41 protein-coding genes and 1 tRNA gene (2 of these 42 cut by a window edge) are annotated in these 57,671 nt (G+C 70.9%); 16 read left to right on the top strand and 26 right to left on the bottom strand.

Annotation, left to right across the window (positions count from 1 at the left end; genetic code table 11):
- From ACSMXX_RS03655 to ACSMXX_RS03645, 3 genes are all read right to left on the bottom strand, one after another.
- On the bottom strand, positions 1-202 hold the start of the coding sequence (locus ACSMXX_RS03655; protein ID WP_473182586.1) for an urease subunit alpha. 1,547 nt of this gene lie to the left of the window's left edge; only the first 202 of its 1,749 coding nucleotides appear in the window; the start codon lies at positions 200-202; the stop codon falls past the left edge of the window.
- Positions 195-524 carry an urease subunit beta gene (locus ACSMXX_RS03650; protein ID WP_473182585.1) on the bottom strand — a complete coding sequence of 110 codons (330 nt, stop codon included), beginning with the start codon at positions 522-524 and terminating at the stop codon, positions 195-197. Before ACSMXX_RS03650 ends, ACSMXX_RS03655 begins: the two co-directional genes overlap by 8 nt.
- A 68-nt stretch (positions 525-592) precedes the next feature.
- Positions 593-895: an urease subunit gamma gene (locus ACSMXX_RS03645; RefSeq protein WP_473182584.1), complete on the bottom strand. Its 303-nt coding sequence runs from the start codon at positions 893-895 to the stop codon at positions 593-595.
- Positions 896-1,305: 410 nt separating this feature from the next.
- Between ACSMXX_RS03645 and ACSMXX_RS03640 the strand changes: the two genes are divergently transcribed.
- The 8 genes from ACSMXX_RS03640 to ACSMXX_RS03605 all read left to right on the top strand — a co-directional run bounded on the left by ACSMXX_RS03640 (position 1,306) and on the right by ACSMXX_RS03605 (position 11,366).
- Positions 1,306-2,100, top strand: coding sequence for a DeoR/GlpR family DNA-binding transcription regulator (locus ACSMXX_RS03640; protein ID WP_473182583.1), 795 nt, complete (start codon positions 1,306-1,308; stop codon positions 2,098-2,100).
- Positions 2,097-3,617, top strand: coding sequence for a rhamnulokinase (locus ACSMXX_RS03635; RefSeq protein WP_473182582.1), 1,521 nt, complete (start codon positions 2,097-2,099; stop codon positions 3,615-3,617). The genes ACSMXX_RS03640 and ACSMXX_RS03635 overlap by 4 nt, the downstream gene beginning before the upstream one ends.
- Positions 3,618-3,665: 48 nt before the next feature.
- Entirely contained in the window at positions 3,666-4,688 is a 1,023-nt protein-coding gene (locus ACSMXX_RS03630; RefSeq protein WP_473182581.1) for an autoinducer 2 ABC transporter substrate-binding protein, read from the top strand.
- 99 nt (positions 4,689-4,787) lie between these two features.
- A complete protein-coding gene (locus ACSMXX_RS03625; protein ID WP_473182580.1) occupies positions 4,788-6,344 on the top strand; it encodes a sugar ABC transporter ATP-binding protein in 1,557 nt (518 codons plus the stop codon).
- 2 nt (positions 6,345-6,346) lie between these two features.
- Positions 6,347-7,426, top strand: coding sequence for an ABC transporter permease (locus tag ACSMXX_RS03620; protein WP_473182579.1), 1,080 nt, complete (start codon positions 6,347-6,349; stop codon positions 7,424-7,426).
- Positions 7,427-7,583: 157 nt separating this feature from the next.
- Positions 7,584-8,690: an ABC transporter permease gene (locus ACSMXX_RS03615; RefSeq protein WP_473182578.1), complete on the top strand. Its 1,107-nt coding sequence runs from the start codon at positions 7,584-7,586 to the stop codon at positions 8,688-8,690.
- Positions 8,687-9,478 carry a class II aldolase/adducin family protein gene (locus tag ACSMXX_RS03610; RefSeq protein ID WP_473182577.1) on the top strand — a complete coding sequence of 264 codons (792 nt, stop codon included), beginning with the start codon at positions 8,687-8,689 and terminating at the stop codon, positions 9,476-9,478. Before ACSMXX_RS03615 ends, ACSMXX_RS03610 begins: the two co-directional genes overlap by 4 nt.
- 289 nt (positions 9,479-9,767) lie before the next feature.
- The gene (locus ACSMXX_RS03605; protein WP_473182576.1) at positions 9,768-11,366 is read left to right on the top strand and encodes an FGGY-family carbohydrate kinase; all 1,599 of its coding nucleotides are present in this window, start codon (positions 9,768-9,770) and stop codon (positions 11,364-11,366) included.
- 42 nt (positions 11,367-11,408) lie between these two features.
- Here the strand turns inward: ACSMXX_RS03605 and ACSMXX_RS03600 are convergent, their stop codons facing one another.
- The 4 genes from ACSMXX_RS03600 to ACSMXX_RS03585 form a co-directional block, all read right to left on the bottom strand.
- On the bottom strand, positions 11,409-24,026 hold the full coding sequence (locus ACSMXX_RS03600; protein ID WP_473182575.1) for an Ig-like domain repeat protein: 12,618 nt from the start codon (positions 24,024-24,026) through the stop codon (positions 11,409-11,411).
- Between the two features lie 396 nt (positions 24,027-24,422).
- A tRNA-Cys gene (locus tag ACSMXX_RS03595) sits at positions 24,423-24,494 on the bottom strand.
- 173 nt (positions 24,495-24,667) lie between these two features.
- Complete coding sequence (locus ACSMXX_RS03590) at positions 24,668-25,603, bottom strand: sulfite exporter TauE/SafE family protein (protein WP_473182574.1); 936 nt, start codon at positions 25,601-25,603, stop codon at positions 24,668-24,670.
- A gap of 121 nt (positions 25,604-25,724) precedes the next feature.
- Positions 25,725-26,183, bottom strand: coding sequence for an RrF2 family transcriptional regulator (locus ACSMXX_RS03585; protein WP_070010066.1), 459 nt, complete (start codon positions 26,181-26,183; stop codon positions 25,725-25,727).
- Between the two features lie 386 nt (positions 26,184-26,569).
- Between ACSMXX_RS03585 and ACSMXX_RS03580 the strand changes: the two genes are divergently transcribed.
- A complete protein-coding gene (locus tag ACSMXX_RS03580; RefSeq protein WP_473182573.1) occupies positions 26,570-28,003 on the top strand; it encodes a GntP family permease in 1,434 nt (477 codons plus the stop codon).
- A 72-nt stretch (positions 28,004-28,075) separates the two neighbouring features.
- Here ACSMXX_RS03580 and ACSMXX_RS03575 read toward each other — a convergent pair whose 3' ends face one another.
- A complete protein-coding gene (locus ACSMXX_RS03575) occupies positions 28,076-28,882 on the bottom strand; it encodes a thioesterase family protein (protein WP_473182572.1) in 807 nt (268 codons plus the stop codon).
- A 357-nt stretch (positions 28,883-29,239) separates the two neighbouring features.
- Between ACSMXX_RS03575 and ACSMXX_RS03570 the strand changes: the two genes are divergently transcribed.
- Both ACSMXX_RS03570 and ACSMXX_RS03565 read left to right on the top strand, forming a co-directional pair.
- Positions 29,240-29,926, top strand: a complete 687-nt coding sequence (locus ACSMXX_RS03570; protein WP_473182571.1) for a TetR/AcrR family transcriptional regulator — start codon at positions 29,240-29,242, stop codon at positions 29,924-29,926.
- Between the two features lie 210 nt (positions 29,927-30,136).
- Complete coding sequence (locus ACSMXX_RS03565) at positions 30,137-31,516, top strand: MFS transporter (protein WP_473182570.1); 1,380 nt, start codon at positions 30,137-30,139, stop codon at positions 31,514-31,516.
- Positions 31,517-31,623: 107 nt separating this feature from the next.
- Here the strand turns inward: ACSMXX_RS03565 and ACSMXX_RS03560 are convergent, their stop codons facing one another.
- A complete protein-coding gene (locus ACSMXX_RS03560; protein ID WP_473182569.1) occupies positions 31,624-32,073 on the bottom strand; it encodes a PaaI family thioesterase in 450 nt (149 codons plus the stop codon).
- Between the two features lie 244 nt (positions 32,074-32,317).
- Here ACSMXX_RS03560 and ACSMXX_RS03555 point away from each other — a divergent pair, with 244 nt between their 5' ends.
- Complete coding sequence (locus ACSMXX_RS03555; protein ID WP_473182568.1) at positions 32,318-33,955, top strand: benzoate-CoA ligase family protein; 1,638 nt, start codon at positions 32,318-32,320, stop codon at positions 33,953-33,955.
- A gap of 156 nt (positions 33,956-34,111) precedes the next feature.
- Complete coding sequence (locus tag ACSMXX_RS03550) at positions 34,112-34,543, top strand: acyl-CoA thioesterase (RefSeq protein WP_473182567.1); 432 nt, start codon at positions 34,112-34,114, stop codon at positions 34,541-34,543.
- 51 nt (positions 34,544-34,594) lie between these two features.
- On the opposite strand, the gene paaZ is transcribed toward ACSMXX_RS03550, so the two are convergent.
- The 3 genes from paaZ to ACSMXX_RS03535 are packed head-to-tail and all read right to left on the bottom strand — an operon-like array spanning position 34,595 to position 38,180.
- Positions 34,595-36,640 (bottom strand): phenylacetic acid degradation bifunctional protein PaaZ, encoded by a 2,046-nt coding sequence (gene paaZ / locus ACSMXX_RS03545; protein WP_473182566.1) that lies wholly within the window; start codon positions 36,638-36,640, stop codon positions 34,595-34,597.
- On the bottom strand, positions 36,637-37,290 hold the full coding sequence (locus tag ACSMXX_RS03540; RefSeq protein ID WP_473182565.1) for a class I SAM-dependent methyltransferase: 654 nt from the start codon (positions 37,288-37,290) through the stop codon (positions 36,637-36,639). Before ACSMXX_RS03540 ends, paaZ begins: the two co-directional genes overlap by 4 nt.
- Positions 37,290-38,180, bottom strand: a complete 891-nt coding sequence (locus ACSMXX_RS03535; RefSeq protein WP_473182564.1) for a helix-turn-helix transcriptional regulator — start codon at positions 38,178-38,180, stop codon at positions 37,290-37,292. Before ACSMXX_RS03535 ends, ACSMXX_RS03540 begins: the two co-directional genes overlap by 1 nt.
- 364 nt (positions 38,181-38,544) lie before the next feature.
- On the opposite strand from ACSMXX_RS03535, the gene ACSMXX_RS03530 reads away from it, so the two are divergent.
- Positions 38,545-41,505 carry an AfsR/SARP family transcriptional regulator gene (locus tag ACSMXX_RS03530; protein WP_473182563.1) on the top strand — a complete coding sequence of 987 codons (2,961 nt, stop codon included), beginning with the start codon at positions 38,545-38,547 and terminating at the stop codon, positions 41,503-41,505.
- Positions 41,506-41,548: 43 nt separating this feature from the next.
- Here ACSMXX_RS03530 and ACSMXX_RS03525 read toward each other — a convergent pair whose 3' ends face one another.
- The 13 genes from ACSMXX_RS03525 to ACSMXX_RS03465 all read right to left on the bottom strand — a co-directional run bounded on the left by ACSMXX_RS03525 (position 41,549) and on the right by ACSMXX_RS03465 (position 53,873).
- The gene (locus ACSMXX_RS03525; protein WP_473182562.1) at positions 41,549-42,439 is read right to left on the bottom strand and encodes an ACP S-malonyltransferase; all 891 of its coding nucleotides are present in this window, start codon (positions 42,437-42,439) and stop codon (positions 41,549-41,551) included.
- Positions 42,440-42,457: 18 nt separating this feature from the next.
- Entirely contained in the window at positions 42,458-43,633 is a 1,176-nt protein-coding gene (locus tag ACSMXX_RS03520; RefSeq protein ID WP_473182561.1) for an FAD-dependent oxidoreductase, read from the bottom strand.
- 9 nt (positions 43,634-43,642) lie between these two features.
- Positions 43,643-44,737: an LLM class F420-dependent oxidoreductase gene (locus ACSMXX_RS03515; protein ID WP_473182560.1), complete on the bottom strand. Its 1,095-nt coding sequence runs from the start codon at positions 44,735-44,737 to the stop codon at positions 43,643-43,645.
- Positions 44,722-45,693: an alpha/beta hydrolase gene (locus ACSMXX_RS03510; RefSeq protein WP_473182559.1), complete on the bottom strand. Its 972-nt coding sequence runs from the start codon at positions 45,691-45,693 to the stop codon at positions 44,722-44,724. Before ACSMXX_RS03510 ends, ACSMXX_RS03515 begins: the two co-directional genes overlap by 16 nt.
- On the bottom strand, positions 45,690-46,436 hold the full coding sequence (gene fabG, locus ACSMXX_RS03505; protein WP_473182558.1) for a 3-oxoacyl-ACP reductase FabG: 747 nt from the start codon (positions 46,434-46,436) through the stop codon (positions 45,690-45,692). Before fabG ends, ACSMXX_RS03510 begins: the two co-directional genes overlap by 4 nt.
- A 1-nt stretch (position 46,437) precedes the next feature.
- A complete protein-coding gene (locus tag ACSMXX_RS03500; RefSeq protein WP_473182557.1) occupies positions 46,438-46,698 on the bottom strand; it encodes an acyl carrier protein in 261 nt (86 codons plus the stop codon).
- A 101-nt stretch (positions 46,699-46,799) separates the two neighbouring features.
- Complete coding sequence (locus ACSMXX_RS03495; RefSeq protein ID WP_473182556.1) at positions 46,800-47,600, bottom strand: enoyl-ACP reductase FabI; 801 nt, start codon at positions 47,598-47,600, stop codon at positions 46,800-46,802.
- A 2-nt stretch (positions 47,601-47,602) separates the two neighbouring features.
- Positions 47,603-48,607 carry a beta-ketoacyl synthase N-terminal-like domain-containing protein gene (locus tag ACSMXX_RS03490; protein ID WP_473182555.1) on the bottom strand — a complete coding sequence of 335 codons (1,005 nt, stop codon included), beginning with the start codon at positions 48,605-48,607 and terminating at the stop codon, positions 47,603-47,605.
- On the bottom strand, positions 48,604-49,809 hold the full coding sequence (locus ACSMXX_RS03485; protein WP_473182554.1) for a beta-ketoacyl-[acyl-carrier-protein] synthase family protein: 1,206 nt from the start codon (positions 49,807-49,809) through the stop codon (positions 48,604-48,606). The genes ACSMXX_RS03490 and ACSMXX_RS03485 overlap by 4 nt, the downstream gene beginning before the upstream one ends.
- Positions 49,806-50,927: a beta-ketoacyl synthase N-terminal-like domain-containing protein gene (locus tag ACSMXX_RS03480; protein ID WP_473182553.1), complete on the bottom strand. Its 1,122-nt coding sequence runs from the start codon at positions 50,925-50,927 to the stop codon at positions 49,806-49,808. The genes ACSMXX_RS03485 and ACSMXX_RS03480 overlap by 4 nt, the downstream gene beginning before the upstream one ends.
- Complete coding sequence (locus tag ACSMXX_RS03475) at positions 50,924-52,066, bottom strand: beta-ketoacyl-[acyl-carrier-protein] synthase family protein (protein WP_473182552.1); 1,143 nt, start codon at positions 52,064-52,066, stop codon at positions 50,924-50,926. Before ACSMXX_RS03475 ends, ACSMXX_RS03480 begins: the two co-directional genes overlap by 4 nt.
- A complete protein-coding gene (locus tag ACSMXX_RS03470; protein ID WP_473182551.1) occupies positions 52,063-53,595 on the bottom strand; it encodes an AMP-binding protein in 1,533 nt (510 codons plus the stop codon). The genes ACSMXX_RS03475 and ACSMXX_RS03470 overlap by 4 nt, the downstream gene beginning before the upstream one ends.
- Positions 53,592-53,873 (bottom strand): acyl carrier protein, encoded by a 282-nt coding sequence (locus ACSMXX_RS03465; protein WP_473182550.1) that lies wholly within the window; start codon positions 53,871-53,873, stop codon positions 53,592-53,594. Before ACSMXX_RS03465 ends, ACSMXX_RS03470 begins: the two co-directional genes overlap by 4 nt.
- A 230-nt stretch (positions 53,874-54,103) precedes the next feature.
- Here ACSMXX_RS03465 and ACSMXX_RS03460 point away from each other — a divergent pair, with 230 nt between their 5' ends.
- Both ACSMXX_RS03460 and ACSMXX_RS03455 read left to right on the top strand, forming a co-directional pair.
- Positions 54,104-56,365 carry an anthranilate synthase component I gene (locus ACSMXX_RS03460; protein ID WP_473182549.1) on the top strand — a complete coding sequence of 754 codons (2,262 nt, stop codon included), beginning with the start codon at positions 54,104-54,106 and terminating at the stop codon, positions 56,363-56,365.
- Between the two features lie 35 nt (positions 56,366-56,400).
- Positions 56,401-57,246, top strand: coding sequence for a metallophosphoesterase family protein (locus tag ACSMXX_RS03455; protein WP_473182548.1), 846 nt, complete (start codon positions 56,401-56,403; stop codon positions 57,244-57,246).
- Between the two features lie 15 nt (positions 57,247-57,261).
- On the opposite strand, the gene ACSMXX_RS03450 is transcribed toward ACSMXX_RS03455, so the two are convergent.
- Positions 57,262-57,671, bottom strand: the 3' portion of a protein-coding gene (locus ACSMXX_RS03450; RefSeq protein ID WP_473182547.1) for a cytochrome c biogenesis CcdA family protein. 490 nt of this gene lie beyond the right edge of the window; only the last 410 of its 900 coding nucleotides appear in the window; the start codon falls outside the window, past its right edge; it ends in the stop codon at positions 57,262-57,264.

Genomic DNA, 57,671 nt, shown 5'->3' with positions numbered 1-57,671 from the left:
TGGACTCGCGGATGACCTTGCCGCCGCCGAACACCGCCTCGTCACCCGCGCGTCCCGGACCACCGCAGCGGTCCTCCTCGACCTCGACGAAGAGTTCCGTGTCGGCGAGCCGGACCCGGTCGCCGGTCGTGGGCCCGTACCGGCCGGCGTAGTCGCTCCTGGCGAGAACGCCGCCACCGCCGGCCGGGTCCCCGTCACTCACCGGTGCCTTCGCAGGCTTCGAGAGGGCCGCCGGTCTGCCCGCGCAGCCCGGCGACCACGCGCCGCCCCCGCAGCGGGACGAGCGCGACCTCGACCGGAACGCCCGGCTCGAACCGCACGGCCGAGCCCGCGGGGATCGCGAGGCGTCTGCCGTGTGCGGCGGCGCGGTGGAATCCGAGCCCGGGATTCGCCTCGGCGAAGTGGTAGTGCGAACCGACCTGTACGGGCCGGTCGGCACCGTTGAGCACCGTGAGCCGGACGACGTCGGCGCCTTCGTTGAGCGGCACCGGCTCGGCGGCGTGCAGTATCTCTCCGGGGATCACTCGGCGACGCTCCTTTTTCCGCGGTTTCCCGCGCTCCCCTGGTACGGGGCGGGATGGGACAGGGCGGGTCAGGGGATGGGGCTGTGAACGGTGACGAGCTTGGTGCCGTCGGGGAAGGTCGCCTCGACCTGTACGTCGCGAAGCATCTCGGGGACGCCCTCCATGACGTGCTCGCGGCCGAGGACCGAACGGCCGGAGTCCATCAGTTCGGCCACGGAGCGGCCGTCCCGTGCGCCCTCCAGCACATGCGAGGTGATCAAGGCGACGGCCTCCGGGTGGTTGAGCAGTACGCCACGCCGCCGGCGCTTGTCCGCCACGTCCGCGGCGACATGGATGAGCAGCCGCTCCTGCTCGTGAGGGGTCAGTCGCATCGTCGTCTCCCGCCGGGGACCTCTCGCATCTCCCGCGGAGGGGTTGCCGCCCGCGGGTGGTGCAGCCTATGCCGCGGGCGTTTCACCGGCGTTAACGCAGATCCCGGAGTCCGCGAGAGGGCCCGGGCCCGTGGCCCGCCGACGGGTGGCCTCACCGTCCCCGCGCCGCGGCCGCAGCGAAGTGAGGCCCCGCCGCACACGATCCGGGCGCCGCGCTCCGGCGGCGTGCGCATTCTCCACGGCGTCGCCACACCCCGCGGCCGCCGCGTCACCTCTGACTTTCGAAGGAAAGCGTTTCGAGCGCGGTTTCTGTTTCATTCATTGACTTTCTGACTTTGCGATTTCTACTCTCACGCAGCGTTTCGAAAGACTTTCCGATGTGTTTCGAATCCCCGCGAGGAGTAGGTGACATGCCGGGTATCGCGGAGCACGAGCGGCAGCAGGAGGTGCTGCGGCTGCTCGAAGGGACGGGAAGGGTGAGCGTCCCGGAGCTGGCCGAACGCCTCGGCGTCTCCGTGGTGACCGTCCGCAAGGACCTCGACGTGCTGGAGCGGCGCCGTATCCTGCGGCGCGTCCGCGGCGGCGCGGTGGCGGTGCGCGGCGCGGACGAGGGCGCCTTCGAGATGCGCGTGCACTACCGCGTCGCCGAGAAGCAGGCGATCGCGCGGACCGCCGCGGAACTCGTCCGTGACGGCGACGCGATAGCCCTGGACTGCAGCACGACCTGCTACCACCTCGCCCGCGAGATCCGGGACCGCAGCGGTCTGATCGTGGTCACGAACGGCCTGCGCGCGGCGGAGGTGATGAGCGAGTCGGACGCCACCGTGGTGATGCCGGGAGGCACACTGCGCCGCTCCTCGTGGTCGCTGGTCGGCGACATCGGTGAGGCGTTCAAGGGACGCGGGCGCGTGGCCCGCGGCTTCTTCGGTCTCCGCTCGCTCTCGCCGGAACTCGGGCTGCTGGAGCTGTCCGCCGAGGAGACCGAGGCGAAGCGCGTACTCGTGTCGATCTGCGACGAGGTGTACGGACTCTTCGACTCCAGCAAGGTCGGCCGCTTCGCCCTGCACACCTTCGCGGGATCGCGGGAGATCTCCGGACTGGTCACGGAAGCCGGCGCCGGCGACGAACTGGTCGACCAGTGGCGCGCGGTGGGCGTGCCCGTACGGCGGGCCGCCGTACACGCGGAAGCGGAAGTGGCGGAATGAGCTCCCGGCGCCAGGTGCTCGCCGTGGATCTCGGGGCGGAGAGCGGCCGTGTCGTACTCGGCCGGTTCGACGGTTCGGCGATCGAGACCCGCGAGGTGCACCGTTTCGCCAACACCCCGCGCACGGGCCCGGACGGACTGCTGCGCTGGGACCTCTTCCGGCTGTGGCGCGACGTCCGCGACGGCCTGGAGAAGGCGGCGGCGCTCGTCACCGGTCCCGTCGACTCCGTGGGCGTGGACACCTGGGGCCTGGACTACGGCTTCATCGACGCCTCAGGCGCGGTCCTCGACGACCCCGTCAGCCATCGCGACGGGCGTACGCGCGGAATGCTCGGCGAGGCGGCCCGCATCGTCGGCCGCGAGAGGCTCTACGCCGGCACCGGAACCCAGCTGCTGGAGGTCAACACCGTCTTCCAGCTGCTGGCCGACGCGCTGAACGGGCCCTCGCGGCACGCCCGTGCGAGCCGGCTGCTGATGCTGCCGGACCTGTTCCACCGGCTGCTGTCCGGAAGCACCGTGGCCGAGTACACCGCCGTGAGCACCACCGGCGCGTACGACATGACGCGGCGGCGGTGGGCCGCGGAGCTCCTGACGGACCTGGGCATCCCGACCGGTGTGCTGCCCGAGGTGGTCGAACCCGGCACCGACCTGGGGACGCTTCTGCCGCAGGCGGCCGGACACTCCGCGTACCGCCGGACCCGGGTGGTCGCGCCGGGCAGCCACGACACGGCGAGTGCCGTGGTGAGCGTCCCGTTCACGGACGCCTCCGCCGCCTACATCTCCTCCGGCACCTGGTCGCTGGTGGGAGTCGAGACCGCCTCACCCGTGGTCAGCGAGGACTCGCGGCGGGCGAACCTGACCAACGAGGGCGGAGTCCTCGGCACGATCCGCCTGCTGCGCAACTGCATGGGCCTGTGGCTGCTGCAGGAGTGCCGCAACCAGTGGGCCCGGGAGGGCCGCCGGTACGGCTACGGCGAACTGGTCACGCTGGCGGCGTCCGCCCCCGCCGGGCTGAGCGTGGTCAACCCGGACCACAGGGACTTCGTGCCGCCCGGCGACATGCCGGCCCGTATCCGGGACTACTGCACGCGAACCGGCCAGCCCGTACCGGACGGTGTGGCGGCCACGGCCCGCGTGGTGCTGGACAGCCTCGCCCTCGGCTACCGCATGGCCCTGGAGGACCTGGCACTCGTCACGGGGCGGCCGCCGGCCGCGGCGCACATCGTCGGCGGAGGCTCCCGCAACGGACTGCTCAACCAGCTCACCGCCGACGCGTGCGGCCTCCCGGTCCTGGCCGGGCCCGTCGAGGCGACCGCCGTCGGCAACATGCTCGTCCAGCTGTCCGCACTGGGCGAGCTGGCCGGCCTCGCCGAGATGCGTGCCGTGGCGTGCGCGGGGCAGCGGGCCGGCCGCTACGAGCCGGGCGGCTCCGGTGCGGCGGAGGAGTGCTACGGCCGCTACCGGCGGTGGGTCGCGGCCGACGCGGCAGAAGCGGGAATCACGGATCCACCGGACTGATCGACGAGACCGGACCTACGGGCCGGGCCACACGGAAGGAGAGGCAGGATGCGTATTTCGCGAGGTGTCGCGGCGGCTGTCGTGGTCGCCATGTCGGCGTCGCTCACGCTGGCCGGCTGCAGCAAGAAGAACAACGGATCGGGCGGTTCCTCGGACGGGGGCAAGCCGAAGGTCGCGTTCGTGCCCAAGGTGCAGGGGATTCCGTACTTCGAGGCGATGAACAAGGGCGGCAAGCAGGCCGCGAAGGACCTGGGCGCGCAGTGGATCTACAAGGGCCCGACGACGGCGGACCCCGGCGCGCAGACGGACATCGTCAAGTCCCTCCTGCAGCAGCGGGTCGACGTGCTGGCCGTGGCACCCAACGACCCCGACTCGATGCCGCCCATCCTCAAGGACGCCAAGGATCAGGGCGTCCACCCCATGACCTCGGACACCGACGCGCCCAACTCCGACCGCGAGGTCTTCGTCAACCAGGCCACCCCTGAAGGCATCAGCAAGGCGCTGACCGACACCCTGATGAAGGAGATGGACGGCAAGGGCGAGTACGCGATCGTCTCCTGCGGGCAGACGGCGGAGAACCTCAACTCCTGGATCAAGGAGCAGAAGAAGTACACGGCGGAGAAATACCCGAAGGCGAAGATCGTCGACGTCGTGTACGCGGGCGAGGACGAGGCCAAGGCCGTCTCCATGGCGAAGGACCTGATGAACGCCCACCCGGACCTGAAGGGTCTCGTGGGGGAGTGCACCACTTCGGCGCCCGGCGTGGCCAAGGCGGTGCGCGAGGCGGGGAAGACCGGCGAGGTCGCCACCACCGGCGTCGGCACACCGAAGTCGATGAAGCCCTATCTGAAGGACGGTTCGTCCGCGGGAGCGGTCCTGTGGAACGTCGAGGCGCTGGGCTATCTGACGGTGTGGGCCGGCAAGCAGGTCAGCGAAGGCAAGTCGTTCAAGAAGACGAACCGGGTCAGCGACGAACTGCCCGCCGTCAAGTACTTCCCGGAGCGCAAGGAGCTGCTGCTCGGCGATCCGCTGCGCATCACCAAGGACAACGTGGACGACTACGACTACTGACCACGTCACCAGCCGCGCCCCGTGAACCGCCGCCGTACGCCGGGCACTTCAGCCCCGGATGGCGGGCGGCGCGTTCACCCGGGCCGGCCGAGGAGTGAGATGACCGAGCCAGAGACCCTGCTGGTCTCCCGTGGGACACGCAAGCGCTACAGCGGCGTACAGGCCCTGCGTGGCGTCGACTTCGACGTGACCGCGGGTGAAGTGCACGCCCTGGTCGGCGAGAACGGCGCCGGCAAGTCCACCCTCATCAAGATCATTTCAGGGGCCGAGGCAGCGGACGAGGGGACGGTCGAGGTCGGCGGCAGGCCGCTCGCCGCCGGCGACACCAACGCGGCACTGGCCGCCGGAGTCGCGACCGTCTACCAGGAACCCCAGCTCTTCGGGGAGTTGACGGTGGCCGAGAACATCTTCCTCGGCCGGGAGCTTCGAAGGGGCGCCCTCATCGACTGGGGCGCGCAGCGCCGCCGCGTCGCCGAACTGCTTCAGCGCCTCGGTCTGGACCCCGCCCTCGCTGACGAACGGACGGCGGACCTGCCCGTGGCCGAGCAGCAACTGGTGTCCATCGCCAAGGCGTTCGCGCACCAGGTCCGCGTCCTCATCCTCGACGAGCCCTCCGCGATCCTCACCGACCAGGAGGTGCAGACCCTCTTCCGCGTCATCGACTCGGTGAAGGCGGAAGGCGTCGGCGTGATCTACATCAGCCACCGCCTGGACGAACTCGTCGTGGTCGCGGACCGGGTGACCGTGCTGCGCGACGGCGAGGTCGTCGCCACCCGCCCCGCGCGGGAGCTGACCGTACGGCAGATCGCCGAGCTGATGGTCGGGCACGCCCTGGACTCCCGTCAGATCTCCCGTACGGCCCCCGCCGCCGACGCCGTGCTCGAAGTGCGCGGACTGGGCCGCCGCCGCGCCTTCCGGGACGTGAACCTGGCGCTGAACCGCGGTGAAGTGGCCGGTCTGTACGGCCTCGTCGGCTCCGGCGTGAACGACGTGGCACGCGCGCTGTACGGAATCGACCCCGCCGATGCCGGCTCCGTACTCGTCGGCGGCCGGGAGCGGCGCCTGCGCGGCACACGCGACGCGGTGCGCGCCGGCATCGCGATGCTGCCCGCGAACCGCAAGGTCCAGGGCGTCTTCGCGTCCAAGTCGATCGCCTTCAACATCTCGATAGGCCATCTCCCGATGCTGAGCAGATTCGCCGTCGTGATGGACCGCCGCCGGGAGAGGACCCTGGCGGCGGACTTCCTGCAGCGCATCGCGATCAAGGCACCCGGGGTGCAGGCACTCGTGGGCACCCTCTCCGGAGGCAACCAGCAGAAGGTGGTTCTGGCCCGGTCGCTGGTCGAAAGGCCGGACGTCCTGGTGCTGGAGGAGCCCACCCAGGGCGTGGACGTCGGTGCCAAGGACGAGATCCACGACATCGTCCTCTCGCTCGCGGAACGCGGCAGCGCGGTGCTCGTCGTCTCCTCCGACCTCGCCGAACTACAGCGGCTGGCCGACCGGGTGCTGGTCATGCGGGAGGGCGAAGTGGCCGGCGAGTTCGCTCGCGGAGCCTCACAGGCCGACCTGCTCTCGGCCGCCGCCGGGGGCGGCGGCGAGGAGGAGGCGACGTCGCTGGACGCCGCACGGGCGGCGATCACGAAGGAGGTTCCCTAGCCATGGCACCGGCGACCCTCGGCACAGGCAGCACAGGCAGCACAGGCAGCACAGGCAGCACAGGCGGCACCGGCGGCACCGGCGGCACCGGCGGCACCGGCGGCAAGGCCCCGGCCGCGCGGCGCGGGACGTTGCGGCTGGCCGAGGGCCAGGAAGTCGTCCTCGCCGGACTGCTCGTGGCGCTCTGGCTCACGCTCGGCCTGAGCACGGACACCTTCCTCGCCGCGTCCAATCTGCAGAACATCCTCTTCTCCGTCGCACCCGTCGCGATCGCCGGCATCGGTATGACCGCGGTCATCGTCACCGCGGGCATCGACGTCTCCGTGGGCGGGACGATGGCCGTCGCCGGTGTCGTCGTCGCCAAGCTCATACGCGACCTCGGCGTCGGAATGGTGCCCGCGGTGGGCGTCGCGGTGCTGGTCGGCGCCCTGCTCGGACTGGTCAACGGAGTGCTCGTCGCGTACGGGCGGCTGCATCCGATCATCGTCACGTTCGGCACGCTCAATCTCTTCCGGTTCGCAGCCCTGCAGATCTTCGACTCCAAGCAGGTCTCGGGCGTGCCGGGCACGCTGGGCCTGATCGGGGGCGGCGAGAGCGGGCTCACCTGGGGGGTGCCGCACGCCGCGCTCCTCGCGCTCGTACTGGCCGCCGGCGCCTGGACGTACATGCGGTACGTGCCTACGGGGAGGCACCTGTACGCGGTGGGCGGCGATGCCGCCGCGGCGCGGCTCGCGGGAGTACGGGTGGAGCGCCGCCAGATCAGCGTCTACGTGCTCGTCGGCCTGCTGGTCGGCCTGGCGGCATGCGTCCGCATCGGATCGGGCGGCCTCGTCGGACAGGACATCGGCACCGGATTCGAACTGGAGGTCATCGCGGCGGTCGTGATCGGCGGGACGAGCATCCTCGGCGGCCGGGGCAGCGTCGTCGGCACGCTGCTCGGCGCGATGCTCGTCAGCACGATCACGAGCGCCGTCACGCTGCTGCGCTGGCAGAACGAACTCACCCAGCTCTTCATCGGTCTGTTCATCGTCGCGGCGGTCGGTGCCGACCTCCTGCGCGAGCGAAGGAGGCGAAGCCTGTGACCACCTCGACGCCGGGGGGTCCTGCTCTGGGGCGGGAGCCTGTGACGTGGCCCGGGCGGGCGGAAGTGGGTGTGGCGGGTCGGGTTCGGCTGCGCCGCGCGGTCGTCGTCGCGGCGGTCGGTGCCGACCTCCTGCGCGAGCGAAGGAGGCGAGGCCTGTGACCACCTCGACGCCGGGGACCCCGACGAAGGGGACCCCGACCCGGTCCGGGCAACCGGAAGAGGAGGCGGCCGGGCCCGGCCTGCTGCGCCGCGCGGTCACCGTCCTGCTGACGGAACGCGTGGTCCTGCTCGCGGCCCTGCTGGTCGTACTCCTGATCTGGATGAACGTCCTCGACGCGGGCGGCTATCTGCTCGCGCCCTACGACGTCGCATACCTCGCCTCGGCGATGGAGACGATGGTGCCGCTGTGCATCCTGGGCATGGCCGAACTGCTGGTCATGGTCTCGGGACGCGGAGGCATCGATCTGTCCGTGGGCGCGATTGTGAGCCTCACCGGCATGGCCTTCGGGTTCACCGTGAGCGAGTGGGGCTGGCCGCCGCTGGCCGCGGTGCTCGCCACGCTCGCCGCCGGGGCACTCCTCGGAGCCGTCAACGGAGTCCTGGTGGCGTGGCTCGGCTTCCCCGCACTCATCGCGACGCTCGCCACGTACTACGCGTACAGCTCGCTCGCGCTCGTCAGCAGCGGCAACAAACCGATCTCCACCGAGCCGGTGCGGGAGCTGCACTCGATCACGAGCCGCGTCGAGCTGCCGGGCCTGCCCGGTCTGCCGATGCAGGTCTTCACCTTCCTGCTGCCCTGCGCGGTGCTGATCTGGCTGCTGGTCAACAGGTCGACGTTCGGCCGCAGGCTGTACGGCGTCGGCACCAACGACGTGGCGGCACGGTTCGCCAACGTGCCCGCCGGCTCCGTCCGGCTGCGGGCGTTCGCGCTCTCCGGGCTGCTCTCGGCGGTCGTCGCCGTCGTGACGGTGGGCCAGTTCGCCTCGGCGCGCCCCGACGCGGGCACCGTCGGCAACGGCATGGCGCTGCCCGCCATCACCATCGCCGTGCTCGGCGGCGTGGCCATCACGGGCGGCATCGGCCGGGTCGGCGGCGTCGTGGTCGCGGCGCTGCTGGTCGCCTGGCTGAACGCGGGAATCCTGCTCGCCTTCGAGGGCTCGCAGGGCAGCCGCACCCAACTCCTCGCCCTCGGTGTGCTGTTGGTGTGCTCCGCACTGCTGAACTCCGTCACCGCCCGCAGGCTGGGCGGTGGCGGCCGATGAGCGCCCGGTGGGATCCGGAGGCCGTTCCGCCGGAACTCGTCGCGCTGACGCGGCGGCTCGGCGACCCCGCGGCCGACCTCGTCGTACTCGCCGAAGGGAACACCTCGACGCGGCTCGCCGACGGCACGTTCGCGGTCAAGACGAGCGGCGCCCGCATGGACGACGCCGGCCGGAGCGACTTCGTCGTCGTCGACCCGCAGGATCTGCTGAAGGTGATGCGCGGAGGACGCGGCAACGGGTCCACCCAGGACGAGGTGACGGAGGCGCTGGCCGTGTCCGGCCCGTACGAAGGCCCCCGCAGGCGCGCCTCCGTCGAGACGATGGTGCACCTCGCCGCGCTGGAGTACGCCGGAGCGACCTGGGTGGCGCACACCCACCCGACGGCGGTCGTGGGCCTGCTGGCGTCCCCGGCCGCCGAGGAACTGTGGCAGGCGCCCCTCTTCCCCGACGAGGCGGTCGTGCTCGGCCGTCCGGCGTGGGTCCCCTACGCCGCGCCGGGTCTCGAACTGGGCCGTGCCGTTGTCGACTCGCTGGTGCGCTACCGGGAAACCGAGGGCGTGGCCCCGCGCCTGGTGTTGCTGGGCAACCACGGCATCGTCGCCCTGGGGCGGACCCCGGCGGAGGCGGAGGCGGTCACCACGATGTGTGTGAAGGCGGCCCGGGTGCGTTCGGTCGCGCTCGGAGCGGCCGGCGGTCTGCGGCCGCTGGACACCGCACACGCGGCGGCACTGGCCGGCCGCGGGGACGAGGCCGAACGGTGGTCGCGCCTGGGAGGGGGAGCTGCGTGACGGACGGATTCCGCAGCGTACGGCCCCCCGCCCGGGCCCTCGGCCCGGGCACCGTCCGGGTGCTGCGCGGCGAGGCACCGCCGGCTCCGGCACCGCGGCAGCTCGCCGGACCCGACGCGGCCTGGCCGTACTCCCGCTCGTTGCTTCCCCTGGCTTCGCCGGGAGGTACCCCCAGGGACCCCCACCGGGACGGAGCCCGGGGGAGGGACTTGAGCCTGCTGCCTGAGCTGTTGGCCCGGCTGTCCGCCGCCCGTCCCCGGACAGCCGGGCCCCGAGGGGACGGGCCGCAGTGACCGTGGTGGTCGGCGTGGACGTCGCGACGGCCGAGGTACGGGCCACCGCCGTCGATCCGGCCGGCTCGCTGGTCGCGGCGGCGGCCCGTCCGCTGCCGCCGCCGTCGAGGCCACGGCCCGGCTGGTCCGAGCAGCGCGCGTGCTATGCGGAAACGGCGCTGGCCGTCCTTCGCACACTCGCCGGGCAGCTCGCGGGGCGTCCGGTCGCCGGCCTCGCGGTCACCTCGACGTCCGGCACGGTCGTACCCTGCGACGCCGACGGTGCGCCGGTCGGTGACGCGCTGCTCTACGACGACCGGCGGGCCGCCCAGGACGGCGGACTGCCGGCGGGCGCGAGTGCGGGCGGGGGCGCGGGCGCGTCCGGTGACTCGGACGTCGGCGGCGGCGAGCACGCCGGTGAGGGCCCGGGCGGCGACGCTCCGCCGGGCGGTCCTCCGCCGGGCGCCCCCTCGCCGGGCGGTCCGAGGCCGGCGCCGGAGGAGTGGCCCTCCGCTCTGGGCAGGATCGCGTGGCTGGAGAAGCACCGGCCCGCTCCCCGGTATCTGCACGTCGCCGACGTCGTGGTGGCCGCGCTCGCCGGAGAGGTCCAACCGACGGACAGCAGCCACGCGTTGAAGACGGGCGCGGACCCGGAGACGCTGACCTGGCCCCTGCGCCTGCTTTCGCGGCTGGGCGTGGAAGCGGGGACGCTGCCGGAGTTGGAGCGTCCCGGCGTGGTCGTCGCCGGGGTCTCGGCCGCAGCGGCGGCACGTACGGCGCTGCCTGCGGGAACCCCGATCGTGCTGGGCATGACCGACGGCTGCACCGGACAGATCGCGGCGGGCGCCGTCCGTGCCGGGGACGCCGTGAGCGTTCTCGGGACCACGCTGGTGGTCAAGGCGTGCACGACGGCCCGTCCGCACGTACCTGGAACGGCCGTCTACAGTCACCGCGCGCCGGACGGCTGCTGGTGGCCGGGCGGCGCCAGCAACGTGGGCGCCGCAGTGCTCGCCTCCGGCGCCGCCGACACCTCCGGCACCGGCCTGGCCGCGCTCGACCTGGCTGCCGAGAGGCACGGTCCGGCCGGTGTGTGCTGCTATCCGCTGACGCGCCGCGGGGAGCGGTTCCCGTTCGCCCGGCCGGACGCCGAGGGCTTCTGGACGGGGGAGCCACGGGACGGAGCGGAGCGGCACCGCGCCCTGCTGGAAGGCGTGGCCTTCACCGAGCGCTTGGCTCTCACGGTCCTCGGGCGGGCCGGGGGCTTCGCCGACGGCCCGTTGCGAGCGGTGGGCGGGGCGAGCCGCAGCGACGTCTGGCTCCGGATACGTGCCACCGTCACGGGACGCCGCGTCCGTGTACCGGAGCATCCGACGAGCGGCTTCGGCGCCGCCGTGCTCGCCGCGGCCGCGACCGTACACGGCTCGCTCGCCGCCGCGGTCGACTCGATGGTCCGTACGGCCCGCACGATCGACCCGGACGACCGCGAGCGCGAGGCTCTCGAAGACTCCTACGGGAACTTTCTCGCGGCGCTGCACGAACGCGGATATCTGACCGGGGGCGAGGATGCGCCCAGTTCAGTGGAAGAGGGTGGACCACCCGGTCGCACCCCCGCATGAGGGGTGATACCGCACGAGCCGGCGCCCCGAGCCGTCAGCCGGTCATGCCGTGACCACCGTGTGGGTGTCGGTGCCGCTGGAGGGGGCGAGTTGGGCGTCGCCGTTGTAGGTGGCGGAGATGGCGTGCTGCCCAATGGACAGTCCCTGATTCGTGACCACGGCCACGCCGTTGACCAGTGCCGCGGTGAAGGTGCCCCCGCCGCTGCCCCCGATGACGAAGGTCACCGTGCCGGTGGGCGTTCCCGCTGCGGGAGGCGTCGCCGTCACCGACGCGGTGAAGGTGGCGACCCGGCCGGCACGTGAGGGGTCGGGTGAGGAGACGACGGAGGTGGTCGTCGCCCCTCGGGATACCGCATGGGTGTCCGATCCGCTCGATGCCGCGAAGTCGCCGGAACCGCCGTAGTTGGCGGTGACCGTGTGCGTACCCGGGCCCAGGTTGCTCCGGGTGACGGTGGCGACGCCGCCGACCAGGGGTGCGGTGACCGGACTGGCGCCGTCGAAGAAGAACGTCACTGTGCCCGTAGGGGTGCCTGCTGCGGCCATGGTCGAGGTGACCGTCGCGGTGAACGTGGCGGTCTGTCCGGAGGACGACGGGTCGGGGGAACTGGCGACTGCGGTGACGGTCGGCGTGCGGTTGACGGTGTGGCTGCCGGTGCCGGTGGAGATGTTGAAGTTGCCGTCGCCGTTGTAGTTGCCGGTGACGGTGTAACTCCCGACGGTGAGGGTGCTGGTGCTGACCGTGGCGGTTCCGGAGGCGTCGAGGTTGCCCGTCAGTGTGGGGCCGCCGCTGATGGTGAAGGTGACGGTACCCGTGGGTGTTCCTGCTCCGGGTGCGACGGGGGCCACTTGGGCTGTGAAGCTGACCGGTTGTCCGAAGACGGAGGGGTTGGGGGAGCTGAAGACCGTCGTCGCGGTGGCGGCGGGATCGACGGTGTGGGCGTCCGTGCCGGTGGAGGAAGTGAAGTCGGTGTCGCCGCTGTAGGTGGCGGTCACCGAAAGGCTGCCCGCGGGCAGGGAGTTGAGGGTGACCTGGGCCGTTCCGTCCGCGTCGAGCGGGACGGTGGTGGTTCCTCCTCCGCCGCTGACGGTGAAGGTGACGGTGCCGGTGGGTGTTCCTGCGCCCGGGGTCACAGGCGAGACCAGTGCCGCGATGGTGACGGCCTGTCCGAAGACGGAGGGGTCCGGAGAGCTGACGACGGTGGTGGTGGTCGCTGCCTGGCTGACGGTGTGGGTGTCTGTGGCGGTGGAGGTGGTGTAGTTCGGGTCTCCGGTGGCGTTGTAGGTGGCTTGGATGGTGTGGCTTCCGGCGGTGAGTGTGCTGGTGGTGGCGGTGGCTGTTCCGCCGGCGAGTGTTGCGGTGAGGGTGGTGGTGCCGTCGATGGTGAAGGTGACGGTGCCGCTGGGTGTTCCGGCTCCCGGTGGTAGGGCCGCGACCGTCGCGGTGAAGGCGGCCGTCTGCCCGGACACGGTCGGATCGGGTGAGGACGTCAACGCCGTGGTCGTCGCGGCAGGTTGGACGGTGTGGGTGTCGGATCCGGTGGAGGGGTCGTAGTCGGTGTCGCCGCTGTAGGCGGCTGTGGCCGAATGGGTGGCGACGCCGAGGGTGTCGAGGGTGACTTGAGCGGTGCCGGTGCCGTCGAGAGGCGCGGTGAAAGTGCCTCCGCCGGTGCCGGAGACGGTGAAGGTGACGTTTCCGGTGGGGGTGGGGCCTGGCTGGCTGGGGGTGACGGTGGCGGTGAAGGTGACTGTTTGTCCGAAGACGGTGGGGTCGGGGCCGGAGGTGAGGGTGGTGGTGTTGGAGGGTTCGACTTCGACGGTGTGGGTGTCTGTGGCGGTGGAGGCGCCGAAGTCCGCGTCGCCGTTGTAGGTGGCGGTGATGGCGTGGGAGCCCAATCCGAGCGTGCTGGTGACCAGTTGGGCGGTGCCGGTGGCGTCGAGGGGTTGGGTGAAGGTGCCTCCGCCGGTGCCGCTGATGGTGAAGGTGACGGTTCCGGTGGGTGTTCCGGCTCCGGGGGCGATCGCAGCGACGGTGGCGCTGATGGTGACCGGCTGCCCGGACGCTGACGGATCGGGGGAGGCGGAGATCGTCGTCGCCGTCGATGCCTTGTTGACGGTGTACGCGGCGGTTCCGGTCGAGCCTGTGAGGCTGCCGTCGCCGCTGTAGGCGGCGGTGACCGAATGCGAGCCCGCGGGCAGCGAGTCCAGGGTGAGCTGGGCCGTACCGTCGACGGACACGGGCACGGTCGTGGATCCCCCGCCTCCGCTGATGGTGAAGGTGACGGTGCCGGTGGGTGTTCCGGAACCCGGTGCCACGGGGGTCACTTGGGCTGTGAACGTGGCTGGTTGCCCCACGACCGCCAGGATGGGGGAACTGAAGACGGTGGTGCTCGTGGCCGCCTGGTCGACGGTGTGGGTGTCGGTGCCGGTGGAGGCGTTGAAGTTCGGGTCGCCTGCGGCATCGTAGACGGCTTGGACGGTGTGGCTTCCGGCGGCGAGTGCGTCGGTGCTGACGGTGGCGGTGCCGGAGGTGTCGAGTGTTCCGGTGAGGGTGGTGGTGCCGTCGAAGGTGAAGGTGACGCTGCCGGTGGGTGTTCCGGCTCCCGGTGGTAGGGCCGCGACCGTCGCGCTGAAGGTGGCCGTCTGGCCCACGACGGTGGGGTCCGGAGACGAGGTGACGGTCGTGGTCGTGTTCGCCGGGTTGACCGTGTGGGGGTCGCTGCCGGAGGACGACGCGAAGTTGCTGTCGCCGTTGTAGGTGGCGGTGCCGCCGTACGTCCCCGCGTTGAGTCCCGCGAAGGTGAAGGTGGCGACGCCGCTTCCGTCCACCGGGACGGGCACGCTGCTGGCGTCGCCCACCGCGAAGGTGACGGTTCCCGTGGGTGTACCGGCTCCTGGTGCCACGGGAGCGACCGCGGCGGTGAAGGTCGCGGTCTGCCCGTAGAGGGTCGGATCGGGTGAGGACGTCAACGTCGTTGTCGTCGCGGCGCGGGCGATGGTGTGGGTGTCGCTGCCCGAGGACGACGCGAAGTTGGGACCGCCGTTGTAGGTGGCGGTGGCGGCGTAGGACCCGGGTGGGAACGGGGGGAGGCTGCCCGTGGCGGTGCCGCCGGCGTCCAGGGGAACGGTGATGGAGTCGCCGGTGTCGCCGCTGATGGTGACGGTGCCGGTGGGGATGCCGGCCCCAGGCGCCTGGGCTTTGACGGTGACCGTGAACGCGGCTTCCTGGCCGAACACGGAGGGGTCGGGTGAGGACGTCAACGTCGTTGTCGTGGCTGCGGGGTTGACGGTGTGGGTGTCGGTGCCGTTGGAGGAAGTGAAGTTGCCGTTTCCGTTGTAGGTGCCGGTGATCGTGTATTGGCCGGCGGGAAGCGAGTTGGCCGAGACGACGGCGATTCCGGAGGCGTCGAGGTTGCCCGTCAGTGTGGGGCCGCCGCTGAAGGTGAAGGTGACGGTGCCGGTCGGCGTGCCTGCCCCCGGCGCGACTGCGGAGCTCACGGCGGCGAACACCACGGTCTGGCCGAAGACCGTCGGATCGGGGGTGCTGACGATGGAGGTGGTCGTGGGCGCCAGGTTGACGGTGTGGGTGTCCGTGCCGCTGGAGGAAGTGAAGTTGCCGTCTCCGTTGTAGGTGGCGGTCACCGAATATCCGCCCGCCGGCAGCGAGTTGAGGGTCAGCGTGGCCGTGCCGTCGACCGCCACGGGCACGGTGGTGGTTCCTCCTCCGCCGCTGAGGGCGAAGGTGACGGTGCCGGTGGGTGTTCCGGAACCCGGTGCCACGGGGGCCACTTGGGCTGTGAGGGTGACGGCCTGTCCGAAGGTGGACGGGTCGGGGGTGCTGACGACGGTGGTGGTGGTGCCTGCCTGGTTGACGGTGTGGGTGTCGGTGCCGGTGGAGGTGTTGAAGTCGGCGTCGCCTGCGGCGTTATAGGTGGCGGTGACCGTGTGGGCGCCTGGCGTCAGGGAGTCCGTGCTGACGGTCGCCGTGCCGCCGGCGAGTGTTGCGGTGAGGGTGGTGGTGCCGTCGATGGTGAAGGTGACGGTGCCGCTGGGTGTTCCGGCTCCCGGTGGTAGGGCCGCGACCGTCGCGGTGAAGGTGGCCGTCTGCCCGGACACGGTCGGGTCGGGGGCCGAGCCGACGGTCGTGGTCGTGTTCGCCGGGGTGACGGTGTGGGTGTCGGATCCGGTGGAGGGGGCGTAGTCGGTGTCGCCGCTGTAGGCGGCTGTGGCGGAGTGGGTGGCGACGCTGAGGGTGTCGAGGGTGAGTTGGGCGGTGCCGGTGCCGTCGAGAGGCGCGGTGAAGGTGCCTCCGCCGGCGCCGGAGACGGTGAAGGTGACGGTTCCGGTGGGCACCGGGCCTGGCTGGCTGGGGGTGACGGTGGCGGTGAAGGTGACGGGCTCGCCGAAGACCGACGGATCGGGCCCGGACGTAAGGGTGGTGGTGTTGGAGGGCTCCACCTCGACGGTGTGGGTCTCCGTGCCGGTGGCGACGGCGTGGTCCGTGTCGCCGTTGTAGGTGGCGGTGATGGCGTGAGTGCCCAATCCGAGCGTGCTGGTGACCAGTTGGGCGGTTCCGTTGGCGTCCATGGGCTCGGTGAAGGTGCCTCCGCCGGTGCCGCTGATGGTGAAGGTGACGGTTCCGGTGGGTGTTCCGGCTCCGGGGGCGATCGCAGCGACGGTCGCGCTGACGGTGACCGGCTGCCCGGCCGCTGACGGATCGGGCGAGTCCGTGACGGTCACGGTGGTCGCTGCCTGGTCGACGGTGTGGGTGTCGGTGCCGCTGGAGAGGCTGAAGTCGGTGTCGCCGCTGTAGGTGGCGGTCACCGTATAGCCGCCCGCGGGCAGGGAGTCGAGGGTGAGTTGGGCCGTACCGTCCAAGTCGAGCGGGACGGTGGTCGTCCCGCCGCCGCTGAAGGCGAACGTCACGGCGCCAGTCGGAGACCCGGCCCCGGGGGCGACGGGTGTCACCCGCGCCGTGAAGGTGGCCGGCTGCCCGAAGACCGACGGATCGGGGGCGCTGACGAGGCTCGTAGTCGTGTCCGCCGGGTTGACGGTGTGGGTGTCGCTGCCGTCCGAGGGGAGGAACCTGAGCTCTCCGGCATAGGCGGCTTCGACCGTGTGGCTTCCGGTGGCGAGTGCGTCGGTGCTGACGGTGGCCGTGCCGGAAGTGTCGAGTGTTCCGGTGAGGGTGGTGCCGTCGACGGTGAAGGTGACGGTGCCGGTCGGCGTTCCCGCCCCCGGCGCCACGGGCGCGACCGTTGCGCTGAAGGTGGCGAGTTCCCCGGACAGCGTCGGATCAGGTGAGGAGTCGACCGTGGTGGTCGTGTCGGCGGGCAGGACGACGTGGGTGTCGGCGCCCGTCGAACCCAAGAAGTTGGCATCGCCGTTGTAGGTCGCGGTGGCGGCGTAGCTACCCGGATCGAGGGCGGGGACGGTGAAGGTCGCGACCCCGCCGGAGCCCAGCGGGAGGACGATCGAAGTGCCGCCGCTCTCCGTGACGGTGACGGTCCCGGTGGGGATGCCGGCTCCCGGAGCCGCCGGGGCGACGGTGACGGTGAGGGCGAAGTCCTCGCCGTAGACGGACGGATCGGGTGCCGTTACGAGCTCCGTGGTGGTCGCGGCGCGGTTGACGGTGTGGGTGTCGGTGCCGCTGGACGACGCGAAGTTGGGATCGCCGTTGTAGGTGGCGGTGGCGGCGTAGGACCCGGGTGGGAACGGCGGGAGGGTGCCGGTGGCGACGCCGCCGGCGTCCAGGGGGACGGTGATGGTGTCGCCGGTGTTGCCGCTGATGGTGACGGTGCCGGTGGGGATGCCGGCTCCCGGGGCCTCGGGTGAGACGGTGACGGTGAAGGCGGCTTCCTGCCCGAACACGGTCGGGTCGGGTGAGGAGGTGAGCTCGGTGGTCGTCACGGCGCGGTTGACGGTGTGCGTGTCCGTCCCCGTCGACGACGCGAAGTTGGTGTCGCCGTTGTAGGTGCCGGTGATGGTGTATTCGCCGGCGGGGAGTGAGCTGGCGTTGACGACGGCGATGCCGGACCCGTCGAGGTTTCCCGTCAGAGTGGGACCGCCGCTGATGGTGAACGTGACGGTGCCGGTTGGCGTACCCGCACCCGGTGCCAGTGCTGGGGTCACGGAGGCGAACACGACCGTCTGGCCGAAGACCGTCGGATCCGGGCTCGACGTGACGGTGGTGGCCGTGGGGCCCTGGTTGACGGTATGCGTGTCATTGCCGGACGAAGCGGCGTGGTCGGCGTCGCCGTTGTAGGCAGCGGTCACCGAATACGCCCCGGCGGGAAGCAAGTCGAGCGTGAGCGCCGCAGTTCCGTCGCTGTCGACAGGGACTGTGAAGACGCCGCCTCCATCGAGGACGAAGGTGACTGTACCGGTGGCCACAGCCGCGCCAGGAGTCTCCGAGGTCACCGTCGCGGTGAATGCCACGGGCTGGCCGTACACCGACGGGTCAGGGACGGAGACGACGTTCGTCGTCGTCCCCGTGGGGAGCACCGTGTGGGTGTCTGTGGCGGTGGAGGTGGTGTAGTTCGGGTCTCCGGCGGCGTTGTAGGTGGCTTGGATGGTGTGGCTTCCGGCCGTGAGTGTGCTGGTGGTGGCGGTGGCTGTTCCGCCGGCGAGTGTTGCGGTGAGGGTGGTGGTGCCGTCGATGGTGAAGGTGACGGTGCCGGTGGGTGTTCCTGCTCCGGGTGCGACGGGGGCGACGGTGGCGGTGAAGGTGGCGGACTGTCCGAAGAGGGTCGGGTCGGGGGCCGAGTCGACGGTCGTGGTCGTCGCGGCAGGTTGGACGGTGTGGGTGTCGGATCCGGTGGAGGTGTCGTAGTCGGTGTCGCCGCTGTAGGCGGCTGTGGCGGAGTGGGTGGCGACGCTGAGGGTGTCGAGGGTGAGTTGGGCGGTTCCGGTGCCGTCGAGAGGCGCGGTGAACGTGCCGCCTCCCGCCCCGGAGACGACGAGTGTGACGGTCCCTGTGGGCACCGGGCCTGGCTGGCTGGGGGTGACGGTGGCGGTGAAGGTGACGGGCTGTCCGAAGACGGACGGATTGGGGCTGGAGGTGAGGGTGGTGACGGTGGACGGTTCGACTTCGACGGTGTGGGTGTCTGTGGCGGTGGAGGCGACGAAGTCGGAGTCGCCGTTGTAGGTGGCGGTGATGGTGTGGTTGCCCAATCCGAGTGTGCTGGTGACCAGTTGGGCCGTCCCATTGGGGTCCAGGTTCTCCGTGAAGGTTCCTCCGCCGGTGCCGGAGATGGTGAGGGTGACGGTTCCGGTGGGTGTTCCGGCTCCGGGGGCGATCGTGGAGACGGTGGCGCTGACGGTGACCGCCTGTCCCACGGCGGACGGGTCGGGGGAGGCGGTCACGGTCGTCGCGGTGGCGGCGGGATCGACGGTGTGGGTGTCGGTGCCGGTCGACGACGCGTAGTCGGTGTCGCCGCTGTAGGTGGCGGTCACCGTGTAGCCGCCCGCGCGTAGGGAATCCAGGGTGAGCTGGGCCGTACCGTCGACGGACACGGGCACGGTCGTGGATCCCCCGCCTCCGCTGAGGACGAAGGTGACGGTGCCGGTCGGTGTCCCGGCGCCCGGTGCCTCGGCTGCCACCAACGCCGTGACGGTGACCGGCTGTCCGAAGACGGACGGGTCGGGCCCGGACGTCAACGTCGTTGTCGTCGCGGCTTGGTTGACGGTGTGGGTGTCGTTGCCGGTGGAGGTGTTGAAGTTGGTGTCGCCGGCGGCGTTGTAGGTGGCGGTGACCGTATGCGTGCCCGGCGTCAGGGAGTTGGTGGTCACAGCCGCTGTGCCGCCGGCGAGTGTTGCGGTGAGGGTGGTGGTGCCGTCGATGGTGAAGGTGACGGTGCCGGTCGGGCTTCCGGCTCCCGGTGCCACGGGTGCGACGGTGGCGGTGAAGGTGGCCGTTTGCCCGAACAGAGTCGGATCGGGCGCCGAGTCGACCGTCGTGGTGGTGTCCGCCGGGTTGACGAGATGGGTGTCGCTGCCGCTGGAGGGGGCGAAGTTCGGGCCGCCGTTGTAGGTGGCGGTGCCGCTGTATGTCCCTGCGGGAAGTTCGGCGAAGGTGAAGTTGGCGATGCCGCTCGCGTCCAGGGGGACGGTGACGGTGCCGCCGCTGCTCTCGGTGAAGGTGACGGTTCCCGTGGGTGTGCCCACACCCGGTGCGACGGGCGTGACGGCCGCGGTGAAGGTGACCGACTGGCCGAACACCGAAGGATCGGGTGAGGTCGTCACCGTCGTTGTCGTCGCGGCGGGTTGGACGATGTGTGTGTCCGCCCCGGTTGACGGGGCGAAGTTCGGGTCGCCGTTGTAGGTGGCGGTGCCGCTGTACGTGCCCGCGGGAAGTTCGGCGAAGGTGAAGCTGGCGATGCCGCTCGCGTCCAGGGGGACGGTGACGGTGCCGCCGCCGCTATCGGTGAAGGTGACGGTCCCGGTGGGTGTGCCCGCCCCGGATGCGACGGGCGCCACGGCGGCGGTGAAGGTGACCGACTGGCCGAACACGGACGGGTCCGGAGTGGAGACGGTGATGGTGGTGGTCGCGGCGCGGTTGACGGTGTGCGTGTCCGTCCCCGTCGACGACGCGAAGTCGGTGTCGCCGTTGTAGGCGGCGGTGACCGTATGGTCGCCGGTCGGGAGCGTGCTGATGCTGACGGAAGCGACGCCCCCGGCGAGACCTGCGGAGAGGGTGGGGCCGCCGTCGACGGTGAATGTGACTGTGCCGGTCGGGGTTCCTGCGCCGGGAGCGATCGGAGCCACCACGGCCGTCAGGACGACCGGTTGCCCGAAGACGGTGGGGTCGGGGGTGGAGGTGACCGTGGTGAGGGTCTCTGCCTGATTGACGGTGTGCGTGTCGGTGCCGGAGGAGGCGGTGAAGTCGGTGTCGCCGCTGTAGGCGGCGGTCACCGAATGCGAGCCCGCCGGCAGGGAGTTGAGGGCGAGCCGAGCGGTGCCGTCGGTGTCGAGAGGGACAGTGGTGATACCGCCGCTGTCGCTGAGGGTGAACGTCACACTCCCCGTGGGCACCCCGGCGCCCACGCCGGTTGGTGTCCCCGTGGCCGTGAAGGTGAGTGGTTCCCCGAAGACGGACGGATCGGGGGCGCTGGCGACAGTGGTGGTCGTGTCCGCCTGGCCGACGGTGTGGGTGTCGGTGCCGGTGGAGGTGTTGTAGTTGGTGTCGCCGGTGGCGTTGTAGGTGGCTTCGAGGGTGTGGGTCCCGGGGGCCAGGGTGTCTGTCGTGACGGTGGCGGTGCCGGAGTTGTCGAGTGTTCCGGTGAGGGTGGTGGTGCCGTCGATGGTGAAGGTGACCGTGCCGCTCGGGGTGCCCGCCCCCGGAGCGACGGGGGCGACCGTAGCGGTGAAGCCGGCGGATTCCCCGAACACCGACGGATCGGGAGCGGAGATGACGGTCGTGGTCGTGTTCGCCGGATGGACGGTGTGGGTGTCGGAGCCGGCGGAGGGGTCGTAGTCGGTGTCTCCGCTGTAGGTGGCGGTGGCGGAGTGAGTGGTGACGCCGAGGGTGTCGAGGGTGACGGTGGCCGTGCCGTCGGTGAGCGGCACGGTGAGGGTGCCCCCGCCGGCTCCCGAGATCACGAACGTGACCGTGCCCGTAGGTGTGGGCCCGGGGCTTCCAGGCGTGACGGTGGCGGTGAAGGTGACCGGCTCACCGAAGACGGACGGATTGGGGCTGGAGGTGAGGGTGGTGGCGTTGGAGGGCTCCACCTCGACGGCGTGGGTGTCCGTGGCAGAGGAAGCGACGAAGTCGGAGTCGCCGTTGTAGGTGGCGGTGATGGTGTGGGAGCCCAATCCAAGGGTGCTGATGACCAGTTGGGCCGTCCCATTGGGGTCCAGGTTCTCCGTGAAGGTTCCTCCGCCGGTGCCGGAGACGGTGAAGGTGACGGTGCCGGTGGGGGTTCCGGCTCCGGGAGCGATCGTGGAGACGGTGGCGCTGACGGTGACCGCCTGTCCCACGGCGGACGGGTCGGGGGAGGCGGTCACGGTCGTCGCGGTGGCGGCGGGGTTGACGGTGTGGGTGCCGGTGCCGCTGGACGACGCGAAGTCGGCGTCGCCGCTGTAGGTGACGGTTACCGAATAGCTGTCGGCCGGCAGGGAGTCGAGGGTGAGCTGAGCGGTGCCGTCGATGTCCACCGGGACGGTGATTGTTCCCCCGCCCCCGCTGAGAGCGAAGGTGACGGTGCCGGTGGGTGTCCCCGCTCCGGGAGCCGCGGGTGCCAATTGGGCTGTGACGGTGACCGGCTGTCCGACGACGGTGGGGTCGGGGGTGCTGATGACGGTGGTGGTTGTGGGCGCCTGGTCGACGGTGTGGGTGTCGGTGCCGGTGGAGGTGTTGAAGTTGGTGTCGCCGGCGGCGTTGTAGGTGGCGGTGACCGTATGCGTGCCCGGCGTCAGGGAGTTGGTGGTCACGGTCGCTGTGCCGCCGGCGAGTGTTGCGGTGAGGGTGGTGGTGCCGTCGATGGTGAAGGTGACGGTGCCGGTCGGGATTCCGGCTCCCGGTGCCACGGGTGCGACCGTGGCGGTGAAGGTGGCCGTCTGCCCGAACAGAGTCGGATCGGGTGCCGAATCGACCGTCGTGGTGGTGTCCGCCGGGCTGACGACATGGGTGTCGCTGCCGCTGGAGGGGGCGAAGTTCGGGTCGCCGTTGTAGGTGGCGGTGCCGCTGTATGTCCCTGCGGGAAGTTCGGCGAAGGTGAAGTTGGCGATGCCGCTCGCGTCCAGGGGGACGGTGACGGTGCCGCCGCTGCTCTCGGTGAAGGTGACGGTTCCCGTGGGTGTGCCCACACCCGGTGCGACGGGCGCCACCGCGGCGGTGAAGGTGACCGGCTGGCCGAACACCGAAGGATCGGGAACAGAGGTCGCCACGGTAGTGGTCGACGCTTGCCGGACCGTATGACTGTCGGCCCCGATCGACGGCTGGTAGTCGCTGTCGCCGCTGTAGGTGCCCGTGACGGAGTAACTCCCTGCGGGCAGCGTGCTGTCGGTGACGGTGGCCACGCCGTTGGAATCCACGGTCACCGTTACGGTGTCGCCCCCGAGGTCGAATGTGACCGTGCCCGTCGGAACTCCCGTCGCGGGAGCCACCGGAGAGACCACCGCGGTGAAGGTGACCGACTGCCCGAAGACGGACGGGTCGGGCGAGGACGTGACGGCTGTGGTCGTCGGGGCTCCGGTGACGGTGTGGGTGTCGCTCCCGCTGGACGGGGCGAAGTCGGCGGCTCCCTGGTAGGCGGCGGTGACGGTGCGCGAACCCGCGGAGAGTGCGCTGGTGGTCACGGTGGCGACGCCGTCGACCAGCGTGCCGGTGAGCGTCGGGCCGCCGCCGACGGTGAAGACGACGTCGTCTGTCGGTACTCCGGCGCCCGGCGGTACGGCGGTGACGGTGGCGGTGAAGGTGACTTCCTGGCCCGGCAGTGAGGGGTCGGGCGAGGAAGTGACCGTGGTGTCGGTGCCGGCCTGGCCGACGGTGTGGGTGTCGGTCCCGCTGGAGGGGGCGTGCTCGGCGTCGCCGCCGTACGCCGCCGTGATGGTGAGGCTTCCTGCCGGGAGGGTGCTGAGAGTGAGTACGGCGGTTCCGTCCGCCTCCAGCGGAACGGTGAAGGTCCCCGCGCCCTCGACGGTGAAGACGACGTCGCCTGTCGGCACTCCGGCGCCCGGCGGTACGGCGGTGACGGTGGCCGTGAAGGCGACGCCCTGCCCGAAGACAGAGGGATCCGGGGAGCTGACGACGGTGGTGGTCGTGAGCGCTTGGTCGACGGTGTGGGTGTCGGTGCCGGAGGAGGTGGCGAACGCGGCGTCCCCGCCGTACGACGCGGTGATGTTGTGACTGCCGGACCCGAGTGAGCTGATGCTGACGCTCGCGACACCCGACGCGTTCAAGGGCGCGGCGAACGTGCCGCCGCCGGAGCCGTCGACGGTGAAGGTGACCGTGCCGGTGGGCGTTCCCGTACCGGGCGGAACAGGGGCGACGGCCGCGCTCAGTGTCACGGGCTGACCGAAGACGGACGGGTCGGGTACGGACGTCACGGTGGTACTGGTCGGCTTCTTCGCCGGCGGCACCACGTTCTGGGTGCCGCTGTCGGAGGAGGGCAGGAAGTCGCCGTTGCCTTTGTAGATGGCGGAAACGGGCTGCTGCCCTGCGGGAAGTCCCGGTACGGTGACCGTCGCCTTCCCGCTCGCGTCGAGCTGCGCGGTGATCGGCGGAAGGGCGTCGATGACGAAGACCACCGGGCCGCGGGGAGTTCCGGCCCCAGGGGGCACCGCGGTGACCGTGGCGGTGAAGGTGACCGGGCTCCCCGGCTGCGACGGATTGGGCGACGACGAGACCTCGGTGCTGGTGGCTGCCCTGGAGACCCCGTACTGGAAGGAACGGATGGAGGGCGAGAACTGAGCCGAACCCTTGTAGGTGGCGGTGACCGTGTGACCGCCCGCGCCGAGTGCCGCCGTGGTGACACTCGCCTTGCCGCTCGCATCGAGGGGCACGGTGAACGTGCCGCCGCCTCTTCCGGAGACGACGAAGGTGACGGTGCCTGTCGGTGTGCCTCCGAGCACCGCGGTGACGGTGGCGGTGAAGGTGACTGGCTGTCCGAAGACCGACGAGGCGGGTGAGGCGGTCACTTGGGTGATGGTGGGTGAAGCCACGTTTCGCCCTTCCTGGCGCGGGGCGGCCCCTCATCAGCCCAGCAGCACCGCACGTGCTCCCGTGAATCCAGACTCAACTCCCCCACTCCGGCGAGGAGTCGGGAGCCGGGACGGCTGACCAGCGGCCAATACCACCGATGAACCCACGGCTGGCGACGGCACTCCAGAGCAAAGTGCGCAATTACCTCGAATGGCGCAGCGCGTGGAGTCGCGAGCGGCGAACTCGGCGCAGAACAGCGCACGTTGACACCTAGCGCGCTCCTGCTTGCGCCCCGCCACTTCCACGCCGTGGAGGCCGGCCGCTTCTGCGCACCGTCAAGCACATGGGGCGTGAGCTGGAAAAGGGGCGGCCGCCGCGCTCCGCAGTGGAGTGCTGCTCGGCGCGGGGGCACTACGAGGCCGTGGCGGGATTCGAACCCGCGTAACTCGCTTTGCAGGCGAGCCCCTGAACCGCTCGGGCACACGGCCGGGCCTGAGTGATGTCACGACCGTAGGCCGGTTCCCCGGCCCCGCGGAAGGCCGGACCGGGGAGTGCCAAAGGACTGCAACACGCAGTTCACAGACGGGGGTTCACACAGCCCCGGACGCTGTGGACGATGGCTGCGCCGTGGACGACGGCTGGGGGAGTCCGCGACGCCACGTCAGGCCGAGGGCGCGCCTTCCTTCGCGGTCTCGGCGTCGGAGCCGGTCCGCGCCTCGTCCCGCTCGCGGGCGGAGTTGCGGCGGTGTTCCCGGATCGAGTACGCCAGCGCCGCCGCCCAGGCCGCGTACAGCACCACGTACACGGCCCAGCTCGCCGAGCTGCCCGCGCCGATCCAGTCGCTGCCGAGCAGCGTGCGCGTGTTGGTGATGACGATGATGCCGCCGACGGCCGAACCGAGGACTCGCGGCGGAACATGCCGCACCAGCCAGGCCGCGATCGGTGCCGCGATCACGCCGCCCACCAGCAGCGCCCCCGCCCATGCGAGGTCGATGCCCTCGGAACCCAGCCCGGCCAGGAACCCGATGCTGGCTGCGACGCTGACGAGGAACTCGCTGGTGTCGATGGAGCCGATCACCTTGCGCGGCTCCAGCCGCCCGCTGGCGAGGATGGCCGGAGTGCCGACCGGACCCCAGCCCCCTCCGCCGGTGGCGTCGACGAATCCGGCGACGAGGCCCAGCGGGGAGAGGAAACGCTTCCGCAGCGGCTTGCCGAGGTTCTGCGAGGAGAAGCCCACGAAGGTGAAGCGGCCCAGCAGGTAGAGGCCCAGGGCGAGCAGGATGAGGGCCATGGCCGGCTCGGCGACGGCGGTGGAGAGGCCGGAGAGTACGGTCGCACCGGCGAAAGCGCCGACGGCGCCCGGAACGCCGATCTTCGCCACGACCTTCCAGTCCACGTTGCCGAAGCGCCAGTGCGCGGCGCCGGAGACGAGCGTCGTGCCGATCTCGGCCAGGTGCACCGTGGCGGACGCTGCCGCGGGATTGGTGCCGACGGCGAGCAGCAGCGTCGTCGACGTGACGCCGTAGGCCATTCCCAGGCTGCCGTCGACCAGTTGGGCCCCCAGGCCCGCGAGCGCCAACAGGATGAGCGTACGCATGCTGCCCCGATCTGAATCCCTAGTATTCCTACCGCTTTGATAGGGAAATCTGCCCGACGGGAGGACAGCAGGTCAAGAGCGTCTCGTCAGATGGACACGATCACTCGTCAAGTGGACACGATCAGGGATTCGTCCATGACTCGGGCTGTTCCGCGAGCTTGTAGACCCGCTCGGGAAGCTCGGAGCGTGCGATGTCGGCGAGGGTCACCTCACCCAGAATCGCCCGTACGTTGGCGCGTACGGCGATCCACAGCGGCAGCAGCGACTCCGCGGGCCCCGTGTACGACAGCGCGGGCGGGCGCTCGCCGCGTACGGACACCAGCGGGCCGTCCACGACGCGGATCACGTCCGCGACGGTGATGGTCTCGGGGGGCGCGCCGAGCTTGTAGCCGCCCTGACCGCCGCGCCGGCTGACCACGAGACCGCCCCTGCGCATGTCGTTGAGGATGCCCTCGAGGAACTTGCGGGGGACGCCCTGCGCCTCCGCGATCCGCTCGGTCTTGAGCGGGCAGTCGTCACCCGCGGCCGCCAGTTCCAGCGCGGCACGCACCGCATAGTCCGCTCTCGCCGAGATCCGCATACCGGCATTGTCCTGCAACCGCGGGCCGTGCCGCCCGCGGGTCCGGGGCCCGGCCGTCCCGCCGGGGCGCCAGGCAGGCCGGAAGCGAAGCGGCGGCCGCGGGTCGGCCCGGCATCCGCCACCAAATTAAGTATGACTATGTCGTTTCCCACCCTTGAATAAGTCGTACGTATGGGCTTGAGTGAGCTTCCGGCGATGAGACCCACAACCGGCACCAGCGGTTCGACGCCGGCGGTGCGTGGGTCCCCGCACCGTGGTCACAGAGGGCGGAGCCGCTGGTCGCGCCGCCGCCGCCCGGTCAAGCGCTCCAAGCCCCCTCGATGACCACCGTGGCACCTGCGGGAGCGTCACAACGGATTCGGGCAGAAGACGTACGGAGTACCTCCATGGAAGCAATTGAACCGGCATACGGCACCGCCGCCCTGATGCTGATAGCAGCCGGCGCCGTAGCCCTGCTGCTGTTCCTGATCATGAAGGTGAAGCTTCACGCCTTCGTGTCGCTGGTACTGGTGAGCGTGGTGACGGCGGTCGCCGTCGGTTTCCCGCTCGCGAAGATTCCCGACGCCCTGATGTACGGCTTCGCGGACACGATCGGATCGGTCGCCCTGCTTGTCGCCTTCGGCGTCATGCTGGGCCGCCTGCTGGAGATGACCGGAGGCGCGCAGACGCTGGCCGACACTCTGATCAGCAGGTTCGGTGAGAAGAAGGCGCCGCTGGCGCTCGGCGTGGCATCGCTGCTGTTCGGCTTCCCGATCTTCTTCGACGCCGGACTGGTCATCTTCCTGCCCATCATCCTGACGGTGGCCCGCCGCTTCGGCGGCTCGCTCCTGCTCTACGCCCTGCCGGCGGCGGGCGCCTTCGCCGCCATGCACGCCATAGTTCCGCCGCACCCGGGGCCTGTGGCGGCGGCGGAGGCTTTCGACGGCAGCATCGCCGTCACGATGCTCGTGGGCATACCGATCGCCGTCGTGGCTTGGTACGTCGGCGTCATGCCGGTCTCCCGCTACCTGGGAGCAAGGCTCGACGTGGCCGTGCCCGAAGCCCTCTTCGGCAAGGTCAACGGCGGCCAGGACGCGTCCGGAGGGGGAGACGGAGACGGCGGGGAAAAGGAAGGCGGAGCCGGTGTCGGCGGACGCCCCCCGGCCTTCGGAACGGTCCTCTCCCTGCTTTTGCTGCCGCTGGTGCTGATCTCCCTCGGCACGATCGTGGACACGCTCGTCACGGCCAAGGCCGTCGCCGAGGGCGCGGGCTGGGTCGCCTTCCTCCGCCTGCTCGGCGACACCCCGGTCGCCTTGATGATCACGGTGCTCGTCGCGATCGCCGTGCTCGGACGCCCCCACGCCTCTCTCTCGCGGATCACCGGCATCCTCGACAGCGCCCTCGGTCCGGTCTGCTCGATCATCCTGATCACCGGCGCCGGCGGCATGTTCGGCGGCATCCTGGAACTCAGCGGAATCGGCGCGGCGCTGAGCGGGTCGCTGGAGGGCCTCGGGATGCCGCTGATCGTCCAGGCGTTCATCATCGCCACGCTGCTGAGGGTCGCCCAGGGCTCGGCGACCGTCGCCCTGACCACGACGGCCGGTCTGCTCGGCAGCGCCGTCTCCGACGCCGGCCTCGGAGACTTCCAGATCGCACTCTTGGTCGTCGCCGTCGCGGCAGGGGCCACCGTGCTCTCCCACGTGAACGACTCCGGTTTCTGGCTGGTCAGCCGCTTCTTCGGGATGGACGAGAAGACGACCCTGAAGACATGGACCGTCATGGAGACGACTCTTGGCCTGGCGGCGTTCGTGATCGCCGCGGCCCTGTGGACCGTCACCTGAGACCGGACCCCGGTCGGCCCGGGTGGCGGTCACCGGAAGCCTGGCCCGGGTTCCTGTGACCGGCGGTCCGTCTCAGTCGCGGGGCGCCACGAACAGGCTCTGCACGGCCCGGCCGATCGGGCCGTGCTCGTCGTGGAGCGCGGTCTCGGACATGCCGACACCGGCCGAGTCGATGCTCGTACGGGCGTCGACGCAGACCCAGTCGCCCGTCGGGTGGCGGTGCAGATGAACCGTCAAGTCGGGGTTGACGAAGACGTGTTGGGAGAAGTCCAGCACGTTGCTGACCCCGTTGCCGGAGTCCGCCGCGGTCAGCACGCGGTCCAGCGGGGAGATCTTCTCCCCGTCGACGAGCGGGACGCGCATCCGCATCCAGCATGCCGCCGGCCCTTGTGCGAGAAACGAGCCGTGCACGAAGCGGGTCTCCATGGCCGTGTGGTAGCCGACGTCCCACGGGACGGGGAAGAAGGGCTCGGTCTCCGCGCTCCCGGGGCCGGGAACCTCCGGCTCCGGTGTCACCTGAGGCACCGATCCGGGCAGCGTGCGGATGCGCAGTGCCCGGGCCCGCATGACCTCGTCGCCGCCCTCCGGCGTCAGGGACGCCTCCACCAGTTCCACGCTGCGTCCCTCGCGGAGTACGCGCGTGACCACCGTCAGCGGCCTCAGCGGCACGGGGCGGGTGATCTCGAAGGTGATCCGCGCCAGACGCATGTCCTCGCGGGCGCCCGTACGCATCCGCACGGCCCGTCCCAGCAGTGCGGCGGGCGGCCCGGCGTGCTGACTGTCCGCGGACCACGGGCCGCGGGTGTTCTCGGTCGGTAGGTACCGGTCGTCCGACACCTGCTCGAAGAAGGCCTCGGCGGAACTGGTCTGTGCTGTCACGGCTGTTCTCCTGCCCGCTGGCTAGGTGCCCCTCCCGGCAAGCTCTGCCCTGTCGCGCCGCCCTGCACGCACGCTCGCTGCGTTGGCCAAAAGCCCGGGTAGCTCCGCTACCAGGGCTTCCGGCCGCCTTGCGATCGCACGCACCGGACGACGCTCCTTGACGGGCAGACATTGCCGGTCACGGCACTAAGTCGCCAAGAAGGCTACTGGCAGGTAGTCGAGGTGTCACCCGGTCGTCGGGCCGTCGCCGCAAGGCCGGAGAAGGGCAGGTCAGGCATACGGGCGCGCACTCCGCGGAGGCGTCGGCAGCGCGCCCGCGAAGTTGGAGGTGAAGCCATGTTCATGTATAAGTTGACCATGGCTACCACCGCGTCCGCGTCCGACGACTGGGACGGCGCACCGCTGCCTTCGCTGGTGAATCCGGCTCTTCTGCGGGAGACGCCGGCCACGCAGCGCGGCGCGCGGCGGCGGTCGGAGCTGATCGCGGCGGCCCGCAAGGTCTTCGAGCGGTCCGGCTATCTGGACGCCCGCCTCACGGACATCACAAAAGAGGCGAAGTGCTCAACTGGGTCCTTCTACACGTACTTCAAGAACAAGGAAGAGATCTTCGCCGCCGTACTCGAAGTCGCCCAGCAGGAGATGCTGCATCCCGGCATGGGCCGCCTCCCGGACAGCGGCGATCCGTACGACGTGATGGAGGCGAGCAACAGGGCGTATCTGGAGGCGTACCGGCGCAATGCCAAGCTGATGGACCTGCTGGAGCAGGTGGCAAGCGTCGACCACACCTTCCGTGAACTGCGCAGGCGCCGCGGTGAGGCGTTCGTCCACCGCAACGCACGCGGCATCGCGGACCTGCAGAAGCGTGGCATCGCCGATCCCGACCTGGACCCGATGCTGGCGTCGCGGGCGCTCTCCGGCATGGTCAGCCGCTTCGCTTTCAGCGTCTTCGTGCGGGGCGTGGACCATCCCGTGGACTTCGACGAGGTCGTCTACACGGTGACGAGGATCTGGGCCAACGGGCTGCGGTTCCCCGGTCACCGCTGAGCCCGGTCACCGCTGAGTCCGGTCACCGCTGAGCCCGGTCACCGCTGAGCCCGCTGCGCCGCGGTCCCGGGTGACGGCGTCGTCGCAGCGCAGAAGGTTCTGCCGCGACTGTTGACAGCACAACGGCCTTCACCCAAGCTTCGCTCTCAAGTTGAACATGACGTCAGCTTACGGTGACCGGTTGCAGTCCACCCCTCGAAGGAGTGCCCGATGACTGAAACGGCAGAACCGAGCGGGGAGGCGACCGCGGCGCAGCCCGGGATCCCGCCCAAGAGCCATCGCAAGCTGCTCGCCGCGGGGCTGATCGGCAGCTCGATCGAGTGGTACGACTTCTTCCTGTACGGGACGGCCGCCGCGCTGGTCTTCCCGCACGTCTTCTTCCCCTCCAGCTCGCCGCTCGCCGCGACGCTGCTCTCCTTCAGCACCTTCTGGGCGGGCTTCATCGCCCGCCCGCTCGGCGGCATCCTCGCCGGTCACTTCGGTGACCGTTACGGCCGCAAGCCCATGGTCGTCGTCTGCCTGCTGGGCATGGGTCTGGCGACCCTCCTGATCGGATGTCTGCCCAGCGCCGAGTCGATCGGGATCGCGGCGCCGACGCTGCTCGTGGCACTGCGCTTCGTGCAGGGTCTCGCGTGCGGAGGTCAGTGGGGCGGCATCGTGCTGCTGCTGACCGAGTCGACGAGTCCCAAACGCAGGGGATTCGCCGGGACGTTCGGGCAGATGGGCGTGCCGTTCGGTGTGATCCTGGGCAACGTGGCGTTCCTGGCGGCGACCGCCGCCATGTCGGAGTCGGCGTTCCTGAGCTGGGGCTGGCGCATCCCGTTCCTCTTCTCCGCGCTCCTCTTCCCGGTCGTGCTGTACATCCAGACGAAGGTCGAGGACACCCCGGAGTTCCGGGCGCTCCAGGCGGAGGTGTCGGAGAAGAAGCCGCAGAAGGTGGCCCGCGCTCCGCTGAGCGAGGCCGTACGCAAGGACTGGCGCAAGATCCTGCTCGCGTGCGGCACGCTGGCCGCCACCAACTGCCTCTTCTACATCAGCATCGCGGGCGTTCTCAGCTACGCGACCGAAAAACTCCACATGAGCCACGAGTCGCTCCTCGCGGTCTCGCTCCTCACCTCGCTTATCGGCGCCGGGGTGATCCTCTGGTCCGGCGCCCTGTCAGACCGGGTGGGCCGCAGGCCGATGGTGCTCATCGGCTCGGCCATGCTGATCCTCTGGGCGTTCCCGTACTTCTGGCTCGTCGACACCAGGAGCCTGTGGCTGTTCTTCGTCGCCCTGGCCGTCGGCAGCGTCTTCCAGTCGATGACGTACGGGCCTGCCGCGGCCTACATCGGGGAGCTGTTCGCGCCCAACATCCGGTTCTCCGGGGCCTCGTTGGCGTACCAGCTCGCGGCCATCACCGTCAGCGGCGCGACCCCGCTGGTGATGACCGCGCTCATCGCGGAGACCGGCTCGACCACCCTGGTGTCGGCTTTCGTGGCGCTCATGGGGCTGGTCACCTTCTGCTGCACATGGGCACTGCGCGAGACCAACCCCGCGGAGGTCCGCGCCGACTCGAAGGCGGTGCCGGGCGAACTGCTCCACGCCTGACGGGAGCCGGTCGCATCAAGGACGGCGCGGGCGCGCAGCCCGCGCCGTTCCCATTGCGCGGGGCGCCCGCATCGGGCTCCGGCGGCCCCGGGGTCCGCGCCGCCTCTTCAGGCGCTCTCGGGCCGCTCCGGGTCCGGTGCCTGCCCGTCCCCGCGCTCCGGACTGCCGTCGCCGGCAGGGAGGTTGGCCAGGCGCACCTCACCACGGGCGATGTCGTGGCCCGCTTCGTCGGTGACGGTGACGAGCCAGAGCTGCTGGGTGCGGCCCCGGTGGATCGGGGTCGCGGTGGCGGTGACGGTGCCCGAGCCGATGGCCCGCAGGAAGTTCGTATGGTTGGCGACGCCCACGACGTTGCCCCGGTCGGCGTACCAGACGGCCGCGCCGATGCTCGCGGCCGTCTCCACCAGCGAGCAGTACACGCCGCCGTGGACGATGCCGTACGCCTGGAGGAGATCGGGAGTGATCTCGCAGGTGACGACCGTCCTGTCGGCCGTCATCTCGGGGAAGTCCATCCCCACGGTCTTCTCGAAGCCCGTCCCGAACCCGTTCCCGTTCATTCGCTCTCCCCGTCGTCGAGGGCCTTCCAGGGACGGTCCGCGGCGGGCCGCCAGGCGCTGCGGGCGGCCGTGTCGCCGTCCTCGCCCGCTGCGGCCATGGCCCCTCCGCCGTCGCCCGTGCCGGTGTGGGGACCAAGTATGTGCCGCAAGGCCGTTGCCCTGTCCAATCATTCCACATCGCTATTGACGGACGTCCGGAACCTGTAGAGCATGACGCAACGGTTCCAGGTGAAGGGGAGACCCGATGACCGCCCACAGCGTGACTCCGTCCGTCGTTCCCGGCACACCCCTCGTCCCCGGCATGTTCAACGCCTCCGACTACCTCCTCCAGGCAGCGGTCGACCCCGCGACGGCGGACCGTACGGCGATCACGGGCCCGGCCGGAGAGCTGACCTACGCCGGTCTGGCAGAGCTCGCCGGCCACATCGCCGCCGGGCTCCAGGCCTGGGGAGTTCGCGCCGAGGAGCGGGTCATGCTGCTGATGGCCGACGGCCCCGAAGCAGCCGCCGCGATTCTCGGGACGATGCGGCTCGGCGCCGTGCCGGTGCCGGTCTCGACGATGCTGACAGGGCTGGAACTCGCCGAACTCCTCGGGGATTCGCGAGCGCAAGTGCTGCTGGTGAGCGAGGAGTTCGCCCCCGCCGCCGAGTCGGCGCTCGCGCGCGTACCGGGTGTGCGGTACGTCGCGGTCTCGGGAGACGGCGAAGGGCCGGCGCCCGCAGTGCCCGCCGGAGTACGGCTGCGTCCCTTCGTGGAACTCGTGGAGGAAGGGCGGCGGCGCGGCGGCGAACTGCAGGACCCCTGCATCACCTCCGAGGACTCCTGCGCGCTGTGGCTGTACACCTCCGGAACCACCGGCAAGCCCAAGGGCGCGATGCACCGGCACGCCAACATCCGGCACGTCGTGGAGAGTTACGCGCGGCAGGTGCTCGGCATCACCTCCGCCGACCGGTGCCTGTCCGTCGCCAAGCTCTTCTTCGCCTACGGCATCGGCAACTCGCTCTTCTTCCCGCTGGCGGCCGGCGCCGAGACCGTACTGGATCCGCAGCGGCCCACGCCGCAGTCCGTCGCCGAGCGGCTGACCGAGTACCGGCCCACACTCTTCTTCGCCGTGCCCACCTTCTACGCCGCGCTGCTGCGCTCCGACGTGCCGCCCGAGGTGTTCGGCTCCGTACGGCTCGCGGTCTCCGCGGGAGAGGTGCTGCCCGCGGACCTGTGCCGCAGGTTCGCCGACCGTTTCGGTGTCGAGATCCTCGACGGGATCGGCTCAACCGAGGCGCTGCACATCTTCCTCTCCAACCGCCCCGGCAGCTCCCGCCCCGGCACCACCGGGACCGCCGTCGAGGGTTACGAGCTGCGCGTCGTCGACGGCGACGGCCGCGACGTCCCGCGGGGTGAACCGGGGTCGCTGCTGGTCAAGGGCGAGTCGATAGCGACCGGTTACTGGTGCAGGACGAGCGTCACCCGGCAGGTCTTCCAGGGCGAGTGGCTGCACACCGGCGACACCTACGTCGTCGACGACGACGGCTACTACACCTGCCTCGGTCGCACCGGCGAGATGCTCAAGGCAGGCGGCATCTGGGTCGCGCCGTCCGAAGTGGAGGCCCGGCTGCTGCAGCACCCGGCCGTCTCCATGGCCGCCGTGGTCGGTCTGCCCGACGAGGACGGCATCGACAAACCCGTGGCGTGCACCGTGCTCGCGGACGGCGCAGAGGCCGGTCCGGAGGAACTCATCGAGTTCTGCCGCGACGGACTCGCCGCCTTCAAGCGGCCGCGTGAAGTCGTCATCGTGGACGAACTCCCCACCACGGCAAGCGGAAAGCTGCGCCGTCACGCGGTGCGCGAGCTGGCCGCCGCGCGTCTGGGGCAGACGGGGGAGTGACGGACGGCTTCCGCCCCCGAGCCGTTGGCGCAAAAGCACGGTGTGGGCAAGTGACCGTTCCCATGGTCCTCACTTCTTCCCGCGGCCATCAGCACACCATGAAATGGTTATGGTGGTACGGCACTTGACGGAGTGACAGGCAACGGGAGGAAATGAATGACGGTCGAGCCCTTCGCCGTGAAAATGGAGGTCAGATCCTACGAGATCGACCCGCAGCTTCACGTCAACGGACCCGTCTACGTCCAGTACGCGGACCATTCACGCTTCGCGTGCGTACGCGCGGCGGGAATCGACGTCGACGAACTTCTGGGCAGCGGAATAGGGCCGGTGAATCTGGAAACCGTCATCCGGTACCACAACGAATTGCGTGGCGGGGATGAAGTGGACGTGACTTGTGAGTGGATCTGGGGGGAAGGCAAGACCTACCGCGTGGAACATGTACTGCGGCGAAGGGACGGAGAAATCGCCGCTGAGGTTCAGCATGTGAGCGGGCTGCTCGATCTGAAATCCCGGCGCCTGGTGGCCGATCCGGCCGCCGAATGGCGCTCACGGGCCGAGAAGCCGGAACTGCTCGGGTTCGGCCGGTAGCCGGTAGCCGGCGGAGCGTCAGGGCGGACCGGGGGCCTCCGCGGTGACTGCTCACTGCGAGGGGCCGCCGGACGCCATCAGCGTCACGATGTCGTAGCGGGCCACGGGGCGCCGGTCCTGGTCGACGACCTCGACGTCCCAGCGGACGTCTCCCTGCGAGGAGTGCGGACGAGGCGCGATCTCCTTGGCCGTCAGAGTGACCGTCAATGCGTCCCCGGGGCGCACGGGCGCGAGAAAGCGGAGATCGAGCAGCTCCTGGTTGGCCAGGACCGGTCCCGGTTCCGGCGGGACGAAGAGCCCCGCTGCCAGCGACAGCACCAGATAGCCGTGGGCGATGATCCCGTCGAACATGGAGCTGCTGCGCGCGGCCTCGTCGTCCGTGTGCAAGTAGTAGTGATCTCCGGTCAGTTCGGCGAACCGGGCTATGTCCTCACGGGTCACGGTGCGCGGGCCGCACACGATCGCATCCCCCACCCGGAGATCGTCGATCCCCTTGCGGAGCGGATTGCCCCCGGAGGTTCTGCGTTCGGCTCCGCTCACCCATCGTCCGGTCAGGGCGCCCAGCATCCCGGGGGAGGCAGCCGCCGAGGTGTGCAGCAGAAGACGCTCCACCGCGCGGACGCGCTCCGAGTCCCCTCCGGCGGCCCCCGCGGGCAGCGGGGTGAGAGCCTGGGACGAGAACCCTCCGGGCGTGGACGCGTCGTGCAACCGCACCGTGTCGCACCAGGGAGCGAGGTGCCGCCCGAGATCGCGGGCCGCTTCAGCGCTTCCCGTCACGACGGACACGGACCCGCGGGTCCCTCCCAGCGACATCGCCCCGGTGAGCTGCGCCACCGAGTCATAGGGCAGGAGGGTGCAGACGGGCCCGAAGGCCTCGACGCGGTGCGGTGCCGGTGCCGCGGCGTCCTTGGACAGCAGCAGAACGGGACGCATGAAAGGGCTCACGGCCGCGCCCTCCCAGGCGGTGAGCGGCCCTTCGGCGGCGCCGCTCACCAGCCCGGCGGCGGCGGTCACCGGCCGAGCCTGTGCCGTCAGACCGACCAGCGCCCGGCGCACCCGTTCGCTGTGACCCCGGTCGACCAGCGGCCCCATGTCCGTGCCCGGCGCGCGCGGGCCGTCCACCGTCACCTCGGACAGCCTCTCGTGTACGGCCGCCGCGACCTCCGCGCACAGCGGGCCGGGAACGAAGGCCCGCCGCACGGCGGCAGGGGTCTGGCCCGCGCACAGGGTCATGGACGCCACGAGCTCGTCGACGAAGGCGTCGAACGCGCTGCTCCCCGGCAGCACGTCCTGCCCCAGCACGGCGCACCGCAGTGCTTCGACGTCGGCGTGGACATCGGCACCGTGGCGCAGTACGCCCGGGTGTGCGCGCACGCGCCGCGCTGTGTGCGACGTACCGGTGAAGGAGATCACGTCGTGTGCGCGTACCCCGTCGAGAAGGCCCGTGGCACCGCACACGACCTGGAGGGCCCCCTCGGGGAGCACGCCGGATGTGATGACGCGCTCGATGACGGACACGGCCAGCGGGGCCGTCCGGTGGGACGGCCGCACCACGCTCGGCATTCCGGCGAGGAAGGCGCGGGCGAACTTCTCCAGGGCCGAACTCACGGGCAGGCAGAAGGAATTGATCTGCAAGGACACCCCGGGCCGTGGCACGAGCACACCCTGACCGGCGAGATGTCCGTCGCGCGCGAGGCTCTCGGGCCGCCCCGCGATGAACACCGTGTCGGCGGGAAGCACCCTCGTTCCCGTGCGGGCGTAGCCACGCAGGGCGCGCAGCCCGCCGTCGATGTCGTAATCGGCGTCCCGGGGCGTGCTTCCGCTGCGCGCATGGAGTTCCCGCAGCTCCGCGCGGTGACCGCTCAGCCGGCGGGCGAGCTCGCCGATCAGTTCCGCGCGCTGCCGGAAGGTGAGCTGCCGTACGGCGGGACCGGCCGCGCGTGCGTGTTCCATCGCCGCCGCGCCGTCGATTCCCGCCCCCGAGACCCGGGCGGTCTCGTCTCCGGTGGCCGGATCGTGGAGCGGAACACCCGGGCCCTCAGGCGTGCGCCATCGTCCACCCACGTAACTGCGCAGCAGCGGCCCCTGATCCGTCACCGGCGGCGGTAGGCCGCCCAGAGGGCGGGAACGTCGAGCTCTTCGGCCACGCCGGGCATCTTGACGCGCATGGTGCCCTCCTCCAGCCACTCCTCGTCCCAGCCGTCGGCGAACGCACGGCGCACGTCGTCCTCGGCGAGCCGGGGCAGGTCCGACAAGTGGCGTTCGGGGACGCCGAGTTCCATGAACGTCTTCCTCATCAACTCCGTTGACTCGGCGCTCAGTTCGAGCATGTACACGGATGCGCCGGGACGGCATGCCCTGTGGAGTGCGGCGGCGTAGCCGGACTGCCGTTCGCCGGCGCAGACATCGAGCAGCCCGCAGTCCACGACCGTGTCGAACCGGTCCTCGTATCCGGGCAGTGCGAAGGCGTCGCCGACGACCAGATCCGGGCGCACGTCTCGCTCTTCGGCCTTGGCGCGGGCCTTGCCGACGGCCACCGCCGAGATGTCTACGCCGGTGACCGGGTGACCCCGGGATGCCAGCCACAGCGTGTGCTCGCCGGTGCCGCAGCCCGCGTCCAGTACCTCGCCGCGGATCCGGCCGGCTTCCTCCAGCGTGACGAACTGGGGCTGGGGCCGCCCGATGTCCCAGGGCGGACGGCCTCCGAGCGGCGTCCTTCCGCCGTACACGGCGTCGTAGTCGACCATCACTTCACTTCCTTCGCCGGTACGGTGCCGCGCCTGCGGTGCTGGACACTCCGGAAATCCGAGGGGGACATGTGGACGCTCACCTTGAAAGTGCGCTGGAAATGGCCGGGGTCCTGGTAGCCGACCCGGCGGGACACCTCGGCCACGGAGAGGTCGGTGCGGGTGAGCAGCGTCCGCGCCTCTCCCATGCGCAAGTCGGTCACGAAATCGATGTACCGCCGCCCCGTCTCCTTCTTGAAGGTCCGTGAGAAGTGATAGCGGCTCAGGTGAGCTGCGTCTGCGGCGAGATCGAGGGTCAGGGCGTTGTCGGCGAAGTTCTCCTTGATGTACGCGACGGCGCTGTCGATGCGAGGTGACAAGGCGCCGTGCGTTTCCTGGCGGACGTTCGCGCCTGCCGGGCTGTCCGCGCTGGGCCGCAACTTGGCGGTGAACCAGGTGAGTTCGTCGACGAACTGCTCGACACGGTCGCGCAGCGGGCGTGCCGCAGAAAGCGGATTGGATTCCTCCGGGCGGAAGTCGTCATGAGCGACGACGAGGGAGCGCGGGATGGTCACCGCTTCCATCGCGGCCAGGACGATGCGCAATTGGTCGATCGCATAGGTGGAACGCCCGTTGTCGAGGGAGACCAGCCCGACGGCCTTTCTCCGGGTGTGCCGTGCGTCGAGACTGTCGAGGGTGAGTTTGAGTGCACTCGAATAGGAGTTGTTGTGCACCGATGTGAGGAGCACCAACGACTGTGAACCGCGTACGGCCTCACGCAGCTTTTCGTAGGCGCCTGCGGCCTGTGAGTCGTGGACGGCGGGCAGCCAAGGGTGCGAGGGAGCCCAAGTGACGCACGTACCCCCGTTCGTACGGATCGCGTTCTCCAGTACCGGCACGAGCTGTGCCATGTGCGGAGAGGACGAGAGGTCGTCACTGATGACGGTTATCCGGGCGGTGCCACCGGGCTCCTGCTTCTGGCGTTCATCTCTCTGACATGTGGAAACCATGGATCTCCGACCGAGAGTCAATGGGGCGGTTGAACTCCCGGTCAGTACAACAGGATTGCGGATGCAGGGGTGATGCAGAGCGGATGCACGGAACCCGGCCGGGACAGCCGTCCGATTCCCGCGTGACGTAGCTCACGGCGCACCGTCGCCAAATCAATTGCCGCGTAGTGTTCTTGAGGGGGGCAGCGGAACCGACTCGCCGATCCGGTCGCGCCGAAGGCACCGCGCACCCAGACCAACGCCGACGGGGGCCATGGTGAGACGTATGACCGACATCTTGCTGATCAACGTGTTGGGGCGGCTCGCGATACGCGGGCCTGAGGGGGAGGTGGAACTGCGGGGCGGCGTTCCACGGACGATCGTCGCCTGCCTGGCCGTTCGCGCAGGTGAGACGGTGTCGCGGGAAGCGCTCATCGAGGCTCTGTGGGGCGCGAGGCCGCCGCGGACGGCCCGGACGACGCTGCGAAGCCACTTCACGCGGCTGCGCGCCGAATGGCGTGCCGGGGGCTTACCGGACGTCATCGCCACTCAGGGTTCCGGTTATTCGCTCCATGTCCCGCGGGAGCATGTCGACTGCCACAAATTCAGAGAGATGGCCGAATCAGGGCGGCAGTTTCTGAAACAGGGCCGGGCCGGAGAAGCGGTCGCCGAGATCTCGTCCGCCCTCGACCTGTGGCGGGGAGACGCACTGTCGGACTGCCGGCAAGGCGGATGGGTTCAGGTGGAGGCGGCAGGCCTCGACGAACTCCGTCTGAACGCGCTGGAGGACTTGTTCCAGGCGCGGCTCGGGACGGCCGAACACGCGGGCCTGGTTTCCGAGGCCGAGCACCACGTGCACAACCATCCGTACCGGGAACGGCTATGGGAAATCATGATGCTCGCCCTTTACCGTTCCGGACGCCGAGCCGAGGCGCTGGCGGCTTTCCGCAGGGCCCGCGCCGTTTTCGTGGACGAGCTGGGGATCGAGCCGGGACGGGAACTGCGGGAGCTGGAATCGGCCATTCTCGCCGACGACCTGTCGCTGTACGGCCCGGCTGCGTCCGCTGTCGCGCCGGCTTCGGCCGACCGGGACTCCGGCACTCCCGCAGCGGTCCGCCACGCCGGCAATCTCCCGGCCGAGCTGACGAGTTTCGTCGGGCGGCAGGAGGAGACGGCCGAGGTGGGGCGGCTGCTGACCGGTTCACGACTGCTGACGCTGACCGGCGTCGGCGGCGTGGGCAAGAGCCGGCTGGCGGTGCGCGCGGCGGCCGAGAACGCCGGCGCCCACCCCGGCGGGGTCTGGCTCCTCGAACTGTCCAACTTGCGGGAGCCGCAGCTCATCGCGCATGTGCTGGCCGAGACCCTGCAGGTCCAGGGGCGGTCCGACGAGGGGACGCTGGAGTCCGTCGCCGAGCACCTGGGGGACTCGTCCTGCCTCATCGTGCTGGACAACTGCGAACACGTGCTCAACGCGTGCGCCGAGGTCGTGGACCGGCTCCTGCACGCCGCCCCCGGCGTCCGGTTCCTGGTCACGAGCCGCCAGGGGCTCGGCATCGCAGGCGAACACATCATGTCGGTTCCGCCTCTTGCGGTACGGGGGCCCGACGGCGACGCCGGCGGGGGAGACGAAGAAGCCGCGGTGGCGCTGTTCACATCCCGCGCGGCGGCCGTCATACCGGGAGGTCTCAGCTTCTCGCCCGCGGAGCGCCGCATCGCCGCGGAGATCTGCGCGCGCCTCGACGGCATTCCGCTGGCCATCGAACTCGCCGCGGTGCGGCTGAGGGTGCTCTCGCTGCAGGAACTGCTGCACCGGCTGGACAGCAGGCTCGAACTGCTGGCGGCCGGGCCGCGATCGGTGCCGGAGCGGCACCGTACGCTGCGCGCGACCATCGAGTGGAGCTTCAACCTGTGCACAGGTGCGGAACAGCAGCTGTGGTCCAGGCTGTCCGTCTTCCCCTCCAGTTTCGATCTCGCTGCCGCGGAGGCCGTATCCGGGGAGGGCTTCCGCCGCAACGAGTTCCTGTCGCTGATGGACGGGCTGGTCGACAAGTCCGTTCTCTTCCGCGACGAGCACGCCGGGAGTCTGCGCTTCCGGATGCTGGGCGGCCTGCGTGAGTACGGAGTGGAGCGGCTCGCCGAAGAGGCCGTGGAGTCCGAGGTGATGGCCCGGCACCAGGCCCATTACCTGCACCTGGCCGAGCGGGGCGTACGTCAGTGGTTCGGGCCGGGACAGCTCGCCTGGTTCGAGCGGATGCGCGAGGAGCAGGACAACCTCCGTACGGCGCTGGACCACGCGATCACCTGTCCCGCGACGGCGGAGACGGGGCTGCGGCTCGCGGCGGCCCTCCATCTGTTCTGGGCGGGCAGCGACTACGTCGCGGAGGGCCAGTACTGGCTGCACCAGATGCTGGAGCTGAGCACCGCGCCGTCGGCCGTACGGGCCCACGTCCTGTGGGTGATGGGACGCATCCACTTCCTCCAGGGCAACAGCGAGGAGGGAATGGCCAGGCTCGACGAGGGCTGTGCTCTCGCGCTCCAGCTCGACGACGAGGCGGCGCTGACGTCGGTCCTGCACATCAAAGGCACCGCCGCACTCATCATGGGCGACCACGACGAGGCGAAGGATCTGCTGGAGCAGGTCGTGAAGATGTACGGCACGCAGTCGGGGAGGGAGAGCGTCTCCGTGATCGCCCCGGTCCATCTGGCAATGGCGGAGGTCTTCCGCGGAAACCCGCACAGGGCCGTCCAGCTCTGCGAGGACGCGCGGGTCTGCTGCGAGCGCCACGGAGAGAAGTGGGTGCTCTCCTACGCCCATTACGTGCTGGCGTGCGCCGAGCACGTCCGGGACGCACCGGCCCGTGCGCTCACCCACGCGCAGGAGGCCGTGAGACTGAAGTGGGGCTTCCACGACCAGGTCGGCCTCGCCATGTCGTTCGACCTCATGGGCCGGATCCTGGCGGCCGGTGCGGACGCCGCGCGCGCCGCACATCTCCTCGGTGCCGCCCAGCAGTGCTGGAACAGCCTGCGCAAACCGTGGTTCGGAGGGAACACATGGAAGCGCTTCCGGGACGAGGCGGAGGCTCTGGCACGTGAGCGCATGGGAGACGACGCGTTCGACCGGGCGTTCGTGCGCGGCCTGGAGGGCCCCGTCTCCACCGCTGTGGCCTTGGCGCTCGCCGTCCCCCGTCCGTCCGAGGAGGTGCGGACCGCGGGCCGGCCGCTCCCCGCGTGCCCGGCACACTCCTGAACTCACGCCCGGCGCCGGCCTCCTGGGCCGCGCCGGGTTCTCCTCAGCCGGAGCCCAGCGTGGCGAACTCAACCACTTTCTCCCTGCGTCCGAGCTTCAGCAACGCGTCGCCGGGGCCGGTCTCCAGCAGCCCCGGCACGCCCAGCTCCGCGACCGTGCGCACCGCGTCCCGCCACAGCACCGGCAGCAGCAGAGCCCGGATCAGGCGTTCGCGGATCTCGGCGGGATCCTCATGGACCTGCGCGTCGACGGTGGAGACGACGGGAACACGGGGCGGCCCGAAGGCCACGGAGCCGACGGCGGAGCGCCACTCGGGGATCACGTCCAGCATCACGGGGCAGTGGAACGCGCCCCCGATCGGCAGTAGTTCGGCGCGCAGCCCCTCCTCCTCGGCGAGCTCGACCGCCGTACCGACGGCGGTGCTGTCCCCCGACAGCACCGCCTGCCGGCGGCTGTTGATGCCCGCTGTTTCGAGGATTCCCCCACTCACACCGAGCGCGCGCCGGCGCAGCCACTCGATGTCGTGCAGCTCCGGTCCGACCACCGCGACCATCGCGCCGGGCCGGCGTCCGTTCTGTTCGCGGCAGAGAGTGCCCCGGTGCACCGCGAGCCGGAAGCCGTCCTCCACGCCGATCACGCCCGCGCAGGCGGCCGCGGTCAGTTCGCCGAGGCTGTGCCCCACCACGACCGGCGCGGTCAGCTCGCCGGGGTCCGTGCCGAACGCGGTGTGCACGGTGGCGATGCCGACGGCGTACGTGGCCGGCTGGGACACCGCGGTGTCGAGGAAGTCCAGCCCTTCCGGGTCCCGGACCCTGAAGTGCTGCAGGAACATGCCGACAGCCGGATGGTCCCGGTAGCGGCGGAGTGCGGCGACGATCGCCTCGGGCTTGGCACCCTGCCCGGGGAATGCGACGCCGAAGGAGTCGAGTGCCACGTTGATCCCTCCCGGTGTTCAGTGTTCGTCCGCCGCCGCGCCGGCCGGTGCGGCGGCGTGCTGACCGGCGCCCGCCATGCCGGTGAAGAACCGCTCCGTCGACCGGGGGTCGTCCGCCATGGCGGCGAGGGTCCTCAGCCGCAGCTCCGGCCGCAGCATGGCGATGGACAGCGTGGTCCGGTACCGGTCGGTGAGCAGCGCGTCCCGTTCCTCCCCGAACTCCCGCAGCGCAGAAGCGAGAAGCGTCTTGTCGTGCAGCACCGGGCCCGTACGGTCGACGAGGAGCTGGGCCTGCCGGAAGGCGTCGGTGATTCCGTCGGCGGAGATGGAGTCCTTGTGCGCTCCCGCGTCGCCCACGAGCGCCCAGCCCGGCCCGGCCGCCCGGCGGAAGAAGTTCCGCTGCGCCCCGGTGCCGTAGAGACGCTCCGCCCGGCTGCCCGACCGCACACGTTCGTGCAGGCCGGGAGCGACGGACCGGAGTGCTTCCAGGTACGCGCTCATGGAGCGTTCGCGCACCTCGGCGAATTCGGACTGCGGGAAGTACGCGCCCACCAGCGTCAGTCCGTCGTTCGTCGGCGCACAGCCGACCCAGCGGTCCCGTGCTCCGTAGGCCTCGAAGCGAGCCGGAACCCCGGACCAGAACGTGTAGTAGACGCAGGTCATCAAGGGGTCGCTCATCGTCGTGCCGGCGCCGACCGCGGCGGCGACCGTGGAGCGCATCCCGTCCGCTCCGACCACCAGCGCTGCGCGCTCGGTGTACTCGCGGCCCCCGCTCTTGACGCGTACCCCCGTCACCCGGCGGCCTTCCGTCAGTACGCCGGTGACGGCGCACCCTTGGCGGAACTCCGCTCCGGCCGCCGCCGCTGCCTCCGCCAGGACGCCGTCCAGCAGGTGGCGCCTGGGGGCATAGGCGGCCCGGTGGCCGTCGACCGGAGCCGAACAGCCCTCCAGCCGTACGTCCCCGACCTGGTGGAGCGCGGAGGTGATCGGCGGACAGCCGGTGGCCACCACCTTCTCCAGCACGCCCCAGCTGCCGAGGAGTGCGACGCCGGGCTGGTGGATGTACAGAGTCGACAGGGTGTCGCGGGGGAAGCGGGCCCGCTCCAGCATCAGCACCCGGTATCCGGCGCGGGCGAACAGCATGGCTGTGGGTGCTCCGGCGCAGCGGGCACCCACGACGATCACGTCGTACATCGAGGCTCCTCAGTCCGCCGTGCCGGACTTGTCGTAAGCGTCCGTCAGCGCGCGCAGGGTCCGCACCCCGTCCGCGACGTCCCGCGTGAAGAGGATCGCCGACAGGGTGTCCACCCCGGCGTCGGCGTAGGCGCGCATCCGGTCCGCCACGCGGTCCACGGGCCCGAGCAGCGCGGTGCGGTCCAGCAGTTCACCCGGTACGGCCGCGGCGGCTGCCCGGAGCCGTCCCTGCAGATAGTGCTCCTGCACCTCGGCCGCCGCGTCGCCGTAACCCATGCGCACGGCCTGCCGGTTGTAGAAGTTGTGCGCACGGCTGCCCATGCCTCCCAGGTAGTGGGCCGTGTAGGCGCGGGCGGGGTCGGCACACGCCTCGACGTCGTCGCCGATGACGACGGGAAGGCTGACCACGACGTCGAAGGGCCGGCCGTCGTCGCCGCCCTGGGGCGGCCCTCCCGCGGACCGTGCCCGCCGCCGGCCGGCGTGCAGGCGGGCGAGCTGTTCGCCGGCCGACTCGGGCTCGAAGAACACGGACAGCCAGCCGTCCGCGATCTCACCGGCCAGTTCGAGATTGCGCGGTCCCACCGCCGCCAGATAGACCGGCAGCCGTGTACGGGCCGGACGCATCCCCAGTTTCAACTCCTTGCCGGGGCCGCCCGGAAGGGGAAGCGGGTAGTGCTCTCCCTCGTGACGCAGCGGCTCCGCGCCCGAAGCGAGCGCACGCCGGACGACCTCCACGTACTCCCTCGTACGGGCCAGGGGGTGCCCGAACGGAATGCCGTGCCACCCTTCGGAGACCTGAGGTCCCGAAACGCCCAGCCCCAGCCGGAACCGCCCGCCGGAGACGGTGTCCACGGTCGCCGCGGTCATCGCCGTCGCCGCCGGAGTACGGGCGGGGATCTGCATCACGGCGCTGCCCAGCTCGATGCCGGTGGTCTGCGCCGCGAGCCACGACAGCAGCGTGGGCGCATCGGAACCCGTGTTCTCCGCCACCCAGACCGCGGAGAAGCCGAGTGCTTCCGCCTCGCGGGCCAGCACGGGCATCTTCTCGTGGCCCGGCCTGACGCCCCGGGCGCCCAAGTACCGCAGATTCAGCGCGAGTCGCACGGCAGCTCGCCTCCCGGGTCGCCCAGGTGTCCGGCGAGAAAGCCGAGCACCACCTTGCGGTATGTCTCCGGGTCGCTCTTCATCGTCCGGAGATGTCCGGCCCCCTGTACGACGGCGACCTCGCTGCGGGGATACGAGCGCGCCAGCGCGGTCACCTGCTCGTGACTGAGTACCTCGTCCTGGTCCCCGACGACGAACAGCATCGGCGTCGTCGCGTATCCGGGTCCCTCCGACGAGGGAGGCCACTCCCGGGGCACGCTCATGGCAGCCGTGACCAGCGGCACGAACGCCGCTTCCAGCAGCGCTCTCGCGGGCGGCTTCCGCATCACCCGCGGCAGCGGCAGCAGCCCGGTCCGCAGGAGATTGCGCACCGCCTCGGCCGGTTCCGCCGCCGGACCGCTGTCGCAGACCACCGCGTCGAGCGGCGCGAGCCGGCCGACGGCCTTGAGCACCGCGAAGGAGGACATCGAGATCCCGTACAGGGCGATGCGGGCGCCGTCGTGTTCCGGCTGCGCCCTGATGTACTCGACGACGGCCACCAGATCGTCCGCGAACCGGCCGCTGAACCCGGTCAGTCCGCGGTCGGTGAAGCTCCCGCCGTGGTTGCGGAAGTCGAAGAGCACCACCGTCCAGCCGGCTTCGGCCAGCATGCGGGCGTAGGACAGGCTGCGGGACTTCTCCGAGCCCATGGTGTGCCCGAGCACCACCACCCGCCGCGGATCGCCCGGGCAACTCCACGCGTGCAGGCTGCCGTTGGCGTTGCGTACGGGGATGCGGAGCTCCTCCGGGTCGAGCCCGAAGTCCGCCGGGGAACGCAGCCGCTTCGGCCTGGGCGGGTGGTTGACGGCGTGCGCCAGCCGCGCCCCGGCGAAGGGCGCCGCCGGAATCGCCAGCAACCGGCCGAGGCGCCCCCCGGACAGCGGGGCGAGGAGCGCCTCCGGGAGCGGGAGTCTCACACGACCAGCCCCCCGTCCACGCCGAGCACTTGGCCGCTGATGTAGCCGGCGCGGTCGGAGGCGAGGAAGGACACCAGATCGGCGACCTCCTCGGGAGTGCCCGGACGCCGCAGCGGTATGCGGCCGAGCAGCTCTTCGCGGGCCTCCGCCGGCACGTCCGCGGTCATCTCGGTGTCGATCAGACCCGGGGCGACGACATTGGCCCGTATCCCGAACCGGCCCACCTCGCGGGCGAGTGAGCGGGTGAAGCCGATGATGCCGCTCTTGGACGCCGCGTAGTTGGTCTGCATGGCGTTGCCGTACACACCGGCCACGGAGGACAGCGTGATCACGCTGCCCTGACGCTGCTTCATCAGAGAGAAAACCGCTGCGCGGCAGACGTGGTAAGTCCCGTCCAGGTTCGTACGGATCACGTCGTTCCAGTCGTCCTCGCGCATGCGCACCAGCGGGGTGTCCCGCACCACGCCCGCGCAGGTGACGATGGCCGACAGCGGTCCCAGTTCCTCCGCGGCACCCGCGACGAAGGCCTGGGCCTCCTCGGGAACTGAGACGTCGGCCCGCCGGGCGAGGACGCGGGCACCCGCGGCCTCCGCCTTGGCGGCGGTCTCGTCCGCGGCTTGCGAACTCGAGCGGAAGCAGAACGCCACGTCGTACCCGTCCGTGGCCAGACGCTGCACGACGGAGCTGCCGATGCCGCGCGAGCCGCCCGTCACGAGGGCGACAGGACGCCCGGACGCATCCATGTCAGCCTGCCTGGAGCTTGCCGGCGAGCAGGTCGTACACGCTGTTCAGCGATGTGATCTCGACGAGCTCGGACTCGTCCATCTTCACGCCGTAGCGCTTCTCCAGCTGCACGATGATCTCCATCGCGATCAGCGAGTCGACCCCGAGGTCCGCGGCGAACTGGGCGTCGTCGGTGATCTGTTCGGCCGGCAGTTCCAGTTCTACGGCGAGAAACTCGCGGAGGTCCTCGCGGTCCAGCATGGTGCCCTGGCTGTTCGACACGGTCATCATCCTTCTGTATCGGTGTGCGTGTGGTGCTGTGCCGGACGGTCCGGCCTGGTGCCGGCCGTCCCGGATCGGGGTGTTCCGGGGCGGGGCCCGCGTCAGGCGACGAGGGCCTCCCCGCCGTCCACGCCGAGGACGTTGCCGGTGATCCACGACGAGTCGGAGACGGTGAGCTGCACGATCGCCTCGGCGACGTCCTCCGTGGAGGTCAGGCGCCCGTGCGGGTTGAGCTCCTCGCTGCGCCGGACGACCTCCTCGCTGCCGGGGATCTTCTCCAGCGCCGGAGTGAGAGTGGTGCCGGCGCGGACCGCGTTGGCCGAGACGCCGAGCGGAGCGAGTTCCACGGCGAGTTGGCGTACGTGTGCCTCCAGGGCCGCCTTGGCGGCGGACACCGCGCCGTAGCTGGGGAGCACGCGGGTGCCGCCCGAGCTGGTCATCGCGTAGATCTTCGCGCCGCTCCGCAGCAGGTCCGCTGCGCGCAGATCCTGCGTCCAGTAGACGAGGCTGTGGGCCATCACGTCGACCGTCATCGTCATCTGACGCGGCGTGATGGTCTTCCCGCTGTTCTCCTTCGTCGGGAAGAACGGCAGGAGCGTGCCGAAGGCAACCGAGTGGAGCACCATGCGCAGGCCGGCGTCACCGGTCAACTCGCCTATCTTGGGCACCAGTTCGGCACGGGCCTCCGGCGAGGCGATGTTGGCGTTGAAGAAGTGCGCGGACACCCCGCGCCTGCGGAGGTCCTCCTCCAGCTCCGTCGCGCGTGCGCGTCCCTCGGCCATGTCGAAGTGCAGACCGATGACGTTGCAGCCCTCTTCAGCGAGCGCGCGTGCGGTGGCCCGTCCCATTCCGCTGGATACGCCGAAGATCAGCGCCCACGATCCGTCGAGTGAGATGCGCATGGTCAGCTCCTGTCCGCGTGTGAGAGTTCCCGGGGGAAGAGGGTGAGCCCGGCCAGGGCGACGTTCCCCTGAGCGGAGGCGGCGACGACGACTCGCTGCGTCGGCTCCGGTACGCCCGCCGCGAGCAGCCCGACGATGCGGCGCACGGGGGTGAGGCTGCCGCCGTTCACGGCGACGTTCACCGTGGCGGGTTCCAGTTCCTTCGCGTGCTCGCGCAGCCATTCCGCGACCGCGGCACCCACCGGCGAGCCGTCGAGCACGCCGTCCACGCGCACCGGCTTCGCCGGTCCCGCGCCGGCCATCCGGTCCCACAGCCCGCCGAGGACCTCGTCGGGCCGCGGCTCGTCCGGATCGAGGTACGCGCTGTGGACCTGGCAGGCGCCGTACGTCCTGGCGCCCCTGGCCTCGGCCGACGCGGCCGGTTCGCACACGAGCACCGCGGCGCCCGTGTCGGCCCCGTCGCCGTCGAACTGACTGGGCAGAGGCGCGTCTTCGGCGGCCCCGGCCAGCAGTACACTCGCCCGCCCGGCGGCCAGGGCGCGATCCGCGATCTGAAGGGACTCCAGCCCTGCCGTGGCCGGCGAGTTGGCCGTCAGGTTGAAGCCCCGTATGGAGAACTCCGTGGAGAGCCGGCTGGCGAAGGAGCTCATCGCCATGAACGGCGCCGTCGCCGGGGACAGTTCGGAGGCGCCCGAGTCGATGATCGTGCGGTCCATGGACTCCTGCAGGGCCGCGCCGACGTTGTTCGTGCCCACGACGGTGCCACGCCGCTCCTCCGCGACGCCTTCGAAGCAGTCGCCGGAGTCCTCCAGCGCCCGCTTCGCGGCGGCGAGCAGATACTGGCAGCCGGGCGGGAGGCGCTTGTAGCCGCGACCGGGCAACGCCGTCCGTACGTCGAACCAGTCCGGCCAGGGCGGCACGGCCGGGGCGAGGGCGTCCGCCGGTTCGTTCACGCCGGGTGCCACGGCGCCCAGCCCCGTGATCACCATCCGGCCCGTCGCGTTCACACGCCCCTCCCGGCAGAAGTCAGCGCAAACGAGGTGTTGTTGCCGCCGAATGCGTATGTGTTCACCAGAACCGCGTCACCGCTGAGCGGCACCGGCCGCTCCTGCGGCAGCCACACGTCGCACTCCGGGTCCTGGTTGACCGGCGCGTTGAGCGGAACGGTGCGGTTGTGCAGGATCAGGGCGGCGGCCAGCGCGGCGAACACGCCCGCCGCGCCCGCGGTGTGACCGATGGCGGCCTTGAGCGACAGCAGGGGCATGCGGTCGCAGTGACCGCCGAAGACCTGTCGCAGGGCGCGGCTCTCGACGACGTCGTTGAGCGGAGTCCCGGTTCCGTGCGGCAGCAGACAGCCGACGTCGTCGGGCCGCAGCCCGGCGTCTGCCAGGGCGTCGGTCATCGCCCGGACTATCTGGCGCCCCTCGGGATCGGGTGCCGTGGGGTGATGCGCGTCGCAACTCCACGCGGCACCGGCGAGTTCGGCGTATACGCGTGCGCCACGGCGGGCGGCGTGTTCGGCGGACTCCAGCACGGCCACGGCCGCTCCGTCGCCGAACATCGTCCCGGACCTGTCCCGGTCGAACGGGCGGCAGCGTTCCGGATCGGCGGCGCCCAGCCTGTCGAAACCGCCCATCCCCACCCGCGTCACGCCCTCGCCGCCCCCGACGAGAACCATGTCGGCCTCGCCGGCACGGATCATGTCCAGTGCGATCGTGAGCGCGTATCCACCCGCCGAACAGGCGTTTCCCACGCTGATGTTGCCCGCGCGTGACCCTATGGACCAGCCCACGACCGCGGAGGTGACGGTCAGCGGCGTCCACGGCGCATCGCCGGAGCCGTCCGGTCCGCGGCCGTTCTCCTGCACCTGGGCGTTGCCCATCTCCACGCCCATCACCACCGGCATGTTCCGACGCATGCCGGCGTCTGCGGACGCGTCCTCAAGGGCCTCGGCGGCTGCCTTCACGGCCGCCCGCGGCCCGGTCCCGAGGGGAATGCCGTTGAAGGTCTCAGGAGTGGCGGGCACGTCCTCGTCCGGTACGAGATACATGCGCGTGGCGCGCATGTTCATGTGGGGCAGCGGGACCTCGCGGGGGCTGGCGCCCCCCTGAAGTAGCCCCTTCCAGTACTCGGGTACGTCCCCGCCGAGGCACGACACGGCTCCCAGGCCGGTCACGACGGCTCGGCGGACGGGACTGGCTGTCGTCATGCCGCCCTCCCTCTCGATGTGTGCTCCTGCGGTGCGGACAGCAGCAACGCGGCCACCGCACTGGGATCGCCCTCTCCGTCGGCCCCTTGTCCGCCGGCCTGTCCGGCCTGTCCGGCCCGTTCTCCGCGGGCCGTCTCGCCGCTGCCTGCCACGGCCAGGACGGATTCCGCGCCTCCCTGGTCGAAGCGCGCCACGGCGGCAGCGCACTGCAGCACACCGAGCGCGCCCGAACAGCGGCCCAGCCGGGCGGTCACATCGATGACGGGCTGCTCCTGGCCGGCGTACTCGCCGGTGCCGGTGCCGGTGCCGGTGCCGGTTCCGGTCGAGGTCCCGGCTGCGGATGCCAGTTGCCGGCGCAGCGGCGACGTACCGGAGCGCAGCGCTCCACTCACCGCTGCCTCCCGGTCGACGTCACGGCCGTACCCGCTGACCAGCGCGCGAGGACGGACGCCCCGCCGCTCCGCGTGCGCGGCCGACTCCACGACGAGCCCGGCGGCTCCGTCGAGCCGGCGCGCGGAGCCGTCCTGGCCGTGGAGCCGGGCCACCGGTTCCGTGTCGGGCTCCACCCCGATCACGAGTGCGAGGTCGGCGCGGCCGGTGGCCGTCATCGTCCATGCCCAGAACACGGCGTCGAGCCCGCTCGCGGTGCCGCTGCACAGCGTCAGATTCGGGCCCCGCATACCGTGTTCGAGAGCGATCCAGCAGGCCGTCACATTGCTCGACATGTGCGGGACACGCATGGGGCTGAGCCCGACGACCGTCTCGCTGTGGATGGTGTCGGTGAACTCGCACACCGTGTCGAGGTTGCCGAAGTTGCTGCTGACCACGACCGCTCCGCGGTTCAGCGTCCCTTGGGTGCCGGCGTCCTCGCCGAGCAGGCCCGCGTCCCGGAGCGTACGGTCGGCGGCGCGCAGGGAGAGCCGTGAGGCCCGGTCCTTGTGCCGCATACCCCGCCCGCTCATCGCCACGTCCGCGCCGTCCGTGCGACTGGTGAGCCGCGCCGGGCCCAGCAGTTCCGCCGCGTCGCCGACACCTGTCGTGGCGAGCCCCACGCCCGTGATCACCGCCGGCCCCGGGACGCCAGTGCGTGCACGGGCCGGTCCGCCTGTTCCGCTCACTCCGCTCCCTCCAGGACCGCCACGCCGTTGATGCCACCCAGACCGATGGCATGGATCTGAGCCGTGTTCACAGGGGACGCGGCGGCCCGTCCGCCCACGAGGCGCAGTCCTTCCGACTCGGCCATCGGGCTCTCCAGACCGAGGATCGGAGGCACGGTGCCGTGGCGGATCGCCATCAGGGCCGTCACGACACTGAGCAGGCCGGAGCCTCCGCATGTGTGCCCCGCCGCGGACTTGATCGAGGTGACCAGCGGGCCCGGACCGGCGTCCGCGAAGATCTCGTGCAGCGCCTGCGCTTCCGCCACGTCGTTCTGTGCCGTGCCGCTGCCGTGCACGATCGCGAGATCGATGTCGTGCGGCTTCACCCCGGCGCGCTCGTGCGCTTCCCTGATGACTCCGGCCACGCTGGCCGCGTCGGGCATCGTCGGGTGGCTCGCGTCGCAGTTCAACGCCACGCCGCGGACCCGTGCGAGCGCCGGCGGGCCGGCCGCGTCCGTACGGCGGACCACCACCGCGACGGCTCCCTCGCCTATGAGCATGCCCCGCCGGGACTCGTCGAAGGGCCGGATCGACTCCGGGGGAGGGCTCTGCACCCTGTCCAGGCCTCCGAAGGAGCTCTCGGCGATCGAGTCCGTACCAGCCACGACGACGGTGTCGGCCATGCCGATGTCGATCAGGTCCGTGGCCATGGCGAGCGCGTACAGCGAAGCCGCGCACGCGCTGGCCACGGTCTGGGTGTGCGTGGTGCCGAACTCCTCGCGCATGGCCCGGGAGAAGTGCAGGTCGGCGGGCTCCAGCCGGGTGCCGCCGCCGTCGCGCCACCACAGCTCGGCCGTGCGCAGCTCCCGCAGCGTGGTGCCCACCAGGACCGGATACTCCGACACGTCGCCCGTGAGACCGGCGTCGCGCAGCGCCTCGGCAACGGCGCGGCGGAGCCAGCGGGTCGCGCGGCCCGGTTCGTCCTGACCCGGTACGGACCGGTCGTCGATCTCGTAGGCGTGCTGCACGCGGTACTTGTCCGCCTCGAACGCCCGCAGCGGAGCCACACCGCTCCGGCCGGCACAGAGCGCGCCGAATACCTCGTCCGTACCCTCACCGATGCAGGTGACGGCTCCCGTGCCGATGATGTCCCAGCTCATCGCAGCCCCTGTGGGCCGCGGAGCTTGAAGCGGGCCAGCTTTCCCGTCGAGGTCGTCGGCAGCGCCTCCAGGAGTTCGACACGGGTGGGCCGCTTGTGCGGGGCGAGCCTCGCACGCAGCGTGGCGCGGATGGCGCGGCGCAGCTCGTCGTGATCGGCGCCCTCGCGCGGCACGACGTACGCCGTGGCCTGTCCGAGCCCCGCCTCGTCGCGGGTGGCGGAGACGGCGCAGTCCTTCACCGCCTCCGTGTGCCGCAGCGCCGCTTCGATCTCCAGCGGGGAGACCTTGTACCCGCCCAGGTTGAGCAGGTCGTCCGAGCGGCAGATGTGCTGCAGATCGCCGTCGGCGGTACGGCGGACGATGTCGCCTGTGTAGACGCCGCCGTCGGTGAAGGTGTGGGCGTCGGCCTCCGGCCGGTCGATGTAGCCGAGAGCCACCGAGGCGCCCGCGATGTGCAACCGGCCCTCTTCGCCGTCGGGTTGGAGCTCGCCCTTCCCGTCCCGCACCGTCGCGGTCACACCCGGGACGGGCACGCCGGTGGAGCCGTTCGCCGGCCCGGGAGGCCGGGTGCTCACGACGATGTGCAGCGCCTCGGTCGAGCCGAGACCGTTGAGCAGGGGGAAACCGAAGGTGCCGGCCACGAGTTGGGACAGGTCGGCCGGAAGATGCTCGCCCGCCGACACCCCCGTACGGACCGAGTCGGTCTCCACGGCGCCGTTCTTCGCCGCGAGGTCCGCCAGTGACGCGTACACCCGTGGCACCGCGCACAGCACGGTCGGGCGGTGTCTGCGCAGCGCGACCGCGACCGTGTACGCGTCGACGGGGCCGTCCAGGAGGACCGTGCGAGCCCCGGCGGCGAGCGGGAACAGCACGGAGTTGCCGAACCCGTACCCGAAGGACAGCTTGGCCGTCGACAGCACGGTGTCGTCGGCCCGCAGCCGGAGCACGGCGCCGAAGCCGTCCAGTACGGCGTCGATTCCGGCGGCGCTGTGCCGCACTCCGCGGGGCCTGCCGGTGCTGCCGGAGGTGTACTGGACGAGGACCTCGTGGTCGTCGGGTGTCTCCGCGGGCTCACCCGGGTCACCGCCCTCGCCGAGCCGCGCCGCCGCCGCGTCGCCGGTGAGATGTCCGCGCACCTGTGAGCCGTCGATCCGGGCGATGCCGCCCAGCCGGCCGTGCAGCACGGCGGCTCTGCTCTCCGGCACGTCCAGGTGCACGAACGCCGGCGAGCAGTCCTCGGCGAGCAACGCGAGTTCCTCGTCCCGCAGTTCGGGACTCGTCGGTACGGGAACACAGCCGTGCCACCAGAGCCCGAGCACGGCCACGACGGCCGCCGCGGAGTCGTCGGAGACGACGAGACCCCGGCTGCCCGGGCGTACTCCCAGGTCGCCGAGCGCGGTGGCGTAGGCCCGCACCGCTCGGTGGAGTTGCTCGTAGCTGACTTCACCGACTGCGGAGTCGACATAGCTGACACGGTCGCCGCGGCCCGCCTTGAGGTGCCGCAGAAGCAGACGCTGCAATGGGTTCATTGTTCGTCTCCCGGCACGACCCGGCTCAACGCTTCCCGGTCATGCTGCAGTTGATGAAAAATATCGTCGAGTGAGCGCAGTTGCACGACTGTCTCGGGTTCGAGCGTCACGCCGAATTCACTCTCGACCCGTGCGAAGATCTCGGTCCGCTGCAGCGAGTCCAGTTCCATGTCGCGATGGAACGACGCGCTCGGATCGACGTCCTCGACATCCGTTTCCCACACCTCGGCCACGATTTCGCGCAGTCGCTCCAAGGTGTGCCGGCCAACAGTCGCCACTTCGACCTGCCTTCCTCGCTGGACGGTCGGAGTGATTCCAGTGCTTCGGAGCGGCCCTGGTCAACGGCTTGCTGCCGTTCCCCGCCGATCGCGCAACAAGCTCCCTGATACGCAAGAAAAGCCCTTCGGAACGAGCAACGGAAGCGGTCGCGAAAGCGCCCTCCGGCAGGGCATGGTCGAGCTTCGAAAAGGGGGAAAGCAGCCCTCTTCGTCATGCGGAGGTGCTTCGAGTGCGACGGACGGAGCAGGAGACTCCAGGCGGGATACGGGTTGTCCGTACCGCGGTTCCACTGGAGGAGGACGAAAGCATCGACCTGCCCTCCGTGCTGCGGGAACTGAGGCGGCGGCGCGGCGGAGTGCTGAGTTCCGGAATGGAGTATCCCGGCCGGTACCGCAAATGGCAGACCGCCTACACGGATCCCTGCCTGGAAATCACCGCGCAGGGGCGGAACATCCGGGTCACCTCGCTCAACGAGCGCGGACGCATCGTGCTCCCCGTCGTCTCCCGTGCTCTGCGGAGCGCCGGAGACACCGTGTCGGAGGACGACCGCCACACCTGTGTGCACATTCCGGCGCCCGAGGGGTTCTTCACCGAGGAGCAGCGCAGCCGGCGGCCCACCGTGTTCACCGCCTTGCGCGCGGTCACCCGGGAGTTCGCGGCGGCGGGCGACCCGTACCTCGGCCTCTACGGAGCGTTCGGCTACGACCTCGCCCAGCAGTTCGAGCCGCTGCGCCTTCACCGGCCGCGCCCGGCGGACCAGCGGGATCTGGTCCTGCATCTGGCGGACGAACTGATCGTCACCGACCTTGGGTTGGGCATGCACCACCGGCTGTCCTACGAGTTCGAGGTGGACGGCCGCAGCACGGCCGGGCTGCCGCGGGAGACCGACGCGATCCCCTCACCGGCGGCGGCGCCGCTTCCGGAACAGCCCACTCCGGGCGCCTATGCCGAGCTGGTGCGACGGGCGAAGGAGCGATTCGCCCGGGGCGATCTGTTCGAAGTCACCCCCGGGCACGTCGTGTACGGCGAGTGCGACGCACCGGAGGCCTTCTTCGAGCGTCTCCGGGCGGCCAACCCGGCCCCCTACGAATTCCACTTCAGCCTCGGCGAGGGCGAACACCTGGTGGGCGTGTCCCCCGAGATGTTCGTACGCGTCACCGCGGACGGCGCGGACGGCGCCGGCATGCGCGTGGAGACCTGCCCCATCGCCGGGACCGTCCGCAGGGGCGGCGACGCGCTCGAGGACGCCGAGCAGATCCGTGCCCTGCTGAACTCGGCCAAGAACGAGGCCGAACTGACCATGTGCACCGACGTTGACCGCAACGACAAGTCCCGTGTGTGCGAGCCCGCGAGCGTGCGGATCCTCGGCCGCCGTCAGATCGAGACGTACTCGAGGCTCATCCACACCGTCGACCACGTCGAGGGCACTCTGCGTCCCGGCTTCGACGCGTTCGACGCCTTCCTCTCGCACGCCTGGGCCGTCACCGTGACCGGCGCCCCGAAGACCTGGGCGATGCAGTTCATCGAGGACCACGAGGAGGTGCCCCGCCGCTGGTACGGGGGAGCGGTGGGCTTCGTCGGCTTCGACGGCTCCATGAACACCGGACTGACGCTCCGTACGGCGCAGATCCGCGACGGGATCGCCGCGGTACGGGCAGGCGCCACCCTCCTCCACGACTCCGACCCGGACGAGGAGGAGAAGGAGACCTATCTGAAGGCGGGTGCGCTGCTCGACGCCCTCGCCCCCGCGCCGGCCGCCACCGCAGCGAGTCCGGACACAGCGGGTCCGGACGCACCGAGTCCGGACGCGGCGGCGGCCGCGGCACCCGAGCCGCGGCGCGGGCGGGACGGAACCGCAAGTGCCGCTTCCGGCGCGGCCGCTGGGAGCGGACCCGCCGTGCCGAGGGTGCTGCTGATCGACCACGACGACTCGTTCGTCAACACGCTCGCCGGCTACTTCCGCCGGGAGCACGCCGATGTCACCACCGTCCGCCATGGCTTTCCCGAATCCCTGCTCGACGAACTCGCTCCGGACCTGGTCGTCCTCTCGCCCGGCCCCGGCCGGCCCGGGGACTTCGGCACCGCGGGCCTGCTGGACGCCCTCGACGCCAGAGCGCTGCCCGCCTTCGGGGTGTGCCTCGGGCTGCAGGCCATGGTCGAGCACGCGGGGGGAAGGCTCTCCCAGCTCCCCGAGCCGGCGCACGGCAAGCCCGGCGCGGTCAAGGTCACGGGCGGCGCGCTCTTCTCCGGACTGCCCGACGAGTTCACGGTCGGCCGCTACCACTCGCTGTACGCCACCACCGACCAGATACGCGGGCACTTCCACGTGACGGCGCTCAGCGGCGACATCGTCATGGGCATCGAGGATTCCGGCGCACGCCGCTCCGCCGTCCAGTTCCACCCCGAGTCGCTGCTGACCTCCTCGGCCGGGATGGGTCTCAAGATCGTCGCAAACGCCCTGCGGCTCGGCGCACCCCGTCCAGGGCGTTGACCGCCCGCCCGGGAGGCGGCCCGGACACTCCGGCGGTGTTCGCCGTGAGCGACCTGCACGTCGCCCATCCCGCGAACCGGCGCTTCGTGGAGGACCTCCGGCCCCGCACGCCGGAGGACTGGCTGCTGGTCGCCGGAGACACTGCGGAGCGGGCCGAAGACGTGGCAGGCGTTCTGCGCACCCTCAGCAGCCGCTTCCACACGGTGGTCTGGGCGCCGGGCAACCACGAACTGTGGACTCCGCCTTCCGACCCTCTCCAGCTCCGCGGTGAACGGCGCTACCGGCATCTCGTCGGTCTCTGCCGGGAGTTGGGCGTGGTCACCCCGGAGGACCCCTATCCGGTCTGGCGTGGCGCGGGCGGACCGGTCACCGTCGCCCCGCTCCATCTGCTCTACGACTACACCTTCCGCCCGCCAGGCACCCGGACCAAGCCGGAAGGCCTTGCCCGGGCCCGCGCGGCCGGGGTGCTGTGCGCGGACGAAGCCGTGCTGCACACGGACCCCTATCCGAACGCCGAGGCCTGGTGCGAGGCGCGGCTGGAGGAGACCGAACGCCGCCTGGCCGCCCGCGACACCGGTCTGCCGACGGTGCTGGTCAACCACTTCCCGCTGCTGCGCGAGCAGACAGAGCTGCTGCACCGCCCCGAACTCGCCCTGTGGTGCGGCACGGAGCGCACCGCTCGGTGGCACCTGCAATACCGTGCCGAGGCCGTGGTCTACGGGCACCTCCACATCCCCCGTACCACCTGGCACGACGGCGTACGGTTCGAGGAGGTCTCGCTCTGCTATCCGCGGGAGCGCCGCCGGTACGGCGATCCCCGTACGCCCCGTCGGATACTTCCGGCGCCGGTCTCCGCCCCTCCGGCTGGCGGATCCGGATGACCGGGAAGGCCGGACTCACTTGCCGGCCGGATCCCGCTCCACGCCCCGCTCGCCCGGCAGCGGTGCGCCCGACCGGCGCCCGCGCCACCGGAAGCGTGCCGCCGCGACGACGAGCAGCACCGCGAACGCCCCCGCCACCACGGGAATCCCCGTCCACTCCAAGGCGGCGGCGACCGTCCGCTGCACGGTGCCCGCGGCGTCGATGACCGGGTCGCCGCTCAGCGTGCCGCCGCTCAGTGCGCGGATCTCGTACCAGCCGTAGTACGCCGTGTATGCGCCCACGAGGACCAGCAGCCCGCCGCCCAGCCGGGACGCGACCGCACCCAGACTCCGCAGCCGCCCGACGGTGGACGTACGGGCCAGCGCCACCGCCAGGGCCGCCGTACCGACGACGGCGCCCATCCCCGCCGCGTACGCCCCGAAGA

This window comes from Streptomyces sp. DSM 116795, from assembly GCF_055792905.1.
This window is presented reverse-complemented; position numbering and strand designations above follow the sequence as displayed.

Coding starts and splice junctions, on each gene's coding strand:
- ACSMXX_RS03645 (WP_473182584.1), bottom strand. CDS start 895: ATGCGACTGACCCCTCACGAGCAGGAGCGGCTGCTCATCCATGTCGCC.
- ACSMXX_RS03640 (WP_473182583.1), top strand. CDS start 1,306: ATGCCGGGTATCGCGGAGCACGAGCGGCAGCAGGAGGTGCTGCGGCTG.
- ACSMXX_RS03635 (WP_473182582.1), top strand. CDS start 2,097: ATGAGCTCCCGGCGCCAGGTGCTCGCCGTGGATCTCGGGGCGGAGAGC.
- ACSMXX_RS03630 (WP_473182581.1), top strand. CDS start 3,666: ATGCGTATTTCGCGAGGTGTCGCGGCGGCTGTCGTGGTCGCCATGTCG.
- ACSMXX_RS03625 (WP_473182580.1), top strand. CDS start 4,788: ATGACCGAGCCAGAGACCCTGCTGGTCTCCCGTGGGACACGCAAGCGC.
- ACSMXX_RS03620 (WP_473182579.1), top strand. CDS start 6,347: ATGGCACCGGCGACCCTCGGCACAGGCAGCACAGGCAGCACAGGCAGC.
- ACSMXX_RS03610 (WP_473182577.1), top strand. CDS start 8,687: ATGAGCGCCCGGTGGGATCCGGAGGCCGTTCCGCCGGAACTCGTCGCG.
- ACSMXX_RS03590 (WP_473182574.1), bottom strand. CDS start 25,603: ATGCGTACGCTCATCCTGTTGGCGCTCGCGGGCCTGGGGGCCCAACTG.
- ACSMXX_RS03585 (WP_070010066.1), bottom strand. CDS start 26,183: ATGCGGATCTCGGCGAGAGCGGACTATGCGGTGCGTGCCGCGCTGGAA.
- ACSMXX_RS03580 (WP_473182573.1), top strand. CDS start 26,570: ATGGAAGCAATTGAACCGGCATACGGCACCGCCGCCCTGATGCTGATA.
- ACSMXX_RS03570 (WP_473182571.1), top strand. CDS start 29,240: ATGGCTACCACCGCGTCCGCGTCCGACGACTGGGACGGCGCACCGCTG.
- ACSMXX_RS03565 (WP_473182570.1), top strand. CDS start 30,137: ATGACTGAAACGGCAGAACCGAGCGGGGAGGCGACCGCGGCGCAGCCC.
- ACSMXX_RS03560 (WP_473182569.1), bottom strand. CDS start 32,073: ATGAACGGGAACGGGTTCGGGACGGGCTTCGAGAAGACCGTGGGGATG.
- ACSMXX_RS03555 (WP_473182568.1), top strand. CDS start 32,318: ATGACCGCCCACAGCGTGACTCCGTCCGTCGTTCCCGGCACACCCCTC.
- ACSMXX_RS03550 (WP_473182567.1), top strand. CDS start 34,112: ATGACGGTCGAGCCCTTCGCCGTGAAAATGGAGGTCAGATCCTACGAG.
- ACSMXX_RS03540 (WP_473182565.1), bottom strand. CDS start 37,290: ATGGTCGACTACGACGCCGTGTACGGCGGAAGGACGCCGCTCGGAGGC.
- ACSMXX_RS03535 (WP_473182564.1), bottom strand. CDS start 38,180: ATGGCACAGCTCGTGCCGGTACTGGAGAACGCGATCCGTACGAACGGG.
- ACSMXX_RS03530 (WP_473182563.1), top strand. CDS start 38,545: ATGACCGACATCTTGCTGATCAACGTGTTGGGGCGGCTCGCGATACGC.
- ACSMXX_RS03520 (WP_473182561.1), bottom strand. CDS start 43,633: ATGTACGACGTGATCGTCGTGGGTGCCCGCTGCGCCGGAGCACCCACA.
- fabG (WP_473182558.1), bottom strand. CDS start 46,436: ATGGATGCGTCCGGGCGTCCTGTCGCCCTCGTGACGGGCGGCTCGCGC.
- ACSMXX_RS03495 (WP_473182556.1), bottom strand. CDS start 47,600: ATGCGCATCTCACTCGACGGATCGTGGGCGCTGATCTTCGGCGTATCC.
- ACSMXX_RS03485 (WP_473182554.1), bottom strand. CDS start 49,809: ATGACGACAGCCAGTCCCGTCCGCCGAGCCGTCGTGACCGGCCTGGGA.
- ACSMXX_RS03475 (WP_473182552.1), bottom strand. CDS start 52,066: ATGAGCTGGGACATCATCGGCACGGGAGCCGTCACCTGCATCGGTGAG.
- ACSMXX_RS03470 (WP_473182551.1), bottom strand. CDS start 53,595: ATGAACCCATTGCAGCGTCTGCTTCTGCGGCACCTCAAGGCGGGCCGC.